Annotated in this window: 30 protein-coding genes and 6 pseudogenes; 25 read left to right on the top strand and 11 right to left on the bottom strand. The window is 71.5% G+C overall.

The genetic code is table 11. From position 1 onward, the window contains the following. Positions 1-688: 688 nt before the first annotated feature. Positions 689-1,135 (bottom strand): ATP-binding protein, encoded by a 447-nt coding sequence (locus BM536_RS25505; RefSeq protein WP_079275075.1) that lies wholly within the window; start codon positions 1,133-1,135, stop codon positions 689-691. Positions 1,136-1,347: 212 nt separating this feature from the next. Between BM536_RS25505 and BM536_RS25500 the strand changes: the two genes are divergently transcribed. The 4 genes from BM536_RS25500 (at position 1,348) to BM536_RS25485 (ending at position 5,800) form a co-directional block, all read left to right on the top strand. Beyond that, the gene (locus tag BM536_RS25500) at positions 1,348-1,713 is read left to right on the top strand and encodes an STAS domain-containing protein (protein WP_073495268.1); all 366 of its coding nucleotides are present in this window, start codon (positions 1,348-1,350) and stop codon (positions 1,711-1,713) included. Positions 1,714-2,062: 349 nt separating this feature from the next. After that, positions 2,063-4,159, top strand: a complete 2,097-nt coding sequence (locus BM536_RS25495; RefSeq protein WP_143650960.1) for an ATP-binding SpoIIE family protein phosphatase — start codon at positions 2,063-2,065, stop codon at positions 4,157-4,159. A gap of 853 nt (positions 4,160-5,012) precedes the next feature. Beyond that, positions 5,013-5,351 carry a MerR family transcriptional regulator gene (locus BM536_RS25490; protein WP_073495273.1) on the top strand — a complete coding sequence of 113 codons (339 nt, stop codon included), beginning with the start codon at positions 5,013-5,015 and terminating at the stop codon, positions 5,349-5,351. A 245-nt stretch (positions 5,352-5,596) separates the two neighbouring features. After that, positions 5,597-5,800, top strand: coding sequence for a cold-shock protein (locus BM536_RS25485; RefSeq protein ID WP_030052720.1), 204 nt, complete (start codon positions 5,597-5,599; stop codon positions 5,798-5,800). Between the two features lie 276 nt (positions 5,801-6,076). On the opposite strand, the gene BM536_RS25480 is transcribed toward BM536_RS25485, so the two are convergent. After that, complete coding sequence (locus tag BM536_RS25480; protein WP_211362949.1) at positions 6,077-6,637, bottom strand: hypothetical protein; 561 nt, start codon at positions 6,635-6,637, stop codon at positions 6,077-6,079. Between the two features lie 275 nt (positions 6,638-6,912). Here BM536_RS25480 and trhA point away from each other — a divergent pair, with 275 nt between their 5' ends. The 5 genes and pseudogenes from trhA (at position 6,913) to BM536_RS41370 (ending at position 11,796) form a co-directional block, all read left to right on the top strand. Continuing rightward, positions 6,913-7,698: a PAQR family membrane homeostasis protein TrhA gene (trhA, locus tag BM536_RS25475; RefSeq protein ID WP_425444679.1), complete on the top strand. Its 786-nt coding sequence runs from the start codon at positions 6,913-6,915 to the stop codon at positions 7,696-7,698. 1,475 nt (positions 7,699-9,173) lie between these two features. Then, a complete protein-coding gene (locus tag BM536_RS25465) occupies positions 9,174-10,010 on the top strand; it encodes an alpha/beta fold hydrolase (protein WP_073495278.1) in 837 nt (278 codons plus the stop codon). Continuing rightward, complete coding sequence (locus BM536_RS25460) at positions 10,003-10,587, top strand: TetR/AcrR family transcriptional regulator (protein WP_073495281.1); 585 nt, start codon at positions 10,003-10,005, stop codon at positions 10,585-10,587. Before BM536_RS25465 ends, BM536_RS25460 begins: the two co-directional genes overlap by 8 nt. 649 nt (positions 10,588-11,236) lie before the next feature. Beyond that, positions 11,237-11,592 (top strand): annotated as a pseudogene (locus tag BM536_RS25450) (PRC-barrel domain-containing protein). A 36-nt stretch (positions 11,593-11,628) separates the two neighbouring features. Beyond that, complete coding sequence (locus BM536_RS41370) at positions 11,629-11,796, top strand: hypothetical protein (protein WP_170109956.1); 168 nt, start codon at positions 11,629-11,631, stop codon at positions 11,794-11,796. Positions 11,797-12,525: 729 nt separating this feature from the next. On the opposite strand, the gene BM536_RS25445 is transcribed toward BM536_RS41370, so the two are convergent. Further along, positions 12,526-13,377, bottom strand: coding sequence for a YihY/virulence factor BrkB family protein (locus tag BM536_RS25445; RefSeq protein ID WP_073495284.1), 852 nt, complete (start codon positions 13,375-13,377; stop codon positions 12,526-12,528). A gap of 308 nt (positions 13,378-13,685) precedes the next feature. On the opposite strand from BM536_RS25445, the gene pcaDC reads away from it, so the two are divergent. The 3 genes from pcaDC (at position 13,686) to BM536_RS25430 (ending at position 16,506) form a co-directional block, all read left to right on the top strand. Next, on the top strand, positions 13,686-14,984 hold the full coding sequence (pcaDC, locus tag BM536_RS25440) for a bifunctional 3-oxoadipate enol-lactonase/4-carboxymuconolactone decarboxylase PcaDC (RefSeq protein ID WP_094103555.1): 1,299 nt from the start codon (positions 13,686-13,688) through the stop codon (positions 14,982-14,984). A 67-nt stretch (positions 14,985-15,051) separates the two neighbouring features. Then, on the top strand, positions 15,052-15,687 hold the full coding sequence (locus BM536_RS25435; RefSeq protein ID WP_073495299.1) for an MBL fold metallo-hydrolase: 636 nt from the start codon (positions 15,052-15,054) through the stop codon (positions 15,685-15,687). Between the two features lie 39 nt (positions 15,688-15,726). Continuing rightward, positions 15,727-16,506 carry an exodeoxyribonuclease III gene (locus BM536_RS25430; protein WP_094103554.1) on the top strand — a complete coding sequence of 260 codons (780 nt, stop codon included), beginning with the start codon at positions 15,727-15,729 and terminating at the stop codon, positions 16,504-16,506. 36 nt (positions 16,507-16,542) lie between these two features. On the opposite strand, the gene BM536_RS25425 is transcribed toward BM536_RS25430, so the two are convergent. Further along, positions 16,543-18,333, bottom strand: coding sequence for an SGNH/GDSL hydrolase family protein (locus BM536_RS25425; RefSeq protein WP_425444677.1), 1,791 nt, complete (start codon positions 18,331-18,333; stop codon positions 16,543-16,545). 134 nt (positions 18,334-18,467) lie between these two features. Between BM536_RS25425 and BM536_RS25420 the strand changes: the two genes are divergently transcribed. Further along, positions 18,468-18,890, top strand: coding sequence for a DUF6278 family protein (locus BM536_RS25420; protein WP_073495290.1), 423 nt, complete (start codon positions 18,468-18,470; stop codon positions 18,888-18,890). A gap of 156 nt (positions 18,891-19,046) precedes the next feature. Further along, a pseudogene (locus tag BM536_RS25415) lies at positions 19,047-19,789 on the top strand (amino acid ABC transporter ATP-binding protein). A 114-nt stretch (positions 19,790-19,903) separates the two neighbouring features. Here the strand turns inward: BM536_RS25415 and BM536_RS25410 are convergent. Beyond that, the gene (locus tag BM536_RS25410) at positions 19,904-21,472 is read right to left on the bottom strand and encodes a CocE/NonD family hydrolase (RefSeq protein WP_073495303.1); all 1,569 of its coding nucleotides are present in this window, start codon (positions 21,470-21,472) and stop codon (positions 19,904-19,906) included. Between the two features lie 204 nt (positions 21,473-21,676). Continuing rightward, positions 21,677-22,437 (bottom strand): annotated as a pseudogene (locus BM536_RS39715) (hypothetical protein). Positions 22,438-22,580: 143 nt separating this feature from the next. On the opposite strand from BM536_RS39715, the gene ggt reads away from it, so the two are divergent. Next, positions 22,581-24,383, top strand: a complete 1,803-nt coding sequence (ggt, locus tag BM536_RS25400) for a gamma-glutamyltransferase (protein WP_073495293.1) — start codon at positions 22,581-22,583, stop codon at positions 24,381-24,383. A gap of 13 nt (positions 24,384-24,396) precedes the next feature. On the opposite strand, the gene BM536_RS25395 is transcribed toward ggt, so the two are convergent. After that, the gene (locus BM536_RS25395) at positions 24,397-26,943 is read right to left on the bottom strand and encodes an ATP-dependent Clp protease ATP-binding subunit (RefSeq protein WP_094103553.1); all 2,547 of its coding nucleotides are present in this window, start codon (positions 26,941-26,943) and stop codon (positions 24,397-24,399) included. Between the two features lie 698 nt (positions 26,944-27,641). Here BM536_RS25395 and BM536_RS25385 point away from each other — a divergent pair. From BM536_RS25385 to BM536_RS25350, 8 genes and pseudogenes are all read left to right on the top strand, one after another. Further along, positions 27,642-29,299: pseudogene (locus tag BM536_RS25385) on the top strand (hypothetical protein). 183 nt (positions 29,300-29,482) lie between these two features. After that, positions 29,483-30,325 (top strand): nitrilase-related carbon-nitrogen hydrolase, encoded by an 843-nt coding sequence (locus BM536_RS25380; RefSeq protein WP_073497978.1) that lies wholly within the window; start codon positions 29,483-29,485, stop codon positions 30,323-30,325. Then, complete coding sequence (locus BM536_RS25375; protein ID WP_073497980.1) at positions 30,322-31,605, top strand: aspartate aminotransferase family protein; 1,284 nt, start codon at positions 30,322-30,324, stop codon at positions 31,603-31,605. Before BM536_RS25380 ends, BM536_RS25375 begins: the two co-directional genes overlap by 4 nt. Positions 31,606-31,663: 58 nt before the next feature. Beyond that, complete coding sequence (locus BM536_RS25370) at positions 31,664-33,250, top strand: PucR family transcriptional regulator (RefSeq protein WP_094103551.1); 1,587 nt, start codon at positions 31,664-31,666, stop codon at positions 33,248-33,250. Positions 33,251-33,518: 268 nt separating this feature from the next. Then, positions 33,519-34,361 (top strand): nitrilase-related carbon-nitrogen hydrolase, encoded by an 843-nt coding sequence (locus tag BM536_RS25365; RefSeq protein ID WP_073497984.1) that lies wholly within the window; start codon positions 33,519-33,521, stop codon positions 34,359-34,361. Positions 34,362-34,515: 154 nt separating this feature from the next. Next, positions 34,516-35,955, top strand: a complete 1,440-nt coding sequence (hydA, locus tag BM536_RS25360) for a dihydropyrimidinase (RefSeq protein WP_073497986.1) — start codon at positions 34,516-34,518, stop codon at positions 35,953-35,955. Between the two features lie 10 nt (positions 35,956-35,965). Beyond that, on the top strand, positions 35,966-36,985 hold the full coding sequence (locus BM536_RS25355; RefSeq protein ID WP_073497988.1) for a TIGR03842 family LLM class F420-dependent oxidoreductase: 1,020 nt from the start codon (positions 35,966-35,968) through the stop codon (positions 36,983-36,985). Positions 36,986-37,142: 157 nt separating this feature from the next. Further along, on the top strand, positions 37,143-38,669 hold the full coding sequence (locus BM536_RS25350; RefSeq protein WP_073497990.1) for an NCS1 family nucleobase:cation symporter-1: 1,527 nt from the start codon (positions 37,143-37,145) through the stop codon (positions 38,667-38,669). A 78-nt stretch (positions 38,670-38,747) separates the two neighbouring features. On the opposite strand, the gene BM536_RS25345 is transcribed toward BM536_RS25350, so the two are convergent. The 3 genes from BM536_RS25345 to BM536_RS25335 form a co-directional block, all read right to left on the bottom strand. Next, a complete protein-coding gene (locus BM536_RS25345; protein WP_073497992.1) occupies positions 38,748-39,413 on the bottom strand; it encodes a hypothetical protein in 666 nt (221 codons plus the stop codon). Positions 39,414-39,610: 197 nt separating this feature from the next. Then, a complete protein-coding gene (locus BM536_RS25340; protein WP_073497994.1) occupies positions 39,611-40,024 on the bottom strand; it encodes an SRPBCC family protein in 414 nt (137 codons plus the stop codon). A 151-nt stretch (positions 40,025-40,175) separates the two neighbouring features. Continuing rightward, positions 40,176-40,370, bottom strand: a complete 195-nt coding sequence (locus tag BM536_RS25335; protein WP_073497998.1) for a DUF2795 domain-containing protein — start codon at positions 40,368-40,370, stop codon at positions 40,176-40,178. Between the two features lie 233 nt (positions 40,371-40,603). Between BM536_RS25335 and BM536_RS25330 the strand changes: the two are divergent. After that, a pseudogene (locus tag BM536_RS25330) lies at positions 40,604-42,390 on the top strand (gamma-glutamyltransferase family protein). Positions 42,391-42,516: 126 nt separating this feature from the next. Further along, positions 42,517-43,359 (top strand): annotated as a pseudogene (locus tag BM536_RS25325) (inositol monophosphatase family protein); the annotation flags it as partial. A 115-nt stretch (positions 43,360-43,474) separates the two neighbouring features. Here BM536_RS25325 and BM536_RS25320 read toward each other — a convergent pair. Continuing rightward, a complete protein-coding gene (locus BM536_RS25320) occupies positions 43,475-44,551 on the bottom strand; it encodes an ADP-ribosylglycohydrolase family protein (protein WP_073500222.1) in 1,077 nt (358 codons plus the stop codon). Positions 44,552-44,754: the final 203 nt, after the last annotated feature.

Below are 44,754 nucleotides of genomic sequence, written 5' to 3'. Positions count from 1 at the left end.
ATCGTCGGCTCCGTCATCCTGCTCGCCCTCTACCGCCTCGTCGCCGGTAACCGGCATTCGCACCGTCACGCATGACCGGCTGAGGCACATCGCCTCCGGACACACCGGCACGGCTCCCTTCCTGTTCGCGGGACGGGAGCCGTCGTGCGTCCCGGCTGACCTCTGTCCCCTGTCCCGAGTGGGTTCTTGCCTGGTCCAGGTCGGCTTTCAGGTGCTGGACGACGCGGACAGCGGGATTCCGAGGCCGCGTGCGACCGAGGTGTCCGCGGGCGCGCTGGTCAGCTGGACGGCCTCGGAAGGGTTCACCGCGCTCGCCCGTGACCAGGCAGGCCGTGCACCGGGCAACGACAGCATGAGGGTGATCGTGCGGACCGCAGTAGCAGGACTGCTGGTCCAGCTTGGACTCACCGCACCGACACGCCTGATGGCGGTGGCGTGGTGGTGCTGGCCGAAGCGGCCCTGTCACGAGGCGACACGGGCGGCTGGGCACCGGCCCGCCCGACGTACTGGGCGTCGGCGGCGGTGCGGGCGAAGGCGGCGTCGTTTCGTTGCTGTCAGCCGGCGGCGCCACCCCCCGGCGCGCCGGCACCGTGCCCGCCCCGGCCGCTCCCGCCTGTTCGCCCCGGCAGCGCTTCACTTCACGGCGGATCGCCAGGGAGGGCCGTGAGGCCGGCGGGAGCGCGGGCTGTCACTGGGGGCGGCGTCCTGTGACGTCCCCGCCGGGGTCGTCGGGCAGGGCGATGCGGGCGGTGATGCGTTTGCCGACCGGCTCCCGCTGGGCCTCGAAGCCCTGGGCGACGGCCATGACGATCTCCAGGCCGTGCTGTCCGACTCTGTCCGCGTCGGCGGCCCGCGCCACTGGCAGGACGGGATCGCTGTCCCACACGACCACCTCCACGACGGCGCCGATGACGCGCAGTTCCATCAGCACGGGGCCAGGGGCGTACTTGCGGGCGTTGGTGACCAGCTCGCTGACCACCAGCTGCGTCAGGTCCATCGCGCGAGCGGACACCGGCAGGCCGTGCTCCGCCTGGACACGGGTGAGGAAGTCCACCGCCCGGTGGCGTGCCTCAGCGATCACGTGCCCGTCACCGTCCAGCGCGACGGTGTCCTGTATCCGAGGGGCGTCCGGCATCACGCTGCCCTCACGCTCGGGGACTGATTCAGCCGGGTCCATCCTTGTTCCCCCTTCACACATCCTGCGCGTACCCGGCACTCTGCCTCACATGTCCCGTGAGAACCGCATAATGGGCCGCACACGTGTTCGCCGTAGCATCGAGGCAGGTTACCGGCGCACCATCGCGCCGGGGCCTTGAGATCCCATCAGCGAGCACAGTCGAGGAAACGGTGACAGACACCCACGGAGCAGCCCGGCCCGGCCGCCTGTCGATCCGCCACACCGCAATCAACGGCATCCGGGTGGTCGCCGTGCAGGGTGAGATCGACCACGCCGTCAAGGACATGCTCAGCGAGGCCCTCCTGCCCTGCGACGGCCCGGTGCCCCTGCGGACCGTGGTGGACCTCAGCGGCGTGACCTTCATGGACTCCAGCGGCATCAACGTCTTCGTCGCTGCCCACCAGGCCGCGAACGACGATCAGGGATGGCTGCGTATCGCCGGCGCCCAGGAATCGGTGCTACGGCTCCTTGAGATCGTCGGCCTGGACGAGGTCATCGGCTGCCATCCCACCGTCGACCAGGCCCTGACCGCCTGACCCGCGCCGCGCCCGGCCACCGCGTTGCACCCGGCCTACGTGGACCGCCGGGGCCGCAGATCCATGAAGTGTTGTCCTTGGCCGGCCTCCCTGGCGACGGGGTCGCCGGCCACGCGTCGGGCCATCGTGCGTCCAGTGCGGCAGTGGGCGACCATTGGTTGTAGAAGGCTGAAGAGGAGCATCGTTCCCGCCGGGGGAGCGCGGGTCGGCAACGCGAGATCCTGAACCGGAGGAGGCCTGCCGAGCGGGGCATACCCGGGGTCGCCGCTCCGCCTGGCGGTGAATCAACCGACCAGCTGAGCGATTCAGGGGCGTGCGGGCGCCGTCCACCCTGCTGGAGTGATGCACCGTGTCTGACGAGTTCCCATCCGTGGCCGAAGTCCTGGCCCAGGAGCCGTCCGTCTTGGTGCTGGATGCCAGGGGAGCCGTCCTCACCTGCACACCTACTGCTTTGCGGCTGTTCGAGGGCTCCATCGACAAGATCCGCGGCGTGGAGATCTCGGCCTTCTTCGACGATCCGTCCGCGTGGGCCGAGCTTGTCGCCGGCGCTTTGGGCGGGATCATGCTCAGCGCGCGGGCCGATTTGCACACCGTCCGCGGCGCGCCCTTCTCGGCGGTGGCGGCGGTGTCGGTGCTCGCAGAGGGAGCGGAGGGCCGTTTCCTCGTGCGGCTGATCCGGGCGGAGTCCCCGGGCTCCGGACCGCAGGCCGTACGACGTCCGGTGCCCACCGCGGAACAGGTACTGGCGAAAGACCCACGAGCACTCGAGCGGCTGGAGCTGCTTCATGACGCGGCGACCCGCATCGGCGGCTCCCTGGACGTCACCCGCAATGCCGAGCAGTTGCTGGACGTCCTCATACCGGCCTTCGCCGACTTGGGGGCGGTGGACCTGACCGAGGGCGTGTTGCTCGGCGAAGAGCCGATGTCCTTCCCTCCCGGCACGCCCATGCAACGGATCGCTGTAGCGGCGGCCAGTGGGTGCTGGCCCCGAGAGAGCCATCCGGTCGGCGAAACCTTCCGGATCGGCCACGAAGAAGCCGAGCACCTGCGCAAGGGCACGCCCGGTGTCCTGCCGGATCTGCATCTGGCCCGGGCGGCGCTGAAGGACGACGCCGAAAGAGCCGCGCTCATGCTGCCCCCGGACGCCACATCCCTGATGGTGCTGCCGCTGCTGGTCAGAGGAGGGGTACTGGGGGCGGTGGGACTCTGGCGCACCGGGACACGGGCCCCATTCGATCCGGCGGATGTGACGCTGGCGGATGAGATCGGCACCCGGGTCTCGCTGAGCCTCGACAACGCTCGGCGATACAACCTCGAACGCCGCACCGCGGAGGCGCTGCAGCGAGGTCTGCTGCCACGGCCGGTGGTGGAGGTCGGGGCCGCGAAGACATTCGGTGCCCACCTGCCCGCGCGTGCGGTGACGGGGATCGGCGGCAGCTGGTACGACGTCATTGCGCTGTCCTCGAGCCGGGTGGGCTTCGTCGTGGGCAATGCGGGTGGGCAGGGGATGAACGCCACGGCGGCGATGGGGCGGCTGCGGGCGGCGGTGCAGACCCTGACGGATCTGGATCTCAGTCCCGACGAGGTGCTGTCCCACCTGAACGACCTGGTGGTTCGGTTCGCTGAGGACGAGGAGCAGCGAGACGTCGTCCCGGCCGGCAGCGTGCACGGCGCGACGTGCCTGTACGCCGTGTACGACCCGATCACCGGCCACTGCGTACTGGCCAGTGCGGGACACCCCGGGCCGGTGCTGGTCTCGCGGGGCGGCGCCGAAGCGGACATGGTGCCCGTGCGCCCGGGGCTGCCCCTGGGCGAGGGCGCGGAGCCCTTCGAAGCCAGCGAGCTGCAACTGAGCCCCGGTGATGTGCTGTCGTTCTACACCGGTGCGCCGGCGCGAGATCCGTTCCACACCCGCGCACTGACCGTGGTGCGGGAAGGCACGGCTGGAGGCGTTGAAGGCGGCCGTCCGGTCACGGAAATCGGTGGCCGCATTCTGGAGAAACTTCTGCAGGAGCCCTTGGACGACGACCTGGCACTTCTCGTGACCCAGGTGCGCCGACTTCCCGAAGATGCCACGGCCGCCTGGGAGCTGGCCGCCGACCCCAGCATCGTCGCAGGGGTACGCCGTCAAGTCGCCGACCGGCTGACCTCCTGGGGGCTGGAACATCTGGTGTTCACCACGGAGCTGATCGTCAGCGAGCTGGTCACCAACGCCATCCGCTACGGCGGCGCCCCAGTGGGCCTGCGGCTGATTCGGGATCAACGTCTGATCTGCGAGGTCTCCGATCCCAGCCAGACCCAGCCTCATCTGCGACGGGCCCGGTGGACGGACGAAGGCGGCCGCGGTCTCTTCCTGGTGGCGCAGCTGACCCATCGCTGGGGCAGCCGGTACACCGGTGCGGGCAAGACCATCTGGACCGAACAACTGTTGGAAGAAGTGCCCTGACCTGTCGGCCCGGTCGTCCGATGTGATGCGTGCGGGCGCTCCGGCCGACGGTCACCAGCACACGTCGTACCTTCGGCCTGCCCGGCCACTCTGTGGGAGTCGTGGTCGAGACGGACTACCTCACCTTCGAACACGTGGAAATCTGTGCCAGCCGAAGTAGACATTCGTCGCCGGTGTGGTTATGGTTTCTCTCGTAGCCGAGATCGAGCAGGGCCCGGCAGAGATGAACTGCCGGGCAGTAGTACGCAGTTGCAGTTCGCAGGACGGTGCGGTGGTGGAGTTTCGAAGCCAGGGTGTTCGCAGGACGGCGACGGGGCTGACCACCGGACCGGGTGGCCCGCAGTGATCAGGGGCCGCCATCAGCAGTACCGCAGTGGAAGTACCGGCAAGTGAAGGTTCGTCGTACCCAGCAGTGAAGTCGGTGAGCGGTACCTCGGTGAAGGCGTCGGCTGCGGGCGCGCGCACCGGGAGGTTCGGCAGTGGGGTTCCAAGCCAGAGCAGACGTAGGACGGGCGACGGGGCTGGCTGCCGAAGAGTGGCGCTGTTCGAGGCCACCAGCAGTTCGCAGTTTCCGCTAGTGATTAGTTGATCAAGAGGGAAGAACGGAGGAACCGAGCGCCATCAGGATCGCCCGGGCGGAAGTCTTGGCCCCGGGTACCGCAGGACATCGATAGTGAGGTGGTCTCCGGTCAGGCAACCGCGATCCCCGCGCCCCCGACAGCGTCTCGGTCGGGTCTGCGGAAACAGAGGGCCGGTGCAGTATCAGGGCCGGCAGATGGTGTAGTGGTTCCTTCGGGGCCCTGGCGGGCAGTTCGGCGCCAGGGCCCCTCCACGCGTGCCACAGAGAGGTGCAATGACAGCAGACGACACGTTCGGCCGTCTCGATGACGACGACTACCCCGCCTTCACCATGGGCCGGGCCGCCGAGATGCTCGGCACCACCCAGAGCTTTCTCCGCGCCATCGGCGAAGCACGCCTCATCACCCCGCTGCGATCCGCGGGCGGCCACCGCCGCTACTCCCGCTACCAGCTGCGCATCGCCGCGCGGGCCCGGGAACTCGTCGACCGCGGGACCCCCATCGAGGCCGCCTGCCGGATCGTCATCCTCGAGGACCAGCTCGAGGAAGCCAAGCGCCTCAACGCCGAATACCGCCGTGCCGTCGAATCAGCGAACTCGACGGCCGCAGCATGAGATGAGCGTGCCCGTCAGCGTCGGCGGGCACCTCACGCACGGTCTCGGTGTGTGCGGTTGGATCATTTCCTGTGGTGAGCGGTGTGTGGGCGTGTAGCGTCTGCGTCAGCTGTCGTGGTTCGGAACTCCCTCTTGCCCGCGCCTTCGGTGTGGGCGTTTTGCTGTGCTGTGCCGCAGGGACCAGGGCGATCACCTCCGTCTGCCACATCGAGTGGGAGGCGTTCATCGACTGGAAGGCATGAGACATGGCTACGGGAACTGTGAAGTGGTTCAACGCGGAGAAGGGCTTCGGCTTCATCGCCCAGGACGGCGGCGGCCCGGATGTCTTCGCGCACTACTCCGCGATCAACTCCACGGGCTTTCGTGAACTCCAGGAGGGCCAGGCCGTGACGTTCGACGTCACCCAGGGCCAGAAGGGTCCGCAGGCCGAGAACATCAACCTAGCCTGACCTCGCAGACCTGCCCGAGGGATCGCGCACGCCGCGTCCAGGCGGCCGCCGCCCCCCGGGCCCTGCCACCCGCCCGGACGAAGGCGCCTGCTCTCGTGCGGGGCCGGCAGGATCAGGGGCCGCGCAGCCATCGCTGCGCGGCCCCTGATCCGTGAAGGCCCCCCGGGTCGGTGCGACTTCGGCCAGGAGCTTCCTGACCTCAGTCGCTGCAAGCGTCGTCGGGCACGGGAGCCGCATCTCCCGCGCGGCTCCCGTGCGGCTCGAAGGAGCCGACGCTCAGACGCTCGTCCAGGCGTCGAGAAAGGCTTTCCGTCCAGCCGGATCGTCCGACCTGCGGTCCGCGTGCAGGACGCGCCAGGCGGTGAGTTCGAAATCCCGGAGCCACAGTTCTCCGATGACCTGTGTCTTGAGGTCGGGCAGATGGTCGGACTCGACGAGGGCCTGACCGATCACCTCCCCGGCCGCGACGCGCTGGGGCGGGGTCATCTCATCGACGGCCGAGAGGACCTGCCGGGCCAGGGCGGTTCCTTCTCCCGCCAGGGCACGCAGCACCAGAGCCTTGATGTTGACGGGCAGCAGGTACGCGGTGCCCGACGACCTCCACAGGTCCGACCAGAAGCGTTCTCCTGTCTTCGTGGGGGCGGGCAGCGCGGCCAGCAGCCCGAGGAGATGGCCGGTGGCCGCATAGCCGTCGCAGTGGGCAGCTGCGACGACCGCGATGCCGGCGACGCCCTCCACGTCGAGCCGGCCGGCTTCGACATGCGGAGCCAGGTCCAGTTGGTGTTCCAACTGGTCCGCGAGGGCGGTGGACACGTGGGGGCGGACCTCAGGAAGCATCGGCGATCCTTGCGCGTAGGCGAGCGGAGATGCCCGTTCCGAAGCCTTGATCGTTCCCACGGCCAGCCGTTCTACTCGGCTTCGACCGGCCCAATCGGCGGCAGCGTCAACGGAGGTGGAGTTCACCCGGCGGCGAACCGGCCCGGGCCCGGCGACCTGGCTCCGGGGTTCTGGACCGTCTGGACCGACCTCCCGTCATGTGTCCGGGTCAGGTTGCCTAGCATGACCGCATGCTTGCCAGTGACGCCCAGGAGCCCGGGGGAGGACGAGAAGCTGTGTCCCGCGACGCCGCTGAAGTCGATTGTGGTCACGCCGTGTCAGCGCGGGGAGAGCGCCGTGCAGACGGGCCACCCGACCGATCACAGGGCGACCACGCGGGGGAGGGGGCTCACTCGGTCACTGCGCTGGTGGAGCGGGTGTCCGACCTGGCCGAGCCGATCAAGCCGAGGCTGCGTGGCTGGCTCCATGCCGGAATGGTCCCCGCCGCGCTGATCGCAGGCGTCGTGCTCATCTGCCTGGCCCGCACTCCGCAGGCGGTCGTGGCCTGCGCCGTGTACTCGGTCACCGCCTGGCTGCTGTTCGCGACGAGCGCCATTTACCACCGCGGCACCTGGGGATCGCTCGGCGAGGCTCTTCTGCGACGCCTCGACCACGCCAACATCTTCCTGATCATCGCCGGCACCTGCACCCCCCTGGCCGTGGTCCTCCTCCCGCCGGACCAGCGGTCCGTGCTGCTGTGGATCGTCTGGACGGGAGCGTTGGCCGGCATCGCGTTCCGGGTCCTTTGGGTCGGAGCCCCGCGCTGGCTGTACACCCCGTGCTACCTGGCGCTGGGGTGGGCACCGGTGAGCTACCTGCCCGACTTCCTGCACACCGGCGGAGCGGCCGTAGTGGTCCTGATCGTTGTCGGCGGTCTCCTCTACAGCGCGGGCGCGGTGGTCTACGCCCTCCAGCGGCCCGACCCCGCACCCCGCTGGTTCGGTTTCCACGAGGTCTTCCACGCGCTGACCGTGGTGGCCTTCACCGCGCACTACACCGCCATCTCCCTCGCCACCTACTGACCCCGTGACAGCGTTCCGGTCCGCCGCTCATCGCCCACGTCGCCGCATGTCGGACCGCGACGGGACGGGCGGTCGCCGACGCGGTCGCCCCGCGCGTGAAACCACGCCGCAAGCACTCTCTGTGCCCGTTACCTGAGCACCTTGGCGGCGCTCGCGGCCAAGCAAGAGGGGCACCCAGCTGCTGACATCGCAGCCCCGAAGGATGCCCGTTACCGCAGGGCGAGCAGCAGGTGGTCCGCGGAGCCACCGCACCGCCGTGACCACCGCACCGCCGTGACCACCGCACCGCCGTGACCATCGCACCGCCGTGAGAGGAATAGCTCCCACCACGAATGCGTGCACGGGGAACGCGGGGACGGGTACCAGCTGCCCGCCCCCACCCCTGCCCCACGGACGTCCCCCGTCTCGCCCCGCCGCCACGCTGACGCGGCACGAGCGGGGCGGGCCCCGAACGACGTGGCCACCTCGTCCGTGCCCGCTCGATGCGCTCCGCCGAAGCGTCCACGCCTCCGACCGCCACCGCGGTGTCCACTCGCCCGGGGGGACGCCGCTGAAGGGCCAGGCTTCCGAGGTTCCGTCAGCTCGGAGCGTGCCCGCTCCGATGTGTGTCGGCTGTGCGGTCGCCACCTCGGGTGGTGAGAAGGGGGGCCCGCGCCGTCTCACGTCGAAACGCGCGGGCGATGGCGCGTGCCTCGATGCCCGCCCGGCGAAGGACACCCGTGAGGGGATTGGTGTATCCGGCGAAGTACGAGCGCGGGGCTCCAGGATGGCTCTGTGCCCCTACGGCGAGGGGGTGCCCGGCCTCGTCGAGTACGCCCCCGGCGCTGCTCGTCCTCCACACCCACCGCCCTTCCCGCTCCCCGTGGTCTCGCAGGACGAGAGTCCGGGCAGGGTGATCACGGTGAGGACGGTCTTCCTCCGGGGCCCTGGTCGCCGACAGAGGGGCTGACCGACCAACGGTGCGAAGCGGGTTGTCGAGGTCGGTGTCGTGCGTGCTGAGCCGGCCGACGAAGGTGGGCACTCGCCGGGATCACGCACGTACTGCGGACCGGAGTCGCGCGGCGTGATGTCCCGGCCGAAACCGTGGGCTGCCCAGCCGTAACGGCCTGACTGTCTCCGCCAGTTCGACCTGATCGCGTCCGTTGCCGGTTCGCCACCGGAGCGCGAGGACCGGGCAGGTACTGGCCGGCTCCAGCACCGGCCGCTGAGCGGGCACGCCTGCCCCGAGCACGCAGAGGCCCTCTGGGGATGGGGGAGGTACGCGCCGAACTGGCATTACCGGAATGACGACGACGCGGACAGGGCCGAGCCGCGCGTCAGCTCATCCCCCTACCGCTCCACCCCGGACCGGGCTGGACCTTCCCCCTCGCCCTCACCTGGCGCCCGGCCGGAGTTGACTCTCTTGGCTATTGGCATTAGCTTTTAGCTAGTCGCATTAGCTTGTAGCTATTGCACTTAGCGAGCAGGGAGATGTCATGGCTGAGTTCGTCTCCGTCCCGGGCGGAACCATCGCCTACGAGGCAGCTGGGGAAGGCCCGTTGGTCGTCCTGGCCCACGGCATGGGGGACAGCCGCGCGGCGTACAGGTTCGTCCTGCCGCCTCTGGTGGCGGCGGGGTATCGCGTGGCCGCGGTCGATCTGCGGGGCTGTGGCGAGTCGAGCGCGCAATGGCCTTCCTACTCGCGCACCGACATCGCGGGCGATCTGCTCGCGGTGATCCGCCACATCGACAGCGGCCCGGCCGTCCTGGTCGGCCACTCGATCTCCGGCGGCGCCGCCACCATCGCGGCCGCCCAGGATCCCGGCCTGGTCAGGGGCATCATCGAGCTGGGCCCCTTCACCCGCGCGCAGTCGATCAAACTCGGCGACTTCCGCTCGAAGAGCTACCGTAGGGGTGCCTTCCGGCTGCTCGGCGCCAGCCTGTTCGGCAGCGTGGGACTGTGGTCCCGCTATCTCGACCACGCCTACCCCGGCCGCAAGCCGGCCGACTGGACCGACCGGCTCGCCCGAATCGAGGCGATGCTGGGCGAGCCCGGCCGGATGCGGGCGATACAGAAGATGGGGCAGTCGGCGCCGACCGACGCCGGCGCCCAGTTGGGCAACGTACGGTGCCCTGCCCTGATCGTGCAGGGCTCGCTCGACCCCGACTGGGTCGATCCGCGTGCCGAGGGCGAGGCGATCGTGGCTGCGATGCCGGCCGGTGTCGGACAGCTCGCGGTGGTCGAGGGAGCCGGCCACTACCCGCACGACCAGTACCCCGAGGAGACGGTGTCCCTGATGCTGGCCTTCCTGGAAGCACACGCCCGTGCCTAGGGCGGGCCTCGACACGAGCGCCGTCGTCGCGGCGGGAGCGGCGCTCGCCGACGAGGTCGGTCTGGCGGGCCTGACCATGGGTCTGCTGGCCGACAGACTCGGCGTACGGCCGCCGTCCCTGTACAAGCACGTAGGCTCCCTGGACGAACTGCGGCACGGCATCTCCGTCCAGGCCAAGGGCGAATTCGCCCATCAGCTGGCCCGGGCGTCCGTCGGCCGTTCCGGCCCGGACGCGGTCCGGGCGTTCGCCGACAGCTACCGCCACTGGGCCCTGGAGCATCCCGGCCGCTACGCCGCAACCGTCCCCGCTCCGGCGGCCGGTGACGAGGAGGACCGCCGCGTCAGCGAAGCGGCGTTGCAGGTTCTGCTCGACGTCCTCGCCGGTTTCGGCCTGCCCGACGCGCGCGTCGTCGACTCCGCACGGGCGCTGCGATCAGCACTTCACGGGTTCGTCACCCTTGAGGGCTCCGGCGGCTTCCAAATGCCCCGCGACGTCGAGCGGAGTTTCCACTTCCTCGTCGACACCCTGATCGCCGGTTTCCAGGCCGACCCTCCTGATCACGCCTCCGAAGGATGACATGGCCGCCGCCACCGATCCCTCCCTATCCACCCCGCAGCCACCTGTGAACGGGAAGACTCCGGCCGAGCCGTTGTCCGAGGCGCCCTCTGCCGATCGCGGGCAGGAGGCAGCCGTAGGCACCGTGAGGACCAGGACGCAACGGCCGGGGCACGACTACGTCCGAGGCGGCACGCGCTTCGCCGGCGAGGTGACCGCTTGGGTGTGCACCCCCTGGGCCCTGTGGTCGCATTCCGTCCCGCTGGCGATCGGCGCCGTCCTGCTGCTGATCGGGTTGCCTGCCGTCTTCGGCACCCCGGGCGACCGGCCCGGCGGAGACGCGCCCGTTGCGGTGCCGGGCATCGTCACCATCTTGCTGGTCGTGCTCCATCTGGTGGCGGCGGCAGTGTCTGCGTGGGCGCTGTGGGGGACGTGGATCGCCGCCACGGTGACTGTCCTGTGCCTGGTCGTGCCGTTCTCCGAACTACCGCGCTGGCGAGCCCTGTTGAGTGCGACCCCTGAGGGGCCAGGGACACGAGGTCTTACTCGCCGCCGTCCGGTCGGAAAGTCGGCTCCTCTCCAGGGTGTGCCGCTCCGTAGGCAGGTAAGGAGGGAGGAGCGAGAGAAGGACGACAGCGGTCTTCAGCTGACCTGAGACAGAGGGGGCTCCGTGTTCGAGGCGGAAGACATCAGGGAATGGCGAGGCCAGGACGTGGTCGACCACGAGCGGCACAAGATCGGCGTCCTGGAGGCGATCTATGTCGACACGGCCACAGACCAGCCCGCGTTCGCGACGGTGACGGTCGGCCTGCCGACCCGGCACGGCTGGTGTTCGTCCCCCTGGGCGGCGCGACGGTCGGTCCCGGTTATCTGAAGGTCGCCTACGACAAGAAGCAGGTCAAGGAAGCGCCCTCGATCGGCACGGACGGCGAACTGCTCGCGGAGGACGAGAAGACGGTCTTCGCGCACTACGAACTCGCCTACCGAACGGGTGCGGGCGGCGAACGTCGCCTCGCCCGCCGCTGATGCCCTCACCAACGTCCCCACCATGAGGTGACACCAATGGCTCTCTTCCTCCTGCTGCTCATCGTGGCGATCCTGCTCGGCATCATCGGGGTGGTGGCGAAGGGCCTGTTCTACCTGTTGGTCATCGGCGTGGTGGTCCTGGTCGCCGACCTCGTCCTCCTCGGTCTACGCCTGGGCCGCCGCCGCAGGCGCCTCCCCCGGTGACGCGGTCGGCCCGGGCAAGCGCCCCCACGGGCCGCCCGCCCGGAGACCGGACGTAGCGGGTGTCGGAGCAGTCGTCGAGCCATGGCCCAGGCGTGGTCCGCCCCGTCCGCCCCGTCCTCGACGGAGCGGAGGCGTCGGAGAGGTCGGCGCCTGTGCCGGCGTCCCGCTCGGAGTGGCCGACGCCGTGCCAGTCCAGGCGCCTGACGGTCGCGTCGTGACGCCTCCCAAGGCCAGAAGGACCCGCAGGCCGAGAACCTCAACCCGGCCTGACCTCGCAGCCTTGCCCGAGGGGTGGTGCACGCCGCGTCCGGTGACTGCCGCGGCCCGTGCAGGCCGTCCTTTCGGCCGAACAAGGGAGTCCGCTCTTGTGCCGGGCGCCGACAGGACTTGTGGTGCACAGGACTTGTGGTGCACAGGACTTGTGGTGCACAGGAACTGTGGTGCACAGGAGCAGGGCCGCGCAGCAATGGCTGGGCGGCCCTGTTCAGTTGAGGTGCGTCCGGAGGGCCCACCTCGCCGGGCCCTTCCTGAACTCGGTCACATCCGATCGGGCTGACCTTCTGCGGTGTCCTGCCGGTCCAGGCGGCGGACGGCGCGCGCCGCGCGAGGCCAGAGGCCGCCACTGCCCACGCGGCCGCAGCGAACCGGCCCCAGAGGTGAGGGCGGTCAGCCGCAGCGAAACCGGCCCCAGAGGTACGGGCGGTCAGCCGCAGGCACGAGAAGACCGGCTCATTCCCCGTGCGCAGGCTTCGTCAGCTCTGCGTTGAACTGAGCGCCGATCAGGAGGGACAGATTGGAGAGCCACAGCCAGACCAGGAAGACCACGACGCCTGCCAGTGAACCGTACAGACGGTCGTAGGTGCTGACCAGGGAGGTGTAGACGGCGAATCCGAGTGAGACGGTCAGCAGGAGCGCCACCGCCAGTGTGCCGCCGGGCGCCATCCTCAGGACAGGGCGGGAGGTCGCCGGTCCTGACCGGTACAGGACCAGCACCAAGGCGACGGCTACGGTGGCCACGACCGGCCACCGCAACGTGTCCCACGTGGCCTGGGGCCCCGTACCCAGACTCAGGGCCTGACCCAGACGCCGGGCCAGGCCGCCGGTGAGCAACAACGCGAGGGTCGACGTCAGAAGCAGGGAGCTGAGAACGAGTGCCGTGGCGACGATGCGCGGAGCGGTACGCCAGACCGGCCGGTCGGCGCTGATTCCGTGCATGGAGTACAACGCCCGGCGGAAGACGCTCAGATAGCTGCATCCCGACCACAGGGCTCCCGTCCCTCCGACGAAGATCAGCGTCCAGGCCGCCGTCGGCTGTGCCACCATCTGCAGGAGGGCGCTGCGCAGCAGAGCGCGGGACTCGGCAGGGGCCGCCTGCGTCATGCGGTCGATGACCTCCGGCTCGGCCGTGGGCACGGTCAGACCCAGAATCGAGAGGATGACCAGCAGCAGCGGGAACAGCGCCAGAACCGCATAGTAGGTCAGCGCAGCGGCCCAGTCCGTGACGTCGTCGTTCCAGACGGCCACCGGCGTCCGGCGCAACGCCACCCACCACCGAGCCGTGTGACCGTCTGCATCATCCATGACGCGGATGCTCTCACTCTTCGTCCTCGGGCCACCATCCAGCCCTGCGGTGCGACAGAACCCGGCACGCGTGCCGGTTACCTGACGTGCTGTGGAAGGCGGGACGGTCGCGCGGCCACGGTCCCTTGGCACTCTCGGCCCGGACACGGCGGCCACTTTGCTGATCACGGTGAAGGAGGCCAAGACTCGGCGTGAAATCGTCCGGTGCCTCAAGCGCCATGCGGCCGGGAGGTCTTCAATGTGGTCGGACAGCTACAGTCAGGACCCCGCTCATAGGGGCTGTCGTGACAGATGAGAGGCTCAGACGGGTGAGCGAGACACCACCGAACACCCTGCAATACCGCTTCGACGGGCCGGAAGACGCACCAGTCCTGATCCTGGGTCCCTCACTGGGCACCACCTGGCACATGTGGGACCGGCAGGTTCCCGAGCTGGCCCAGCAGTGGCGGATCTTCCGGTTCGACCTGCCCGGTCACGGCGGGTCCCCGGCCCATCCGGCGGGCTCCGTCGGCGACCTCGCCGAGCGGCTGCTGGCCACGCTCGACGCGCTCGGTGTGCAGCGCTTCGGGTACGCGGGCTGTGCGCTCGGCGGTGCGGTCGGCGTGCAGCTGGCGCTGCGCCACCCCGAGCGGGTCGCCTCGCTCGCGCTCATCGCGGCCTCGCCGCGGTTCGGCACGGCGGACGAGTTCCGGCAGCGGGGTGTGATCGTCCGGACGAACGGCCTCGACCCCATCGCCCGTACCTCGCCCGACCGTTGGTTCACCAGCGGCTTCGCGGCCACGCAGCCCGCGATCACCGAGTGGGCCGTACAGATGGTGCGCACCACCGACCCCGGCTGCTACATCGCCGCCTGCGAGGCGCTCGCCTCCTTCGACGTGCGGGCCGAACTCGGCATGGTCGGCGTGCCGACGCTGGTCCTCGTCGGCTCGGACGACCAGGTCACCGGCCCCGCGGAGGCCCGCACGCTGGTCGCGGGCATCCCCGACTCCCGTCTCGCCGTCGTCCCCGGCGCCTCCCACCTGGTCCCGGTCGAGCAGCCCGCCGCCGTCACCGACCTGCTGGTCCGGCACTTCTCGACCGCCTGGCAGCCCGCCTACGAGCACAGCACGGGCCAGACCGCCGTCCCCGGCGTCTCCCTCAGGCCGCTGCACGTGTCCCCGCAGACGGCGCCGATCGCCGAGATCGCTCCCGCGCCGGTCGTCGCGCCGCCGCAGGTCATGGGCCGCCCCGACCCGTACGACGCCGGGTTGAAGGTACGCCGCGAGGTCCTCGGGGACGCCCATGTGGACCGGGCGCTGGCGCAGGCCGACGACTTCTCGGGCGACTTCCAGGAGCTGATCACCCGCTACGCCTGGGGGGAGGTCTGGGACCGCCCCGGCCTCGACCGCCGTTCGCGCTCCTGCGTCACGCTCACCGCGCTGGTGGCCGGCGGGCACCTCGACGAACTGGCCTTCCACACCCGCGCCGCCCTGCGCAACGGCCTCACCCCGGACGAGATCAAGGAGGTCCTGCTCCAGGCGGCGGTCTACTGCGGCGTACCGGCCGCGAACAGCGCCTTCCGGGTGGCGCAGCAGGTCATCCGGGAGGAGACGACGCCCTCCGAGTGAGCCGGCCGGCCGGCGGAGGAAGGATGGAATCATGACGTCCATGACCCCGAAGAAGCCCGTGACGCCCATGCAGCTCACGAAGAAGGCGCACGCCTGTGTCCGCCTGGAGAAGGACGGCCGCACGCTCGTTCTCGACCCGGGCGCGTTCACCGAGGAGGACGCGGCGCTCGGCGCGGAGGCGATCCTGGTCACGCACGAGCACCCCGACCACTTCAGCGAGGAGCGGCTGCGGGCGGCCCTGGACGCCGACCCGGCCGCCGAGATCTGGACCCTCGCGTCGGTCGCGCAGAAGATCGCGAGCGCCTTCCCCGGCCGCGTCCACACCGTCGGCCACGGGGACGCCTTCACCGCGGCGGGCTTCGACGTCCAGGTCCACGGCGAGCTGCACGCCGTGATCCACCCGGACCTGCCGCGCGTCACCAACGTCGGCTTCCTGATCGACGGCGGCCGTGTCTTCCACCCCGGCGACGCCCTCACCGTCCCCGACCGCCCGGTGGAGACCCTCCTCGCCCCGGTCCAGGCCCCCTGGAACAAGATCGCCGAGGTCATCGAGTACGTCAGGGAGGTCGGGCCGCGGCGGGTCTACGACATCCACGACGCCCTCCTCACCGACCTGGCCCGCCCCATCTACGACACGCACCTGGGTAATCTGGGCGGCGCGGACCACCGGCGGCTGGCGTCGGGGGCCTCGGCCCAGATCTGAGGGACGGCGTTGTCGGACCCTGCGGGTAAGTTGTCGGGCATGCGCATCGCGACCTGGAACGTGAACTCGATCACCGCCCGCCTGCCGAGGCTCCTGGCCTGGCTGGAGAGCAGCGGCACCGACGTGCTCTGCCTCCAGGAGGCCAAGGTCGCCGAGGACCAGTTCCCGTTCGACCAGCTGCGCGAGCTGGGCTACGAGGCGGCGGTCCACGCCACCGGCAGGTGGAACGGCGTGGCGGTGCTCTCCCGCGTGGGCATCGCGGACGTGGTCAAGGGCCTGCCCGGCGATCCGGGCTACGACGGCGCCCCTGAGCCCCGCGCGATCGCCGCGACCTGCGGCCCGGTCCGCGTCTGGTCGGTCTACGTGCCCAACGGCCGCGAGGTGGAGCACCCGCACTACGCGTACAAGCTCCAGTGGTTCGAGGCCCTCAGGGCCGCCGTCGCGGGGGACGCGGGAGGCAGCCGCCCCTTCGCCGTGCTGGGCGACTACAACGTGGCGCCGACCGACGACGACGTCTACGACGTGGCCGCCTTCGAGGGGTCCACCCATGTCACCCCCGCCGAGCGCGCCGCCCTCGCCTCCCTGCGCGGGGCGGGCCTCTCCGACGTCGTCCCGCGCCCCCTCAAGTACGAGCACCCCTTCACGTACTGGGACTACCGCCAGCTCTGCTTCCCCAAGAACCGCGGCATGCGCATCGACCTGGTGTACGGCAACGCGCCCTTCGCCAAGGCCGTGAAGGACTCCTACGTCGACCGCGAGGAGCGCAAGGGCAAGGGCGCCTCGGACCACGCGCCGGTCGTCGTCGACCTGGACGTGTAGGCCCCCGGCCCCCCGGCCCCCCCCGGCGGCCCGGCGTCACAGCAGCCGTAGGTCCACGGTGTCCGCGAGGGCCGCGTATCCCGCGTCCCCGGGGTGCAGATGGTCCCCGCTGTCGTACGCGGGCAACAGGCGCCCGGGGGCCGCCGGGTCGCGCAGGGCGAGGTCGGCGTCGAGGACGGCGTCGAAGGGGCCGCGCTCCCGGATCCAGGCGTTGACCGCGGTCCGCCCGGCCTCCACGGCCGGTGTGCACCGCGCCAGGCCCCCACAGGGCGCCAGCGTCGTCCCGAGCACCCGCAGACCGCGCAGCCGCGCCCGCTCGGCGATCTCCCGCAGACCGGCCGTGAGCCGCTCCGGCGACGTCCCCGCGAGCAGGTCGTTGATGCCCTCGAAGACGACCAGGGTCCGTACGGAGGTCTGCGCGAACACGTCCCGGTCGAGGCGGTTGAGGGCACTCACCCCGGTCGTGACCGTGGAGACCCCGTCGCCTGGATAGCGGTCGGTGACCACCCGGTTGCCCGCGATGCCGTGGTTGAGGACGCCGTACCGCGGCACCTCGTCCTGCCGGCGCAGCCGGGCGGCCAGCACGTCCGGCCAACTGCTGTCGGTGTCCGCCGTCGACCGGTCGCCGTCGGTGAGCGAGTCCCCGAGCAGCACCACCGACCCCGGCCCGCCGCCGACATCGATCCCGGCCAGCAGCGGCCGGCTCGTCAGCGTCGTGCCGTACGCCGCCCCGTCCGCGTCCGCCGTGTGGTCTCCCGGCCCGCTCAGGTACGCCCGCTGCACCGCGAGCCCGTGCGACGGGACCGCCGTCACCGTCCCGGGCAGGTGGAAGCTGACCAGCAGGTCGGCGCCCGCGGGCACCGTGAAGGCCAGGGGATCGCTGACCGCCTGTGTTCCGGCCGGCAGCTCGGCATCCGCCGCACCCCCGAAGGTCAGTGGCACCGGAGCGCCCAGGGCCGTCGCGCCGGCCGCCCGCAGTGCCACCGTCGCGCCGCCCAGCCGCACCGGTGCGGACGCGAAGGCGTTGTCGAAGCGCACCCGCACCCGTGGCCCGCCCGCCGAGGCGTGCACCACCAGCCGCAGCGTCCGGTCGGTCCACGGCCCCACGGCCGGCTGTCCGGATGTCGAGGAGGCCCAGCTGCCCGTCCAGCCGGGGGCCGCCGCCCGCACCGCGAGCGAGAAGACGTGCAGGTCGGGGGCGTACGGCAGGCGTACCGAGGCGACCGCGCGCCCCGGCGCGAGCGGCACGGTCACCACGTACAGACGGGCTCGCTCGGCGAGTGGCCCGTCGGGGGTGCTCACGTGCGGGAGGGCCACCGCCTTGGTGGCGAGGCCGCCGCGGCGCCAGTCCGGGGCGCTCAGCAGATAGGAGGAGCGGGAGCCGTCGGCGTACGTGACCGTCCCCGAGCCGCCCGCAGGGCCGCCGCCCGTGCTGGTGACCAGGAAGGCGAGGGCGTCGCCGCGCCCCGTGAGGAGGACCTCCTGGCCGGCGGCGCGGACGTTGTCCGGGGCGCCCGGGGGCCGTCGGGGCCAGGTCAGCCGGGCGCCCTGGACGGTCAGTGCGCGGCCGGGGGTCCAGCCCGCGGCCGCGAGATCCCGCGCGGACAGCGCGGCGCCCCTGCCGTCGAGACCGGCGGAGTCCGGCCGCCCCTCGTGGGCGACGCCCGTGTTGTCGTAGTGCCGTTCCAGGGGCAGTGGTGCGGCCCGCACGGCCTGCACGGGCTGGGCCGGCGGGAGGAACAGCGAGCCGAGGAGCAGGGCCACCACGGGAAACCCGCGCACAGGTCGGCGCACGTACCGACTCCTCCCGTACATCCGGTCGATCATCCGGGCACCGCGAGGGTAGGGAAAACGTCGCGTACCGGTCAATTCGGCGTGCGGGTGGGGGAGGGGGTTCCGGTCGCTCGCCGCTGCCCGCGCGCCTGTGGTGCGCGCGCCGGTGTGAATGTCACGCTGGGCGTATGAACATCCCTTTCCTGGGCAGCAGGCGCAAGAAGCACGCCGAGGCGACGCTGACCGCCGCCGACCCCGAAGGGGTCGCCGAACTCCTCTCCGAGTGCGAGCTGCTGCGCACCCTGGCGGAACAGGAGGGCATCCGGCTCGACGACACTCCGGCCTCGCTGGAAGCGCTCGACCAGTTGCTGCCGCGCTGGCGCGACGACGAGGAGAACCTGCCGTGGCTCGGCAACGACGCCGGCCTCTACCTCGGCACGGTCATCGTGCGCACCGTCCCCGGCGCCGCCTGGGAGGTCTGGCCGGGCGGCCAGCCCGTCGTCCGGCTCGCGTCGGGCCGTGAGTTCGACGTGGTGACGGCCGGGCAGGAGTGGGCCGCGAACGGCGTTCCGGAGCTGTCGCAGCGCTACGGCGAGGTGGCGGAGGTCTGAGGTCGCGGTGTGAGCGGCGGCGTGAGCGGTGGTGGACGGCTTCGGACGGGGCTTAAATACGGCTAATGCGGGACAAGTGCGTGTCGGGTCTTTAGGTCAGTTTTATCTGGATAGTTTGCGGCAGCACGGGACAGCTGAGAGTGAGTAGGGCTGCGCATGGCCGTCGATCCGTTGATCGAGCTGCGTGACGTCAACAAGTACTTCGGGGAACTGCATGTCCTCCAGGACATCGACCTCACGGTCGGCAGGGGGGAGGTGGTCGTGGTCATCGGCCCTTCGGGGTCGGGCAAGTCGACGCTCTGCCGGGCCATCAACCGGCTGGAGACCATCCGCTCGGGCACCATCCTGCTCGACGGCAGACCGCTGCCTGACGAGGGCAAGGAACTGGCCAGGCTGCGCGCGACGTCGGCATGGTCTTCCAGTCCTTCAATCTGTTCGCGCACAGGACCGTGCTGCAGAACGTGATGCTGGGCCAGGTCAAGGTCCGCGGGACCGCCAAGGCGAAGGCCGAGGAGAAGGCACGTGCCCTGCTCGACCGGGTCGGCGTGGCCAGCCAGGCCGACAAGTACCCCGCGCAGCTCTCCGGCGGCCAGCAGCAGCGCGTGGCCATCGCCCGGGCCCTCGCGATGGAGCCCAAGGTGATGCTGTTCGACGAGCCGACGTCCGCCCTGGACCCGGAGATGATCAACGAGGTGCTGGAGGTCATGCGGCAACTCGCCCGGGACGGCATGACGATGGTCGTCGTCACCCACGAGATGGGCTTCGCCCGCTCGGCCGCCAACCGCGTGGTGTTCATGGCCGACGGCCGCATCGTCGAGGACCGCAGCCCGGACGAGTTCTTCACCGATCCGCACAGCGACCGGGCCAAGGACTTTCTCTCCAAGATCCTCAAGCACTGACCGAGTACGCGCCCGCCCTGACCCCCGGGGCGGAACCTCGTCTAGGATGGGTCGTTCATCTGGGCCACAGGGGCAGATCCACAGGAGCCATACCCGCCCGGCGGCGGCCGGAGATCACTGTTCGCGCAGCGGGATCGACACGTACGACGGGTCGTTCGCCGGCGAGGAGAAGGTCAGCCGCGCGCCGGTCGGGTTGTGCTCGATGTAGAGCGGGTCGACCGTGTCGACGACCAGCGCCAGCCGGTGCCCCGCCGGGACGTCGTAGGCCGTGGAGAACAACTCCAGGTCCACGCCGAACGGCTCGCCCGGGGTGCGGCCGTGGAAGGTGTACGGCGCGTTGGTGACCAGCTTGCCGAGACCGAGCGGCCCCACGTCGTAGAGGTGGGCGACGAGGGTGCCGCTCTCCTCGGTCGGTGTCACCGTGGTGTGCAACCTCGCGGTGCCGCGCACCCGTTGGATCCCGGTGTACGTCTCCGACTGCCATACGGCGGCCCAGCGGCGGGGGAGCAGGGGGATCGAGGCCACCGGGGGCAGCCGGGCGATCTGGTCGAGGATGCTCGACAGGAACACGATCCCCCCGTCCGCGCCCGAGTTGACGCCGGCGCGGATCGTGGTGGTCCCGGCGAGGTTCACCTTGCGGGTGGTCGCGGTCACCGATTTCCAGTCCGGGTAACCCTCGTAGCCGCTGGTGGAACGGGACTTGAGCCGCACCGGCTGCTCACGGTCGATGCCGTTGTCCACGCCCCTGAGGTGGTGGTCGAACCAGCGCACGGTGTCGGTCCACACGTCGTTGGGCAGTCCGAACAGGCCGGTGAGTTCGGCCGTCGCGTGGTCGCCGGGCCGGAACGAAAGGCGCTTGGGGCCGGTCAGCTTCTCGTAGAAGTCCGCGTACTGGTTGGGCGGGAAGATCGTGTCGCCCCAGGTGTTGGCGAGCATGACCGCCGCGCCGTTCTGGTTGAGCTGGTCCAGGTAGGTCCTGGGGGAACGTTTCTTCCCCCAGGCGATCAGGTCCTCTTCCTTGGACAGGTCGGCGGAGTAGAAGTCGTCGAAGGCCCGGCGGGTCTCGGCGCTGTGGCGGCCGGTGACCGTGCCCGTGGCGTCCAGCAGAGCGGCGGCCTGGACGTGTTCGGTGCGGCCGGAGTAGATCGACCCGGTCAGGTCCGCCCAGCCGCTGAGCGCCGCGACGGCCTTGATGCGCGGGTCGTGCGCGGCGGCGAGCAGGCTGATGCCGGCACCGTAGGAGACGCCGCCGATGCCGATGCGCCGGTGGTCGGCGGCGGTGTGCGCGAGCGCCCAGTCGACCACCGTGGACGCGTCGGCCACATCGGGCGGGCCGGCCACCTCGATCTCACCGCCGGACTGCCAGAAGCCGCGCACGTTGTACGTGAGCACGATGTAGCCGGCGTCGGCGAGTCTCCGGGCCTGGGCGAGGTACTCGACCTGGGGGAAGGACCAGCTCGTCGGGAACACGATCAGGGGGCGGCGGCCGCTGCCGTCGGCGCCCGCGGGCGTGACGACGTTCGCCTTCAGTACGGTGCCGTCGGCGCCCTGGATGTCGACGAAGCGGACGCTGCTCGTGGCGGCCTGCGCGGCGGGGGCGAGACCGAGGACGCCACCCGCGACCAGGGTCGCGGAGACGGCGCCCAGGGCGGTCGTACGAAGGCCCGTGCGGTGGTGTCCCACGGTCACTCCTCACGCGTGTCAGTGCAAAGTGACCCGACGGTAACCTGCCGCTCCCAGCCTATGTAACCCGTCGGTAAGTTACGTGCCAGTAACGGTTGTTGACGTGTGCGACGGGTCGCGGACGCACGGAGTCGCGTGCCCGCCGGATGCGCGTCGTCCGCGGGTCGTGCGTGCGGAGTCGCGGCCGGCGGCCGTGCGCGGAAGTCAGGACGCGCGGTGCGAGGCGCGGGTGGAGACGGTCTGCGAGGGCAGCGGCGTCTGGGCGGCCCGCGTCACGTCGGCGACCAGCTCCACCACATCGGGGCCGTACGCCTGGGAGTTGACGACCTTCAGCAACAGCACGAAGGAGTTGGTCCCGTGCTTGCGGTGCAGGCGCTCGTGGTTGCGGGCCAGATAGCGGGTGGCGGCCTGGTTGGTGATGGCGCGCTGGCCGCAGAAGAGGAACACCGGCCGGGCGTCGCGGCGCTGGGTGACGGTCAGCCGGGCCAGCAGCACGTACTCGGTGACACCCGCCTCCAGGCGGTGGCGCTCGGTGCCGATCTGGAAAGCGCCCCGGTCCGGGCCCGGTTCGCGTCGACGTTGACCCGCACGCCGGGCAGCATCGCCGCCATGTGCGCCGTCATCCGCCGGTTGGAGGCCGGGCCGCCGACGCAGAACTCGGTGCGCTCGCCGAAGCCCTGTTGGGCCGTGTCCTGGGTGACCACCTGCACGTTGGCGCCGCAGTCCTTGATCAGCGCGGACAGTTCCAGCAGCGCGAAGACGTCGAAGCGGTGGACCGCCGGCTCAGAGGTCGCCGGGTCGCGGTTGACGACGAGCCTGCACTCCGAGTTGTCCGGCAGCCCGAAGAACGCCTGCTTGCGCCGTAGTTTCCGTCGCCAGAGGTAGGTGCGGGCCACCCAGCCGAGCGCGGCACTGATACCGGCCGCGACCACACCCAGAACGAGGTTGCGCACGTCGTCATTCATGGGCGCGCATAGTAGTGGGGTCCCATGGCCGGAACGTACCCGTGTTCGATGTGCGCCAGTCGTATGACAGTGCCCGGAAGGGGGCTGCCGGGGGCCCGTAGTTGTGGTTACGCTGCGCGGACGTTCCCGGACTGGAGGTACGGATGCGTCGCTCTGTCGCGCGGAAACTGTCGGTCCTGGCGGTCTCGGCCGCCATGGTCTCGGTGGGGGCGGCGGCGCCACCCGCCGCCGCCGGAAGGACGGTCGCCGAGAAGACACCCGTCGCCGTCGGCTACGGCGGTGCCGTGGCCAGCGTCGACGCGGACGCCTCCGCGGCCGGCATCGAGATCCTGCGCAAGGGCGGCAACGCGGTCGACGCGGCCGTCGCCACCGCCGCCGCCCTCGGCGTCACCGAGCCCTACTCCGCCGGTATCGGCGGAGGCGGCTACTTCGTCCACTACGACGCCAAGTCCCGTACGGTGCGCACGATCGACGGCCGTGAGACCGCGCCGCTCTCCGCCGACGCGGAACTGTTCCTCGAGAACGGCAAGCCCCTCGCCTTCGCCGACGCCGTCAGCAGCGGCCTCGCCGTCGGCACCCCCGGCACGCCCGCCACCTGGGCGACGGCCCTCGACCGGTGGGGCAGCAGGAAGCTCGGCACGGTGCTGAAGCCGGCCGAGCGCCTGGCCCGCGACGGCTTCACCGTCGACGCCACCTTCCGCGGCCAGACCGCGGCCAACGAGACCCGCTTCCGCTACTTCCCCGACACCGCCGAGCTGTTCCTGCCCGGCGGACAGCTCCCGGCCGTCGGCTCCACCTTCAAGAACCCCGACCTCGCCCGCACCTACGCCGAGTTGGGCCGCAAGGGGGTCGGCGCGCTCTACCGCGGCGACATCGCCGAGGACATCGTCGACACCGTGAACAAGCCGCCGGTCGACCCGGCCTCGGGCTGGAACGCCCGGCCCGGCGACCTGACCGCGAAGGACCTCGCCGCCTACCGGGCCAAGCTCCAGGCCCCCACCAGGACCACCTACCGCGGCCTCGGCGTGTACTCCATCGCGCCCTCCTCCTCCGGCGGCACCACCGTCGGCGAGGCTCTCAACATCCTGGAGCGGACCGACCTGTCCGAGGCGAGCCGGGCCCAGTACCTGCACCGGTTCATCGAGGCCAGCCGCATCGCCTTCGCCGACCGCGGGCGCTGGGTCGGCGACCCCGCCTTCGAGGACGTACCGGTCAGGGAACTGCTGTCGCAGCGGTACGCCGACTCGCGGGAGTGCCTGATCAAGGACGACGCGGTGCTCACCAGCCCGGTCGCGCCCGGCGACCCGCGCCACCCGGCGGACTGCGCCACGGCAGGCACGGCGGCGCCGACGACGTACGAGGGCGAGAGCACCACGCACCTGACCGTCGCCGACAAGTGGGGAAACGTCGTTTCCTACACGCTCACCATCGAGCAGACCGGCGGCAGCGGCATCACCGTCCCGGGGCGCGGTTTCATCCTCAACAACGAGCTGACGGACTTCTCCTTCGCCCCGGCCAACCCGGCCGTGCACGACCCGAACCTGCCCGGTCCGGGCAAGCGGCCCCGCTCGTCGATGGCGCCGACCATCGTGCTCGACCGGCACGACCAGCCGGTGGTGGCCCTCGGTTCGCCCGGCGGCGCCACCATCATCACCACCGTGCTCCAGATCCTCACCCAGTTCCTCGACCGCGGGCTCCCGCTCGTGGACGCCATCGCCGCACCCCGCGCCAGCCAGCGCAACGCCGCCCAGACGGAACTCGAACCCGGCCTCTTCGGCACCGACCTGGCCAGGGAGCTGGAGGCGATCGGGCACTCGTTCCGGCTGAACGCGGAGATCGGCGCCGCGACCGCCGTGCAGCGGCTGCCCAACGGCAAGTGGCTCGCGGCGGCCGAGACCGTGCGGCGGGGCGGCGGCTCGGCGCGGGTGGTGGTGTCGGCGCCGTAGGGCACCGGCAGCCTCACAGCTCGGGAGCGGGCGGCTCGTCGCGGATCGTGCGGAACGCGAGCCGTCCGTCCTGGACGTCGACCGTCACGCGGGCGCCCTCCTGGACCCGCCCGTCGAGCAGCAGCCGGGACAGCTGGTTGTCGACCTCGCGCTGGATGGTGCGGCGCAGCGGGCGGGCACCGTACTCGGGCTGGTAACCGCGTGCGGCAAGCCAGTCGACGGCCGCCTCGGAGAACTCCACGGCGATGCCCTGCGAGTGCACCAGCCGACGGGTTCCGTCCAGCAACAGGTCGGTGATCCGCCGCAGTTGGTCCCCGCTGAGCTGCCGGAAGACGACGATCTCGTCGATGCGGTTGAGGAACTCCGGCCGGAAGTGGTCGCGCAGCGGACGCAGGATCTGCTCCCGGCGCGCCTCCTCGTCGGCCTCGGCGCCACCCGCGCCGAAACCGATTCCGGCACCACGCCGGATGATCGCCTCCGAACCCAGGTTGCTGGTCATCACGATCACCGTGTTGGTGAAGTCGACCGTGCGGCCCTGCGCGTCGGTCAGCCGCCCGTCGTCGAGGACCTGGAGCAGGATGTTGAAGACGTCCGGATGCGCCTTCTCCACCTCGTCGAGCAGCAGCAGCGAATACGGATGCCGGCGGACCGCCTCGGTCAGCTGGCCGGCCTCCTCGTGACCCACGTAACCGGGCGGGGCGCCCACCAGGCGGCTCACGGTGTGCCGCTCCTGGTACTCGCTCATGTCCAGGCGGACCATGCGCTCCTCGCTGCCGAAGAGCGCCTCGGCGAGCGCGCGGGCCAGTTCGGTCTTGCCGACGCCGGTCGGGCCGAGGAACAGGAAGCTGCCGATCGGCCGGTCAGGGCTCGACAGCCCGGCACGCGACCGCAGCACGGCGTCCGAGACGACCCGCACGGCCTCGTCCTGGCCCACGACCCGCTCGTGCAGATGCTGTTCCAGGCCGAGCAGCCGGTCCTTCTCCTCCCGGGTGAGGCTCGCGACGGGGATGCCGGTCAGGCGGGAGACGACCTCGGCGATCGCCTCGGCGGTGACCTCCAGGTGCTGGCCCTCTTCGACCCCTCCGCCCCCGGCCGCGTCCGCGATCCGCTGCTTCAACTCCGCGATGCGGTCCCGCAGCTGGGTGGCCCGCTCGTAGTCCTCGTCGGCGACCGCCTGGTCCTTGTCGCGGGTGAGCTGCTCGACGTCGCGCTCCATGGCGCGTACGTCTGTCCCCTTGGTGCGGGCACTCAGGCGCACCCGGGCGCCGGCCTGGTCGATCAGGTCGATGGCCTTGTCGGGCAGCCGCCGGTCGGTGACGTAGCGGTCGGACAGCTCCACGGCCGCCACCAGCGCCTCGTCGGTGTAGCGGACCTGGTGGTGGGCCTCGTACCGGTCGCGCAGTCCGCGCAGGATCTCGATCGCGTCCGCGGCCGACGGCTCCGGCACCAGGATCGGCTGGAACCGCCGGGCCAGCGCCGCGTCCTTCTCGATCCGCCGGTACTCCTCCAGCGTCGTCGCACCCACGATGTGCAGTTCACCGCGGGCCAACGCCGGCTTGAGGATGTTTCCGGCGTCCATCGAACCGCCCTCGCCGCCGCCACCCGCGCCGACGACCGTGTGCAACTCGTCGATGAAGACGATCAGTTGGTCGGAGTGCTCGCGGATCTCGTTCACGATGGCGTTGAGGCGCTCCTCGAAGTCGCCCCGGTAACGGGTTCCCGCCACGACACCGGACAGGTCCAGCGCGACGACCCGCCGGCCGGTCAGCACGTCCGGCACGTCACCGTCCGCGATGCGCTGCGCGAGCCCCTCCACGATGGCGGTCTTGCCGACGCCCGCGTCACCGATCAGCACGGGATTGTTCTTGCCGCGCCGCGACAGCACCTCGATCGTCTGCTCGATCTCGTCGTCCCGGCCGATCACCGGGTCGATACGGCCCTTGCGCGCCAGGTCGGTGAGATCGCGGCCGTACTGGTCGAGGGTCGGCGTGGAGGTGGGCCGCTGCCGCTCCTGGGCGGACTGCGGGGGCATGGAGTCCGAAGGTTCGGACGGGCCGGCGGACGGCGTGAAGCGGGCCGCGTTCAGGATGTGCCCGGCCGCGGAGTCCGGGTTCGCCGCGAGGGCGCTCAGTACGTGCTCGGGCCCGATGTAGCCCGCGCCGCGCGAGCGCGCCAGGTCATGGGCGTCCAGCAGCGCCCGCTTGGCGGCCGGCGTCAGCGACAGCGAGGTGGGTGGCGGCACCTCGCCCGGCGGGTGCTGCGCCGGGCCCGAGCGCTCGTCGATCTCCGTCGCGAGGGAGTCGGGATCCGCACCGGCCCGGCTGAGCAGGCTGCGGGTCGGCTCCGCCGCGAGGGCGGCGCGCAGCAGGTGCTCGGTGTCCAGATCGCGGCTGCCGTGCTCGGCGGCGTACTGGGCCGCGCCGCGGACCAGTTCCCTGGCCGGCTGGCTGAGGAGCTGACCGATGTTGATCTGGCGGGGACCGGGGCGGGGCCCGCCGAAGAAGCGGGCGAGGAATTCACCGAAGGGGTCGCCCTCAGGGCCGATGTAGCCGCTGGTCATGGCATTCCGTTCCCTCGACTGCGTTGCCGGTGCGGACGGGTTTTCTGTCCGGGTCGGGCTACACCACGATGACACGTTCCTTTTGGGGTGGCATGTCCGGAGAGGGCTGACCGGAGGGGGCCGCCGGTGTCCTGATGGGGTCCGAGGGTTTCGGGGACTTTGGTGATCGTTTCCTGCGCGGGCGGGTTTCCGCGCGGGCGGGTTTCCGTGCAGGTGGGTCGCGAACGCGGCGAGCGGCTCGCCGGACCGCTCCGCGGGGCACTCGGCGGTCATGGCCCGGCCGGGGTCGCCGCGAGCACCGGGATCTCCGCCGACACGCTCGGCGGGATCGGGTCGGTGGAGCCGATCCGGGCGGTCGGGTCGATCCGGCGGTCGGGTCGACCGGGGTGGTCGGGTTGATCCGGGAGATCCGGGCGATCCGGGCGATCCGGGTGGTCGGGGCGATCCGGGTGGTCCGGGTGGTCCGGGTGGTCGGGGTGGTCGGAGCGGTCGGGGTAGTCGGGGCGTCGGGCCGATCGGATCGGTCGGGCCGACCGTGTCGTCCGAGTGGTGGCGGTGGTCCGGAAACCCGTTCCGCTCATCCGTAGGGACCGCGTCGGGAGACCGTCGCGTCCCCAATGAAAACTCCCCGTATCCGCGCTGTAACACGAATGGTGTTTTCTACGGACCGGAGTGTTCCGGTCGGCGGGAGTTGGGCGATGGCTTTGGATCAACTCCCAGGGCACCTGCGGGAGTTTGCGACCTACCTGGACGGACTGCTGGCGCGCCTCGATCAGGGCGTCGGCTGGTGCGCGGTCTTCTGGCAGCGCGACCCCGACGGTATGCGGGCCTGCCTCGACGGCCGTGAGGTGCCGCCCTGGGACGTGGTGGAGGCCCTGCTCCAGGACCTCGCCGCGAACCACGGCACCCCCGTCGCCGCCCAGGAGGCGGAGCGGGCCCGGCCCCTGCACATCGCCGCCCTCACCGCCTACGACGCCGGGCCCGGTGCCCGCGACGCCCTGGGGGACCGGCTCGACGTCATGCTCCGCGAGCAGCGCTACGCCCTCGACCGGCAGGCCGAACTGGGTCGTCTCCTCGCCGCCGCGACCACCCGCGAGGAGGTCGAGACCCTCCGCCTCGACCTCGCCTGGGCCCAAGACGACCACGAACGGGCCACCGCCCGCTGCGCCGAACTCCGTTACCGCATCTCGGAACTGGACCGGCGCGGGGGTGGTCGCGCTACCGGCGGTGCCGGTTTCGGTTCTGGTGGAGGTGGAGGTGGCGGTGGCGGCGGCCGGATCGACGGGGCCGCGCCGGTGCGGCAGGGAGAAACCGACGTGCACGGTGACACCCGCCCGGCCCCGGCGCCCGCCCCCGGCGGGCCCCGTGCCTCTTCGGCAGCCCCGTACGCCCCGTACGCCCCGTACGACGACTCCCGTGCGCCCGCGGCGTCCCCGCACTCCCGGGCGGCCCCCTCCGCTCCCGCCGCCCGGCACCCGGGGTCCGCGGGCGGGCACTCCCACGAGGAACCGCACTCCCACGAGGAACCGCACCTCCGCCAGGGACCACACGCCGATCCGGCCGCACGCGGACCCGCCCCGGCCGACACCGCCCCCGCCGCCGTCCCCAAGCAGCGCAAACGCCGCCGGGGCGGTGCGCGGTTCGCCGGGATGGCCGAGGAGGAGGCCGCCCCGTCGCCGTACCGCCCGTCGCCGAACCGCCCGTCGGCGGGACCGCGCAGCCGACGCCCGCGCCGGGCACGCGCCGTAGCCCGCGCGGCGCCCGGTTCGCCGGAGCCGCGGAGGAGGCGCAGCGACGGCCGGAGCCGTCGTCCCGGCCGGTGGACGCGGCGGCCCGGCACGAGACCGCCGAGGCGGTGGAGCGGCTGGTCCGGCTCCGCTCCGAGGGCCGCAGCGGCGAGGCGCACGCGCTGCTCGTCGAGTTCGCGTACTGGCCCGCCGCCCGCATCCCGCTGGTCGCCGCCGGCCTCCAGCGCTCCGGGCTCACCGCCGACTGGACGACCCTGCTGTGGGAGGCCGCCTCGCTGCCCGCCGACCGGCTCGTCGCCGCGGCGGACGCACTGGTCGAGGCGGGCCGCACGGCCGATGCGGAGCAGATCCTGCGCCAGGGCGTCGCCCGTCCGGCCGAGGAGATCGGGGAGGCCGTCGGTGCCCTGGTGGCCGAGGGGCGCCACCGCGAGGTGCGCGCGCTGCTCGACGCCTACGTCCGCGTCCGCACCCCCGAGGAGGCGGCCCGCAGCGCCGCCCCCGACCCGCAGCTTCTGATCCCGCTGCTGCTGGCGGCGGCCCGTGGCGTCTCGGACGAGTGCCACTGGGATCTGGTCCACGCGCTGCGCGTCGCCGGCTTCGCCACCTGACCCGGACCCCGCCCGTACGCCGTACGCCCGTGACTCACCCACCGGAGTGTGAAACGAGATCGACTCCGCGGGTTAACGACGATGGTCTTGGCAAGCCTGTCCCGGAGGCTTACGTTCGTCCCTCTACGGCCCGTTTCTACGGGCGTAGAGGGGCTCTGACGTTTCCCGTCGAAGGAGCAGCTCATGGCCAACGTCGTACGTGCCGCCCTGGTCCAGGCCACCTGGACCGGCGACACCGAGTCCATGGTGGCGAAACACGAGGAGCACGCCCGCGAGGCGGCCAGGCAGGGCGCGAAGATCATCGGTTTCCAGGAGGTCTTCAACGCGCCCTACTTCTGTCAGGTCCAGGAGCCGGAGCACTATCGCTGGGCCGAGCCGGTCCCCGACGGACCGACCGTACGTCGTATGCAGGAGCTGGCCCGCGAGACGGGCATGGTGATCGTCGTGCCGGTCTTCGAGATCGAGCAGTCCGGTTTCTACTACAACACCGCGGCCGTGATCGACGCGGACGGCACCTACCTCGGCAAGTACCGCAAACACCACATCCCGCAGGTGAAGGGTTTCTGGGAGAAGTACTACTTCAAGCCCGGCAACCTCGGCTGGCCGGTCTTCGACACGGCCGTCGGCAAGGTCGGCGTCTACATCTGCTACGACCGTCACTTCCCGGAGGGCTGGCGCCAACTGGGCCTCAACGGCGCCCAGCTGGTCTTCAACCCGTCGGCCACCCACCGAGGGCTCTCGTCCCATCTCTGGCAGCTCGAACAACCCGCGGCCGCCGTCGCCAACGAGTACTTCGTCGCCGCCATCAACCGGGTCGGCGTCGAGGAATACGGCGACAACGACTTCTACGGCACGTCCTACTTCGTGGACCCGCGCGGACAGTTCGTCGGCGGGACCGCAGGCGACAAGGACGAGGAACTCCTCGTCCGGGACCTCGACTTCGACCTGGTCGAGGAGGTGCGGCAGACGTGGGCCTTCTACCGCGACCGCCGCCCCGACGCCTACGAGGGGCTGGTCCAGCCGTGAACGACCTCCACGACCGCCACCGCCGGGTCCTGCCGGACTGGCTCGCCCTCTACTACGACCGGCCGCTGGAGATCACCCACGGCGAGGGCCGCCACGTATGGGACGCCCAGGGCAACAAGTACCTCGACTTCTTCGGCGGCATCCTCACGACCATGACCGCGCACGCGTTGCCCGAGGTCACCAAGGCGGTGAGCGAGCAGGCCGGACGGATCGTCCACTCCTCCACGCTCTACCTCAACCGCCCGATGGTCGAACTCGCCGAGCGCATCGCCCGACTCAGCGCCGTCCCGGACGCCCGCGTCTTCTTCACCACCTCCGGCACCGAGGCCAACGACACCGCCCTGCTGCTCGCCACCGCGTACCGGCGCAGCAACACGATCCTGGCGATGCGCAACAGCTACCACGGCCGTTCCTTCAGCGCCGTCGGTATCACCGGCAACCGCGGCTGGTCGCCCACCTCGCTGTCCCCGCTCCAGACGCTGTACGTCCACGGAGGCGTGCGCACCCGCGGCCCCTACGCGTCGCTCGACGACACCGCGTTCATCGCCGCGTGCGTCGAGGATCTGAAGGATCTGCTCGGTCACACCCGGCCGCCCGCGGCCCTGATCGCCGAGCCGGTCCAGGGCGTCGGCGGCTTCACGTCCCCACCGGACGGACTGTATGCGGCATTCCGCGAAGTGCTGAACGCATACGGGATCCTGTGGATCGCCGACGAGGTGCAGACCGGCTGGGGCCGCACCGGCGACCACTTCTGGGGTTGGCAGGCACACGACCGCAACGGTCCGCCCGACATCGTCACCTTCGCCAAGGGCATCGGCAACGGCATGTCCGTCGGCGGGGTCGTCGCCCGCTCCGAGATCATGAACTGCCTCGACGCCAACAGCATCTCCACCTTCGGCGGCACCCAGGTCACCATGGCCGCCGGCCTCGCCAACCTCACCCATCTGCTGGAGCACGACCTCCAGGGCAACGCCCGGCGGGTAGGCGGACTGCTCATCGAACGGCTGCGGGCCGCCGCCGCCCAGGACCCGGGCGTACGGGAGGTACGCGGACGCGGGCTGATGATCGGTGTCGAGCTGACCAGGCCCGGCACCGACGAGGCCGACCCCGACCGGGCCGCCGCCGTCCTGGAGGCCGCCCGCGCCGAGGGCCTGCTGATCGGCAAGGGCGGCGGCCACAGCACCAGCGCCCTGCGCGTCGCCCCGCCCCTGTCCCTGACCGTCGCGGAGGCCGAGGAGGGCGCCGCGATCCTCGAACGCGCGCTGAGAGGCACGCGGTAGCGCCTGAGCGCACCGCGGTGCCCGAGCGCACGCAGCGCCTGAGTAAGGGAACCACGCCATGACCACCACCACCCGGGAGTACTGGGGGCCCGTCGAGCCCCTGGAGCCCGCCCTGTCGGTCCGTCAGGTCCTCGCGCTGGAGCGCGTGCTGGCCGGGGAGCCCGAGGTGGTGGCCGGCGCGGCCCAGCTCGACCGGCCGGTGCGCTGGGTGCACGTCGCCGAGGCCGCCGACGTCGGCGTGATGCTCAGCGGCGGCGAGATGGTCCTCACCACCGGAGTCCTGCTCGCCGGCGACGAGAACGCGCAGGCCGAGTACATCCGCTCGCTGCACCGCGCCGAGGCCGCCGCCGTCGTCCTGGGTCTCGGCCGGGCGTTCCCCGCCCCGCCGGACATGATGCGGCGCGCCGCCGAACGGTGCGGGCTGCCCCTGGTCGTCCTGCACCGGCCCTCCCCCTTCGCGGAACTGACCGAGGAGGTCCAGTCCCGGCTCGTGCGGCGCAAGTTCGCCGCCGTCAGCCTGTCCGAGGCCGTACGCACCGCGCTCACCGGGCTCATCACCGCCGGTGCCCCGTTGCAGCACCTGCTCGACGAGATCGCCCACCACACCGGCTGTCCCGTCGTCGTCACCAATCTCGCCCACCGGGTCCTGGCCACCGCCGGGGAGCGGTCCGCGGTCGACGACGTGCTGCGCGACTGGGAACGCATCGCCCGCCAGGCCGGCGGCAGCGAGGGTGACGGCTGGATCCGCGCCGAACTGGGCGGACGCGGTGAACGCTGGGGCCAGATCATGCTCTGCGGCTACCGGGGCGACACCGCGGGCGGGCGGCTGCTCGCCGACCGGGCCGCCGAGGCCCTCGTCCTGCACCGCATGCTCGGCGGCGCAACCGCCCACTCCTGGGAGGAGCAGTCCGCGCAGGGCCTGCTCACCGACCTGGTGTCCGGCGTCGTGGCGGCCCGTCAGCTGCTGCCGCGCGCGCGGGCCGCCGGACTGCCGGTGAACCGGCGCACCTTCGTCCCGCTGGTCGTCCGCGCCGGCGACTGCGCCCAACTGGAGCGCATGCTGCGCCTCTTGGGCATGGCCGGTCTGGTCGCCGAACTCGCCGACGGGGCCACCGCGGTACTGCTCAGCCTCGCCCGGGACCAGGACGCCGAGGCGCTCGCCGCCCACTTCGCGGCCCGGCTGCGCACCGAGTCCGGGGAGAGCGGCACCGTCGTGGCCGCCGCCGCGCCCCGCATCGCCTGGGACGACGTGCCCGCCGGGCTGCGCGAGGCCCAGCACGTCGCCGACGCCGTCGCCGACTCCTCGGCCGTCCTGGACCTGCCGGCCGTCGTCCGCCTCAAGGACGTCCACCTGCGCGGCCTGATACGGCTGTTGCGGGACGACCCGCACGTGCAGGCCTTCGCCGAACGGGAACTGGACGGGCTGTTGTGCGCGGCCGGGGAGGATCTGCTGGCCGTCCTGCGCACCTACCTCGCCACCGGCCGCAACAAGTCCCGCACCGCCCAGCTCCACCACGTCTCACGGCCCGCGCTGTACCGGCGGCTGGAGGCGATCCAGGGGCGGCTCGGTGTGGACCTCGACGACTTCGAACAGGCCGCGTCGGTGCACATCGCCCTCCTCGCGCACGACGCGCAACAGGCATGAGCCGCTTCGGTGCGGCCGGCGCCGCCGACGTGGGGCCGGCCGGCGACGGGCGGGACAGCGCGGCGCACAACCCGTGGGCAACGGCCGGCACGACCGGTGCGCAACAGGAGTGAAACATGCGACGACCTGGGAAAATGGTGGTGAAACATGCGTCGACGAAGTCGTGACACCGTGGCACGCCGGACGCCCGCGGACGTGACACGGTGCACCTCAAAGCCGGCTTTCGGACTTCCTAGGCTCCTCGCACACCGAGCGACCGGAGGTCCCGATGAGCCGAGTGATCCGAGCCGCCGTCTTCCAGACCGCGTGGACCGGCGACAAGGAGTCCATGATCCGGGTGCACGAGCAGGCGGTGCGCGACGCGGCCGCCCAGGGCGCCCAGGTCCTGTGTTTCCAGGAACTTTTCTACGGACCGTACTTCTGCCAGGTCCAGGACCCGGCCTTCTACGAGTACGCCGAGCAGGTCCCCGACGGGCCGATCGTCGAGCGTTTCCAGGCCCTCGCCAGGGAGCACGGCATCGTCCTGGTGCTGCCGATGTACGAGGAGGAGCAGCCAGGCGTCCTCTACAACACCGCCGCGGTGATCGACGCGGACGGCTCGTACCTCGGCAAGTACCGCAAGCACCACATCCCGCAGGTGAAGGGCTTCTGGGAGAAGTTCTACTTCCGTCCCGGCAACGTGGGCTGGCCCGTCTTCGACACCGCCGTGGGCAGGATCGGCGTGTACATCTGCTACGACCGCCACTTCCCCGAGGGCTGGCGAGCCCTGGGCCTGGCGGGCGCCGAGATCGTCTTCAACCCGTCGGCCACCTCGCGCGGCCTGTCCGCCTATCTGTGGCAGCTGGAGCAGCCGGCGGCGGCCGTCGCCAACGAGTACTTCGTCGGCGCGATCAACCGGGTCGGCGTCGAGGAGCTGGGCGAGAACGACTTCTACGGGACCTCGTACTTCGTGGACCCGGAGGCCCAGTTCGTCGGCGAGGTGGCGAGCGACAAGGAGAGCGAACTCGTCGTCCGCGACCTGGACATGGCCAAGCTGCGCGAGGTCCGCGACCGCTGGCAGTTCTACCGGGACCGCCGTCCCGACGCCTACCCCCCACTGACCGCTCCCTGACCGGTGCGGCCGCCCGCGTCCCGCGTGCGGGGCGCAGCCCTCGTCAGGGGGCGCGGGGCGGGGTGCCCATGAGCCCCGCGCGGCCCCGCCCCGGGACGCGACCCGCCACCCACGACCCGCATCTGCCGACCACAACCCAGCGGAGCGTCAACGCATGAGCCGAACCGTCATCCGTGGTGGCCTCGTCATCACCGCGTCCGACGAGATCCACGCCGACGTCCTGATCGAGGACGGCCGTATCGTCGCCCTCGCCGCCTCCGGTACCCCGGCCGCCGACGCCTGGACCGCCGGGCGGAGCGAGACGGGGACGCCCCCGTCCGAAGGGTGGGGGAGGGTCATCGACGCCACCGGGAAGTACGTCATCCCGGGCGGGGTCGACGCCCACACCCACATGGAACTGCCGTTCGGCGGCACCTCCGCCTCCGACACCTTCGAGACCGGCACCCGCGCGGCCGCCTGGGGCGGCACGACGACGATCGTCGACTTCGCGGTGCAGAGTGTCGGCCACACGCTGCGCGAGGGCCTGGACGCCTGGCACGCCAAGGCGGAGGGCAACTGCGCGATCGACTACGCCTTCCACATGATCGTCTCCGACGTGAACCAGGAGACGCTCAAGGAGATGGACCTGCTGGTGGAGGAGGGAGTGACCTCCTTCAAGCAGTTCATGGCCTATCCGGGCGTCTTCTACAGCGACGACGGCCAGATCCTGCGCGCCATGCAGCGCTCCGCCGAGAACGGCGGCCTGATCATGATGCACGCGGAGAACGGCATCGCCATCGATGTCCTGGTCGAGCAGGCCCTGGCGCGCGGTGAGACCGACCCCCGCTACCACGGAGAAGTACGGAAGGCGCTGCTGGAGGCCGAGGCCACCCACCGCGCGATCAAGCTCGCGCAGGTCGCCGGCGCGCCCCTCTACGTGGTGCACGTATCGGCCATGGAAGCGGTCGCGGAACTGGCCCGGGCGCGGGACGAGGGACTGAACGTCTTCGGCGAGACCTGCCCGCAGTACCTGTTCCTGTCCACCGACAACCTCGCCGAGCCCGGCTTCGAGGGCTCCAAGTACGTGTGCAGCACGCCGCTGCGCCCCAAGGAGCACCAGGCCAAGCTGTGGCAGGGCCTGCGGACCAACGACCTCCAGGTGGTGTCGACGGACCACTGCCCCTTCTGCTTCGTGGGCCAGAAGGAGCTGGGCCGGGGCGACTTCTCCAAGATCCCCAACGGTCTGCCGGGCGTCGAGAACCGGATGGACCTGCTCCACCAGGCCGTAGTCGACGGACACATCTCGCGCCGCCGCTGGATCGAGATCGCCTGCGCCACCCCGGCGCGCATGTTCGGCATGTACCCGAAGAAGGGCACCATCGCCCCGGGCGCCGACGCGGACGTCGTCATCTACGACCCGCACGCCGAGCAGACCGTCTCCGCCGCGACCCACCACATGAACGTCGACTACTCGGCGTACGAGGGCAAGCGGATCACCGGCCGTGTCGAGACGGTCCTCTCGCGGGGCGAGCCCGTCATCACCGACCGGGAGTACACCGGTCGCGCCGGTCACGGTGCCTACACCCCGCGCTCCACCTGTCAGTACCTCAACTAGGAGTGGCGCCATGGACTTCGGACTCGTCCTGCAGACCGACCCGCCGGCCTCCAAGGTCATCAGCCTGATGAAGCGGGCCGAGCGCAACGGATTCACCTACGGATGGACCTTCGACTCGGCCGTGCTCTGGCAGGAACCGTTCGTGATCTACAGTCAGATCCTTTCGAACACCAGCAGGTTGACGGTGGGCCCGATGGTCACCAACCCGGGCACCCGCACCTGGGAGGTCACCGCCTCCACCTTCGCCACCCTCAACGACATGTTCGGCAACCGCACCGTGTGCGGCATCGGCCGCGGCGACTCCGCGATGCGCGTCGCGGGCCGCAAGCCCAACACCCTGGCCCGGATCAGCGAGGCCATGAAGGTCATCCGCGCCCTCGGCCGCGGCGACGAGGCCGACCTCGGCGGCACGGTGATCAGGTTCCCGTGGATCAGGCCGGGCGCCGAACTCCCGGTCTGGATGGCCGCGTACGGCCCCAAGGCGCTGAAGATGACCGGCGAGGAGGCCGACGGGTTCATCCTCCAGCTCGCCGACCTGTACCTCACCGAGTACATGGTCAAGGCCGTGAAGGACGCCGCCGTCGCCGTCGGCCGCGACCCCGATGAGGTGAAGATCTGCGTCGCCGCCCCGGCGTACGTCACCGAGGACGACTCGCCCGAGGCGCTCGCCCACGCCCGTGACCAGTGCCGCTGGTTCGGCGGCATGGTCGGCAACCACGTGGCCGACCTGGTCTCCAAGTACGGCGAGCACTCCGCCGCCGTACCCGACGAACTCACCGACTACATCAAGGCGCGCGAGGGCTACGACTACTCGCACCACGGCCGCGCCGACAACCCGGACACCCGGTTCGTGCCCGACGAGATCGTCGACCGGTTCTGCCTCGTCGGCCCGGTCGAGAAGCACATCGAGAAGCTGAACGCGCTGCGCGCGCTGGGCGTCGACCAGTTCGCCGTCTACGACATGCACGACGCGCAGGAGGCCACCATCGACGCCTACGGCACCAGGGTCATCCCCGCCCTCAACGGCTGAACCGCCGCCGGGAGCCGATGTCCCGCCGGTCGACCGTTCCCACAGAGCTCCCCCTTCCCGCCGTTCCGGGAAGGGGGCCCAGGGCGCTCTCCCGCGCACCCCCCTCGGTACCGCCCGCACGGCCTCTCCCGTCCCACCTCGTTCGATTGGCCTGCCCATGACCGACACCGCTCCCACGGCCATACCACCGACCCCTCAAGTCACCCTCGCCGACGGCCGGGTGGAGATCGCCCCCGGTTCGCCGCCGCCCAGCGGCCCCTACGCCAACGAGGACCTGCTGCCGGTCCCCGTCGAGAGGCGCACCTGGACCACGTACAACTTCTCCGCGCTCTGGGTCGGCATGGCCCACAACACGGCCTCCTGGACCCTCGCCTCCGGTCTGATCGCCGTCGGCATGGACTGGAAGCAGGCGGTGTTCACCATCGCCCTCGCCAACCTGATCGTGCTGGTACCGATGCTGCTCACCGGGCACGCGGGACCGAAGTACGGCATCCCCTTCCCGGTCTTCGCCCGCGCCTCCTTCGGCATCCGCGGCGCCAACCTCCCCGCTGTCGTACGGGCCCTGGTGGCCTGCGGCTGGTTCGGCATCCAGACCTGGATCGGCGGCGAGGCGATCTACTTCCTCGCCGGAAAGCTCATCGGCAACGGCTGGAGCGAGGCAGGTCGGTTCGGCGGCCACCCCTGGACCATGTGGCTGTCGTTCGCGATCTTCTGGGCGATCCAGGTCGCCATCATCTACCGGGGCATGGAGACGATCCGCCGCTTCGAGAACTGGGCGGCGCCCTTCGTCCTCGTGGGCGCCTTCGTGATGCTGATCTGGATGAGCGACAAGGCGGGCGGTTTTGGCCCGCTGCTCGACCAGCCCTCCAAGCTCGGCTGGGGCGGCGACTTCTGGAAACTGTTCTGGCCGTCCCTCATGGGCATGATCGGCTTCTGGTCGACCCTGTCGCTGAACATCCCGGACTTCACCCGCTACGGCAGGAGCCAGAAGGCGCAGATGTGGGGCCAGGCCCTGGGTCTTCCCACGACCATGACCTTGTTCGCGCTGTTGTCGGTGATGGTCACCTCCGGTTCGCAGGCCGTGTACGGCGAGACCATCTGGAACCCGGTGGAGCTGGCCGCCAAGACGGACAACGTCGTGGGCCTGCTGTTCGCGCTGGTCACCGTGCTGGTGGCGACCCTGTCCGTGAACATCGCGGCCAACCTGGTCTCGCCGGCCTTCGACTTCTCCAACATCGCGCCCCGGAAGATCAGTTTCCGCACCGGTGCGCTCGTCACCTGCGTACTGGGTGTGCTCATCTTCCCGTGGAAGCTGTACTCCGACCCGGAGGGCTACATCTTCACCTGGCTCGGCCTGGTCGGCGGTCTGCTCGGCACGGTCGCCGGCATCCTCATCGCCGACTACTGGATCCTGCGCCGCGGCCAACTCGACCTGACCGACCTGTACCGGACGGGCGGCCGCTACTGGTACACCGCCGGCTGGAACTGGCGGGCCGTCGTGGCCTTCGTGGTGGGCGGCGTCCTCGCCGTCGGCGGCGCGAGCTTCGAACCGCTGATCGACGGCCGTCCCGTCGCGGCGCTGGAGCCGCTGGCCGACTACGGCTGGGCGGTGGGCCTGGGCACCTCGATGGCGCTCTACCTGGCGCTGATGCTGCTGAGAGGACGTGACAGGGCCACCGTGTGACGCGGGAGGAACCTCGGGCGGCGGCCGGCGGGTGGAAGAACCCGCCGACCGCCCCTGTCCCGGCTCCCGGGCAGCCCCTCAGTTCACCGCGGCGGCCTTCAGCGAAGCGACCGCTTCCTTCGCCGCCTTGATCGCGCCCTTGTTGATCTCCTCCGTGCCGGGGGCCTTCTTCGACTCGAAGTCGCTGCCGTTGTAGGTCACGACGACAAGGGCGTTCGCAACGCGCGCGATGACGGTGCCCTCACGGGTCTGCTGCTTGTCCTCCGTGGTCAGGTTCACCACCGAGTAGCCCTCGTCGCCGAGCCCCGGAACGGCCCCGCCGCCGCCCTTCTCCGTGGTGCGCTCCTTGTACGAGGTCGCGGCGGCCTCGTCGGACTCCGTCAGCTCGAACGAGACGTCCAGCCAGCGGTAGTCGTACCCCTTGAGGGCGTTCCAGGAGCAGGTGCGGCGCAGGGAGGTGTCCGTCGACGGGATCTCCTTGCCCGCCGTCTTCGCGGCCGGTACCAGTGAGCCCACCGTCTTCGCGGCCACACTCGTGCAGGGCGCGGGCGCGGCGACGTACGTCTTCGTCACCGCCGTCGAGGAGGGCGCGGACGATTCGGTGCGCGGCTTCTGCGTCTCCTTGGCCGCCGTGTCCTTCGCGGGGTCGGTCGGACCGGACGACATCGCCCAGCCCGCGCAGGCGAGCACGATCACCGGGGTCAGTCGCGCGGTGAGGGCGAGCGGCAGGGGGAGAGAACGCACGGCGCGCTTTCGTGGGGGACGGTGCGGACGAGGTCCACTATGCGGACGGGGACGCCAGTTTCACACGACTCCCTGTGGGGCGAAAGGCCGAACTCGCTCCGTGGTGGCACGGTGACAGCAGAGCGCGGATTTCCCGCCACGCCGGGCGGTACGCCCCGCCCCGGGGGCCCGCGGGTAGGCCTCGTCCGGTCTCCGGGTCAGCCGCCCGTGCGGTCCGCGGGCGGCCGTACCTGCTCCTCCAGCCGCCGCAGACTGGTGTCCAGGGCCTCGCTCACCGCCTTCTCGCCCGGGTCGTGCCCGGCGTCGAAGAAGGACAGATGGACCGTCACCTCGCTGGTGTCGCCACCGATGCCGGCCACCTGGAGCCAGCCCGTGTAGCCGCCCTTGTCGCGGGTGCCCCATTCCAGCCGCATCTGCTCGCGCCGCGCGCGCAACAGGGCCGAGGTGTCCTCGTCGGTACGGTCCTCGTGCACCGTGACGGCAGGCAGGTCCCCGGCGTCGACGTGCAGGGCGTCCGGCAGCCAGACGTCCATCCGGCCGATGTCGGCGGCCCGGTCGAAGACGCGCTCCGGCGGCGCGGGCATGGTGCGTGAACGCTCGTACTCGGTCATCGTCGCCACCGTCCTCGGATCGGGTACGTACAGCGGAACGCGCGTCCGGGCCGGCCCCGGACGCGAGGGCGCGGGGGCACCGCCCGCCGGGGTCGTGCGGCGAGCCACTGGGCCGGCCGTGACCTCGGCGGACGCGTCGACGCGTCCGCGCCTACGCGTTGTCGAAGAGGTCCTTCTGCAGGTCGTCGGGGCCGTCGAACCTCTCCGTCCCCGCGTGCGACGGCTTGTCGACGACCTTCTCGTCGGCACCGTCGCCACGGGCCGGCGCGACGAGGTCGTCGCGGCCGGCGGTGTGGTCGGCGCCCTTCAGGGCCTTCCGCACGTCGACCGGGCTCATGCCGGCCATGTCGGCCTCCTGACGTACGCCGGCGCGGCGGACCCGCGCGTGGACGCCCCGGGTACCCAGCGGCCGGAGCGGATATCGGCCCCGAGGGCCGACGGCCGGGCCGAGGCGTGCGGCGGTTCGCACCATGACGGCCGCGGGTACGATCCGGGGCGCTGATCCGACCGGCTGTCGCGTCGACGAAGAGGTGAGAAGTGCCGTTCACCACCCGGCCCACGCTCCAGGGCACCTTCGGCATGGTGTCCTCCACCCACTGGCTGGCCTCCCAGTCGGCGATGGCCGTTCTGGAGGACGGCGGCAACGCCTTCGACGCCGCCGTGGCCGGAGCCTTCGTGCTGCACGTCGTCGAACCCCACCTCAACGGCCCCGCCGGCGAGGTCCCCGTCCTGCTCGCCCCCGCGGGCGGTGAGGTGCGCGTGCTCTGCGGGCAGGGCGTGGCCCCGGCCGGCGCGACCGTCGCCCACTACCGGGGCCTCGGACTGGACCTCGTCCCCGGCACCGGCCCCCTCGCGGCGGCCGTCCCCGGAGCCTTCGACGCCTGGCTGCTCCTGCTGCGCGACCACGGCACCAGATCCCTCGACGACGTCCTGAAGTACGCCATCGGATACGCCGAGCACGGCCACGCGCCCGTGGAGAACATCGGCGCGACCGTCGAGACGGTACGCGAGCTGTTCGAGACCGAGTGGACCTCCTCGGCCGACGTCTACCTGCCCGGCGGCGAGGCGCCCCGCCCCGGCCGTCTGCTGCGCAACCCCGCTCTCGCCGCACCTGGAAGCGGCTCCTCGCCGAGACCGCCGGCGCGGGGGGACGGGAGGCCCGCATCGAGGCCGCGCGGGAGGTCTGGCGGACCGGCTTCATCGCCGAGGCCCTCGTCCGCCAGGCACAGCGCCCCACCCTGGACACCAGCGGCGCGCACCACACCGGCACGCTCACCGCCGCCGACCTCGCCGGCTGGTCCGCGACCTACGAGGCGCCGGCGACGTACGACTGGAACGGCTGGACCGTCTGCAAAGCCGGCCCCTGGAGCCAGGGCCCGGCCCTCCTCCAGCAGCTCGCCCTCCTTCCGCCCGAGCTGCCCGCCCACGGCTCCGCCGACTACGTCCACCTCCTCGTCGAGGGATGCAAGCTCGCCATGGCCGACCGGGAGGCCTGGTACGGCGACGCGGCCGAGGTCCCGCTCGGCGAGCTGCTCTCGGCGCCCTACAACACCGGCCGACGCGCCCTGATCGGCGACAAGGCGTCGCACGAACTGCGGCCGGGCAGCCCCGGCGGACGCGAGCCACGGCTGAGCGCCCACGCGCGCGTGGTGGCCACGGACGAGCCCGGCTTCAGCCCTATGGGGGCCGGTGAGCCGACCGTCGCCAAGCGTCCGACGTCGCCGGTGCCGGGCGAGCCCGAGACCGCCCCGGACGGGGCCACCCGCGGCGACACCTGCCACCTCGACGTCGTCGACCGCTGGGGCAACATGGTCGCGGCCACGCCCAGCGGCGGCTGGCTCCAGTCCAACCCGGTCGTGCCCGAGCTGGGCTTCCCGCTCGGCACGCGGCTGCAGATGACCTGGCTGGAGGAGGGCCTGCCGAACTCCCTCACCCCCGGCCGCCGCCCCCGCACCACCCTCACGCCGTCGCTCGCCCTGCGTGACGGCGTCCCGGTCCTCGCCTTCGGCACCCCCGGCGGCGACCAGCAGGACCAGTGGCAGCTGCACTTCTTCCTCGCCGTCGCCCTACGCGCGCGCGTGCGCGGCGGCCTCGACCTCCAAGGCGCCATCGACGCCCCGAACTGGCACAACGACGCCTTCCCCGGCTCCTTCTACCCGCGCGGCATGCGGCCGGGCAGCGTGACCGTGGAGTCCCGCATGCCCCACCCCGTCATCGAGGGCCTGCGCGGGCGCGGCCACGACGTGACCGTCGCCGACGCGTGGTCCGAGGGCCGCCTGTGCGCGGTCGCCCGCGACCCCGAGACGGGAATCCTGTCGGCGGCGGCGAATCCACGGGGGATGCAGGGATACGCGGTGGGGCGTTGAGGAAGGGGGTGCGGAGCGCCGAGGGAGGCGATGAATCAGAGGGCTCGGCCCTCGTCTTCATCCCGATTCCACCCGGTGTGCACCGGCGGGGCGGGGATTGTCAGTGGGGCGTGTTCTCATGGAGACATGATCGGAGACACGGAAACCATCGACGAGTTTCTCGCCCGCCACGCCGGTGATGTGGAGGAAGCGGTCCGCAAGGCCGCCGCCGCGGAGATCATGCCGCGCTTCCGGCAGCTCGCCGCGCACGAGGTGGACCAGAAGGCCGGGCCGCACGACCTGGTCACGGACGCCGACCGCAACGCGGAGCTGTATCTCACCGAGGCCCTCGCCGCCCTGCTGCCCGGCTCGGTCGTCGTCGGCGAGGAGGCGGTGCACGCCAACCCGGCCAGCTACGAGGCGATACAGAGCGACGTCCCGGTGTGGATCGTCGATCCGGTCGACGGCACACGGCAGTTCGTGCACGGCGACGACGGCTTCTGCACCCTGGTCGCGCTCGCCCGGCACGGTGTCGTGCACGCCTCCTGGACGTACGCACCCGCCCGCGACCAACTGGCCACCGCCGTGCGCGGCGGCGGCGCCTTCCTCGGCGGTGAGCGCCTGTTCGCCGGCCCGCCCGCTCCCGGCCGCGACCTCACCGTGGCGACCTCCCACCCCTACTACACCACCGACGACCAGAAGCACGCCCTGCTCGGCCTGCGGACGGACGGCATCGCCCCGCGCGCGTGCGGCTCGGCCGGCCTGGAGTACCTCGCCATAGCCCGAGGCGAGTTGGATGCCACGGCGTTCTCCTGGGAGGCGGCCTGGGACCACGCGGCGGGCCTGCTGCTGGTCGAGGAGGCGGGCGGTGCCCATCTCACCGTCAGCGGCGAGCCGTTCAGGATCACGGGCGGCAACACCCTGCCGTTCACGGCCGCCCGGGACGCGGCGACGGCACGGCGCGTGACAGGCCTGCTGTCCGGCACCGCCTGCATCGGCGGGGGGAGCGGCGGCCAGGGGGCCGACAGCGGCCGCAGGGGCCGACAAGAGCGGGCGGGACCGGGCAGGGCGGGCAACGGCGGGCGGAGGCGGGTGACCGGCGTGGTCACGCAACGTCCGCCCCCACCAGCCGCAGGGTGCGCTCCGCCAGCTCGCTGATCCGCACTCCGTCGAAGCCGAAGACGGCAGTGCGCACGGTGTCCTCCAGGGGCGCCGTCCACTGCGTGGGGATCGCCGCCGCCCCGTTCAGCACCCCGGCCACGGAACCGGCCGTCGCCCCGTTGGAGTCGGTGTCCAGGCCACCGCGCACGGTGAGGGCGATGGTGCGGGTGAAGTCCCCGTCGCCGTACAGCAGCCCGGCGGTGAGGACGGCGGCGTTCGGGACCGTGTGGATCCAGCCCAGGCCCGCCGTCTCCGCCGCCACCGTGCTGAGGGTGTCCTCCCAGCTCAGGCGGGTGCTGTGGAGGGAGGTGACCCGGCGTACGGTCCGGGCCAGGCGGCTGCTCGCCGGGATCACCGCCAGCGCCTCGTCCACCGCGTGCCGCACCGTCGGCGCGGTGAACGCGGCCGCCACCATCGCCGCCGCCCACATGGCGCCGTACACCCCGTTGCCGGTGTGCGACAGCACCGCGTCCCGGCGGGCCAGGGCGGCGGCGCGGCGGGGGAGACCGGGACTGGTCCAGCCGTGGACGTCGGCGCGGATCAGGGCGCCGATCCACTCCTGGTAGGGGTTGTCGTACGTCGCCGTCAGCGGAGGCTTCAGCCCGTTCGCGAGATTGCGGTACGCCGCGCGCTCCGCGGTGAACGTCTGGAGGTACGGCAGCCGCAGCAGCCACAGGTCGCCGACCTGCTCGGTGCTGAAGCCGAAGCCGTGGGTCTCCAGCAGGTCCAGGCCGAGGATGGCGTAGTCGATGTCGTCGTCGCGGCAGCTGCCGTGGATGCGGCCGCGTACGCACTGACGCCATTCGGGGCGCAGCGGCGGGCCGTCGTCGTCGGCGGCCGGTTCGGGAAGGTAGTCGGTGAGCGGCAGGGCGCCGGCCCGCCGCAGGTAGCGGTCGATGCGGTCATGCGTCCACTGGTCGCCCTGCTCGACCGGCTTGCCCAGCATGTTGCCGGCGATCCGGCCCAGCCAGCCACCGAGGACGCGGTCGGCGAGTCCGGGCTCGTTGCCCACAGGGGTCATGCTTCCGGTCTACCCGATTCCGACACGTCCCGCGCCGCGCGGAGCCGCCCGTGTCGCTCCGCGCCGCCCGTGCCAGCGTGGAGTCGCCTGTGTCGGGCGGAGTCGCCCGTGCCAGCACCCTGCTGCCCGTGGCCGCGCGGAGCCACCTGTGCCGCGCGGAGCCACCTGTGCCGCGCGGAGCCACCTGTGCTGCGCGGAGCCAC

Source organism: Streptomyces phaeoluteigriseus, from assembly GCF_001896135.2.
GTDB classification, from domain to species: domain Bacteria; phylum Actinomycetota; class Actinomycetes; order Streptomycetales; family Streptomycetaceae; genus Streptomyces; species Streptomyces phaeoluteigriseus.
This window is presented reverse-complemented; position numbering and strand designations above follow the sequence as displayed.

Bases quoted from the DNA above. Each gene is read 5' to 3' on its own strand.
- BM536_RS41370 (WP_170109956.1), top strand. From the start codon at position 11,629: ATGGCTCTCTTCCTCCTGCTGCTCATCGTGGCGATCCTGCTCGGCATC.
- BM536_RS25445 (WP_073495284.1), bottom strand. From the start codon at position 13,377: ATGGATGATGCAGACGGTCACACGGCTCGGTGGTGGGTGGCGTTGCGC.
- BM536_RS25505 (WP_079275075.1), bottom strand. From the start codon at position 1,135: ATGCCGGACGCCCCTCGGATACAGGACACCGTCGCGCTGGACGGTGAC.
- ggt (WP_073495293.1), top strand. From the start codon at position 22,581: ATGCGTCGCTCTGTCGCGCGGAAACTGTCGGTCCTGGCGGTCTCGGCC.
- BM536_RS25480 (WP_211362949.1), bottom strand. From the start codon at position 6,637: ATGCTTCCTGAGGTCCGCCCCCACGTGTCCACCGCCCTCGCGGACCAG.
- BM536_RS25365 (WP_073497984.1), top strand. From the start codon at position 33,519: ATGAGCCGAGTGATCCGAGCCGCCGTCTTCCAGACCGCGTGGACCGGC.
- BM536_RS25395 (WP_094103553.1), bottom strand. From the start codon at position 26,943: ATGACCAGCGGCTACATCGGCCCTGAGGGCGACCCCTTCGGTGAATTC.
- BM536_RS25370 (WP_094103551.1), top strand. From the start codon at position 31,664: ATGACCACCACCACCCGGGAGTACTGGGGGCCCGTCGAGCCCCTGGAG.
- BM536_RS25485 (WP_030052720.1), top strand. From the start codon at position 5,597: ATGGCTACGGGAACTGTGAAGTGGTTCAACGCGGAGAAGGGCTTCGGC.
- BM536_RS25350 (WP_073497990.1), top strand. From the start codon at position 37,143: ATGACCGACACCGCTCCCACGGCCATACCACCGACCCCTCAAGTCACC.
- BM536_RS25425 (WP_425444677.1), bottom strand. From the start codon at position 18,333: ATGATCGACCGGATGTACGGGAGGAGTCGGTACGTGCGCCGACCTGTG.
- BM536_RS25435 (WP_073495299.1), top strand. From the start codon at position 15,052: ATGCAGCTCACGAAGAAGGCGCACGCCTGTGTCCGCCTGGAGAAGGAC.
- BM536_RS25490 (WP_073495273.1), top strand. From the start codon at position 5,013: ATGACAGCAGACGACACGTTCGGCCGTCTCGATGACGACGACTACCCC.
- BM536_RS25430 (WP_094103554.1), top strand. From the start codon at position 15,727: ATGCGCATCGCGACCTGGAACGTGAACTCGATCACCGCCCGCCTGCCG.
- BM536_RS25465 (WP_073495278.1), top strand. From the start codon at position 9,174: ATGGCTGAGTTCGTCTCCGTCCCGGGCGGAACCATCGCCTACGAGGCA.
- BM536_RS25340 (WP_073497994.1), bottom strand. From the start codon at position 40,024: ATGACCGAGTACGAGCGTTCACGCACCATGCCCGCGCCGCCGGAGCGC.
- BM536_RS25380 (WP_073497978.1), top strand. From the start codon at position 29,483: ATGGCCAACGTCGTACGTGCCGCCCTGGTCCAGGCCACCTGGACCGGC.
- hydA (WP_073497986.1), top strand. From the start codon at position 34,516: ATGAGCCGAACCGTCATCCGTGGTGGCCTCGTCATCACCGCGTCCGAC.
- BM536_RS25355 (WP_073497988.1), top strand. From the start codon at position 35,966: ATGGACTTCGGACTCGTCCTGCAGACCGACCCGCCGGCCTCCAAGGTC.
- BM536_RS25320 (WP_073500222.1), bottom strand. From the start codon at position 44,551: ATGACCCCTGTGGGCAACGAGCCCGGACTCGCCGACCGCGTCCTCGGT.
- BM536_RS25420 (WP_073495290.1), top strand. From the start codon at position 18,468: ATGAACATCCCTTTCCTGGGCAGCAGGCGCAAGAAGCACGCCGAGGCG.
- BM536_RS25335 (WP_073497998.1), bottom strand. From the start codon at position 40,370: ATGGCCGGCATGAGCCCGGTCGACGTGCGGAAGGCCCTGAAGGGCGCC.